The sequence below is a fragment of the Marinobacter halophilus genome (assembly GCF_003007685.1).
Taxonomy (GTDB): Bacteria; Pseudomonadota; Gammaproteobacteria; order Pseudomonadales; family Oleiphilaceae; genus Marinobacter; species Marinobacter halophilus.
Genome location: NZ_PXNN01000009.1, coordinates 112994 through 170664, shown reverse-complemented (window position 1 = coordinate 170664; position 57671 = coordinate 112994). Strand labels below are relative to the sequence as shown.

Sequence of the window (57671 nt, the reverse complement as noted above, 5' to 3'; positions counted from 1 at the left end):
ATCAGGTCAACAATCAGCTTGAGCTCGTGCAAACACTCGAAGTAAGCCATTTCCGGCTCGTAACCGCCATCCACCAGCGTTTCAAACGCCGCTTTGACCAGCTCGACAGTGCCACCACACAGAACTGCCTGCTCACCGAACAAATCGGTTTCAGTTTCGTCTTTGAACGTGGTTTCGATGATACCGGTACGGCCGCCACCGATACCGCTGGCGTAAGACAAGGCCAGGTTCTTGGCGTTACCGGACGCGTCCTGGAAGATCGCGACCAGATCAGGAATACCGCCACCTTTGGTGAACTCGGTACGCACAGTGTGGCCCGGCGCCTTCGGGGCAATCATGATAACGTCGAGGTCTTTGCGTGGAACGACCTGGTTGTAATGAATCGCAAAACCGTGAGCGAATGCCAGAGTGGCGCCCTGCTTCAGGTTCGGTTCGATTTCGTCACGGTACAACTGGGCCTGGAACTCGTCAGGGGTCAGCACCATAATTACATCAGCAGCAGCCACGGCAGAGGCAACGTCGCTGGTTTTAAGGCCATAGGCTTCCGCCTTGGCAATGGAAGAAGAGCCCGGGCGCAGACCAACAACCACATCCACACCGGAATCTTTCAGGTTGCACGCGTGGGCGTGGCCCTGTGAACCAAAACCGAGGATGGCTACTTTCTTGCCCTGGATGATGGAAAGATCACAATCCTTATCGTAATAAACCTGCATTAGAAACCTCTACTATTAAGTAATGGCCTATAAAGGCCATGATGTTCAAATTTGTCAGACAGCCGTCAGAGGCTGAGCACCTTTTCGCCTCGCGCGATACCAGACACCCCGGTACGCACCACTTCCAGAATTCCGGAGGTACCCACTGCCTGAATAAAGCCGTCGAGCTTTTCGCTGTTTCCCGCCAGCTGCACGGTGTAGACGGAACTGGTCACGTCTACGATCTGGCCACGGAAAATATCCACCGTGCGCTTGATCTCCGCACGCTGGGAGCCGGTAGCCTTGAGCTTGACCAGCATCAGTTCCCGTTCGATATGGGCACCTTCGGTCAGGTCCACCAGCTTGACCACCTCGATCAGCTTGTTCAGCTGCTTGGTGATCTGCTCAATGACCTTGTCCGAGCCTGAAGTGGTCACTGTCAGGCGAGACAACGTTTTGTCTTCGGTCGCTGCAACCGTCAGTGTCTCGATATTGTAGTTGCGCTGAGAGAATAGCCCAACCACTCGGGACAATGCACCAGGCTCGTTTTCGAGCAAAACAGAAATGATTCGACGCATGATCACACCCTCTCCGTTTTGCTGAGCCACATATCTTTCATCGAACCACGGGCAACCTGCATCGGGTACACATGCTCAAAGCGGTCAACGTAGATATCCACGAACACGAGCTTGTCTTTCATCGCCAGGACTTCCTTGAGCTTGGGCTCGAGGTCTTCCTTGCGGTCAATACGCACGCCAACATGGCCATAGGCTTCCGCCAGCTTGACGAAGTCCGGCAGAGAATCCATGTAAGACTCCGAATGACGGGACTCGTAGTTCATGTCCTGCCACTGCTTGACCATACCCAGCGCCTGGTTATTCAGGTTGATGATCTTCACGGGCAGGTCGTACTGCTTACAGGTCGACAACTCCTGGATATTCATCTGGATACTGCCTTCACCGGTAAAGCACAGCACTTCATCATCCGGATGAGTCAGCTTGACGCCCATGGCGGCAGGCAAACCAAAGCCCATGGTGCCCAGGCCGCCGGAGTTGATCCAACGATTAGGCTTGTCGAACTTGTAATACTGGGCCGTGAACATCTGGTGCTGACCCACGTCGGTGGTCACGTACGCATCACCGTTAGTGAGCCGCCAGAGCATCTCAACCACCTCCTGTGGTTTGATCACGTCCGGGCTGGTCTCGTAACGCATACCATGGAACGCGCGCCACTCTTCAATCTGCTTCCACCAGGACGCCAGCGCATCGGCATCCGGTTTATCTTTGCTTTCTTTGACCAGCGACATCATTTCTTTCAGGACCGAATCAACCGGACCAACGATGGGCACGTCCGCGTCTATGGTCTTGGAAATCGACGCCGGATCAATATCGATATGAATAATCCGCGCCCCCGGGCAGAACTTCTCAGTGGCGTTGGTTACCCGATCATCAAAACGCGCACCGACACAGAGAATCAGGTCTGAATGGTGCATGACCATGTTGGCTTCATAGGTGCCGTGCATGCCCAACCAACCCAGGTGCTGCTTGTCGGTCGCCGGATAGCAACCAATTCCCATCAGCGTGTTGGTGATCGGAAAGCCTAGCGTGCGAGTCAGTTCCGTCAACTGCTCGGAAGCCTTACCCAGAATGACGCCACCGCCGGCGTAGATGACCGGGCGTTTAGCGGCCATCAGCATGTCGACGGCCTTCTTGATCTGGCCTGCGTGACCGCGAATGGCGGGATTGTAAGATCGCAGTTTGACTTTCTTCGGATAGGAATACTCAAAGCGCTCATTCGGAGCGGTCATATCCTTGGGGATGTCGACCACAACCGGGCCGGGACGGCCAGTCGCTGCAATGTAGTAAGCCTTGCGAATGATTTCCGGAATTTCTGAAGGATGGCGCACACTGAGGTTGTGCTTCACCACCGGACGGGACACACCGATCATGTCGGTTTCCTGGAAGGCATCTTCACCAATCAGGGTGGATGCTACCTGGCCGCACAGAACCACCAAAGGGATGGAATCCATGAAGGCAGTGGCGATGCCGGTAATGGTGTTGGTTGCGCCAGGACCCGAGGTGACCAGAACGGTACCCGGTTGTCCGCTTGCGCGGGCGTAGCCGTCGGCCATATGGACCGCAGCCTGCTCGTGCCGCACCAGAATGTGCTTGACTTTATCTTGCCGGAACAGCGCATCATAGATATGAAGGGCCGCACCACCCGGATAGCCGTATATGTATTCGATCCCTTCATCTTGCAAGGACCGGATCAGCATGTCGGCGCCAGACAATAACTCCACGTTTTCTACCCTCTTCGACGAGTGAATGAGCCGGGTTACGCCCCGGTTGCCTGGATTCACGGTTTCTCTGCTTCTTGTGAAAGCGGAACCGGCGTACTCCTCCACACCCTTTTTAACAGGTTGTCTCCTGGCCAGCCGCCCTCCTGAGGGTTGCGGAGAACGACCAATCAACGGGTTGCACGTAAGCAACAACCAACGTCCACCAACGTGTGGCAGACTCAGTGTGGTGATTAACGGGGGATACTCGCTCGGGATTGCCTGCCGTATTGACCCCAGTCTTCAGGCAATCGGTAATTCTGACAGCGCGAAACTCACTGTCAATAGGCGCTGTGGCTTAATTACGACCAATTTCTTCGGCACTCTGCCATACTGGCCGCATAAAAGGTGCGAGAGATTTGAACCAGACAGGAGAAAATCTACCGTTCAGGTGGCATGATATCTCCAGATTGTAGACAAGAAACGGGTAGAGACATGAATCGAAAAATCCTGATGCTGACCGTTCTGATGGCGGCCACACCGAGCTTTGCAGGCGCTGCCTCTGTATATAAATGGACCGATGAAAGCGGCGTCACTCACTTCGGTGACCGCCAGCCGACAGGTCAGAATTCTGAACAGGTCAATGTGCGGTCCGGCACCAGCCGGAATCCGGGCAACCAACGACAAAGCCCACAGCAACAACTGGACCAACTGGAAGAACAGCAGCAAGCCCAACAGCAGCGCCGCGAGGAAAGCGCTGTTGAAGAAGCCCGCCGGAAACAACGCGAGGCCAACTGCGCCACCGCACGTTCAAACCTGAACGTTATCAGTAGCAATGCCAGAATCCGGGTCGAGAAAGACGGCGAGATGCGCTACCTGAGCCCTGAGGAAATTGACGAACAACGGCGTCAGTTTGAAGAAATCGCTGCAGAGAACTGCGGGCCAGACACTGCGGTTCCGGCACAACGCTGAGCATTAACGTCCAGATCGAGAAAAGGGTTAGATAACTTTCGTCATCTGACCCTTTTGTATTGGCAGCCTGCAAGCGACACTCAGGCCCTGGCAAAAGCCAGTGTGTTTCCCTGCACGGTGGCAACTATGGTGTCACCCGACATAAAATCCCCCTGCAGCAGCTTCTGCGCCAGCGGATTCTCAATCATCCGCTGAATCGCCCGTTTAAGCGGGCGGGCACCATAGACCGGATCGTAGCCCACCTCTGCCAGCAACTGCATCACCTCATCGTCCAGCTCCAGCTTCATGTCCTGATCCTTCAGGCGGCGCGCCAGGTTGTCGATCTGGATACGGGCAATGCCCTGGATCTGATCTTTCGCCAGCGGGTGGAACACCACCACTTCATCCACCCGGTTAATGAACTCGGGCCGGAAGTGTGTGCCGACCTCTTCCATGACGGCCGACTTCATATCTTCGTAATCATCTTCCCCGGCTTTCTCCTGGATGATGTGAGACCCCAGGTTGGACGTCATCACGATCACCGTATTGCGGAAGTCCACGGTACGGCCCTGGCCATCGGTCAGGCGACCATCATCCAGCACCTGCAGCAAAATGTTGAACACGTCCGGATGGGCTTTTTCAATCTCATCCAGCAGCAGCACCGAATAGGGCCGGCGGCGCACGGCCTCGGTCAGGTAACCACCTTCTTCGTAGCCGACGTAGCCGGGGGGCGCACCAATCAGGCGGGCCACCGAGTGCTTCTCCATAAACTCGGACATATCGATGCGGACCATGGCCTCATCGGTGTCAAACAGGAATGAAGCCAGCGCTTTGCACAGCTCGGTTTTACCGACGCCGGTGGGGCCCAGAAACAGGAACGAGCCGTTCGGCCGATTCGGATCAGACAGCCCGGCACGAGAACGGCGTACCGCGTTGGATACCGCCTCCACGGCCTCATGCTGACCGATGACCCGGCCATGCAACGCCTCTTCCATCCGCATCAGTTTGTCGCGCTCGCCCTCGAGCATTTTCGACACCGGAATACCGGTCCACTTGGACACGATTTCGGCAATTTCCTCGTCGGTCACCCGGTTGCGCAGTAACTTCATTTCCATCATTTCGGCCTGGCTGGCCATATCCAACTGGCGCTCCAGCTCCGGAATGGTGCCGTACTGCAACTCGGACATCCGGCCCAGATCGCCAGCGCGGCGAGCATTTTCCAGATCAATCCGGGCTTGCTCGAGCTTGCTCTTGATTTTCTGGGAGCCGTGCAGTGCTGCCTTCTCGGTATTCCAGATCTCTTCCAGATCGGCGTATTCATGCTCGACATTGCCGATCACCGCTGACAGCTCTTCCAACCGTTTTTTGGATGCAGCATCGGTTTCTTTTTTCAACGCCTCCCGTTCGATTTTCAATTGAATTAACCTGCGCTCGAGGCGATCCAGAGCTTCCGGCTTGGAGTCCATTTCCATCCGGATCTGGCTCGCCGCCTCATCCACCAAGTCAATGGCCTTGTCTGGCAACTGGCGGTCGGTGATGTAGCGATGTGACAGTTTTGCAGCGGCGATGATGGCGCCGTCGGTCACTTCAACACCGTGGTGCACTTCGTAACGCTCTTTGAGGCCGCGAAGGATGGCAATGGTGTCTTCCTCGCTGGGCTCGGACACCAACACTTTCTGGAAACGGCGCTCAAGCGCGCCATCTTTCTCAATGTTTTCCCGATACTCATTCAGGGTGGTGGCACCTACGCAGTGCAGTTCGCCGCGGGCCAACGCCGGTTTAAGCATGTTGCCCGCATCCATGGAGCCTTCGGCTTTGCCCGCGCCCACCATGGTGTGGATTTCATCGATAAACAGAATGATCTGACCTTCCTGTTTGGACAGTTCGTTCAACACCGCTTTCAGTCGCTCTTCGAACTCGCCGCGGAATTTGGCACCCGCGATGAGGGAGCCCATATCGAGGGAGAGTACCTTTTTGTTTTTCAGGCTCTCCGGCACTTCGCCGTTCACAATGCGCTGGGCCAGGCCTTCAACAATGGCAGTCTTGCCGACGCCGGCCTCACCGATCAGCACCGGGTTGTTCTTGCGCCGACGCTGGAGTACCTGGATGGTGCGGCGGATTTCGTCGTCACGGCCAATCACCGGGTCGAGCTTGCCGGCAGCAGCTCGCTCGGTAAGGTCAACGGTGTACTTCGACAGAGCCTGGCGGTTTTCTTCCGCGCCGGCGTCGTTGACGGTTTCGCCGCCGCGAACGGCATCGATGGTTTTTTCCAGAACGGCTTTGTCGACGCCCTGCTCTCTGAGCACCCGACCGAGCGTACCGCGATCTTCGACGGCAGCCAGCAGAATGAGTTCGCTGGAGATGAACTGGTCACCGCGTTTCTGGGCGAGCTTGTCAGAGATGTTAAACAGACGGCCCATATCGTTGGACATGGAGACATCACCCGCATTGCCCTGCACTTCGGGCAGGTTTTCGATTTCTTTGGCGATGGCCTGGCGTACACGGCCTGGCTCGACGCCCACCTGTTTGAGCAGGGGTTTGATGGAGCCGCCCTGCTGATCGAGCAAGGCCTGCATCAGGTGGACGGGCTCGATGAAGTTGTGGTCCTTGCCGACTGCGATGGATTGCGCGTCTGCTAGTGCGCTTTGCAGTTTGCTGGTGAGTTTGTCGATTCTCATATTCTGTATTCCCCGAATTTTTGCGAATACCGTGTTTGCCTGAAGCGGCGGGTATTCGGTTTGCCTTGCTACTCAATGTAGGGGCATGTTCGGGGACTTCAAGCGGGCAGGCAGTTTAATCGTCAGAAATTTGACAGTCGTCAGTTAGTCCAGCCAGACCAGCGTTGCCATACGGCCTGTCTGACCGTCTCTTCGATAGGAATAGAATCGGTCTTTGTCATTGACCGTGCAGAGGCCGCCACCGGATACGGATACCACTCCGGCATTATTCAGGCGCTGGGTCGCCAATCGGTAAATATCCGCCATAAAGTGGCCTGAGCGGGCGCCGTTTGGAGTGAACGCTTGGGCGCCGTCCGGGCTCTGGTCGATAAAAGACTGGCGCACTTCCGGGCCGACTTCGAAGTGTTCAGGGCCGATGGCGGGGCCCAGCCAGGCCTTGAGGTCTGACGGGCGGACAGCCATGGCGGTGATGAGATGTTCGAGCACACCACCACACAGGCTGCGCCAGCCGGCGTGGGCGGCGCCGATGACGGTGCCGCTGGCATTCGTAAGGATTACGGGCAGGCAGTCGGCAGTGAGGATGGCGCAGGCGATGCCGGGGTGGCGGGTGAAGCTGGCGTCGGCGGTTGCAACGGCATCGACGTTGTCGGGCGTCAGTTCTACCACGTCGGTGCCGTGAACCTGATTCAGCCAGCCGATGTTGCTGGCCGCCAGGCCAGTGAAGTCCGCCAGTATCTGGCGGTTTCGGGCGACGTGGTCGGGGTCGTCACCCACGTGAACGCCAAGATTCAGGCTGTCCCAGGGTGGCTGGCTGGCCCCGCCTTTGCGGGTGGTGCTCAGCGCCCGGATGCGGTCGGGCGCTGGCCAGCCAGGGCGCAGGGTGTCCTGCTCAGAAATCATTGTCTTCCAGTTCCCTCGCGTGTTTGCGTAGGGCTTCGATGAGCTCAACCATGTCTTCCGGCAGCGGCACTTCCCAGCTGAGGGTTTCACCGGTTTCCGGGTGTTGCAGGGTAAGCTTGCGGGCGTGCAGGGCTTGCCGGTGGAACGCGGCCAGGGCCAGCCGGAGTTCTTCGGTGGTGCCTTTGGGCAGGCGCAGTCGGCCGCCATAGACTGGGTCCCCCACCAAGGGGTGGCGCACGTGGGTCATATGGACCCGGATCTGGTGGGTTCGGCCGCTTTCGAGTTTACAGTGAATATGGGTGTGGGCGGCAAAGCGTTCGATCAGGCGGTAATGGGTGATCGCCGGTTTGCCGGACGACACCACCGCCATGCGCTTGCGATCCTGCGGGTGCCGACCGATGGGGGCCTCTACCGTGGCGCCGCCGGTGAGAGAACCCACCACTACCGCTTCGTATTCCCGGCCCATGGTGCGGGTTTGCAACTGGCCCACCAGGGAGGTGTGGGCAATCAGACTGCGTGCCACCACCATGATGCCGGAGGTGTCCTTGTCCAGGCGGTGGACGATGCCTGCTCGCGGCAGGTTTTCCACTTCCGGGGCGTGGTTCAGCAGGGCATTGACCAGGGTACCATCAGCATGACCGGCGGCCGGGTGCACCACCAGGCCAGCGGGTTTGTTGATGACCAGCAGATGTTCGTCTTCGTAGACAACATCCAGTGTGATCGGCTCAGCTTGCCAGGTAACCTGAACTTCCGGCTCGGCGTCCACTTCCAGCACGTCATCCAGGATCACCTTGTCTCTGGGCTTGCGGGTTGTGCCGTTCACGGTCAGAGCCCCGCTCTTGATCCACGACTGCAGGCGTGAGCGGGAGTGCTCGGGCATCAGCTCAGCGGCGGCCTGATCCAGGCGTTTGTCACTGAGTTCAGGGGGGACCGTAAAGCGGCCGGTAATTCGGTTATCGGAAGACATTCAGCCTCGTTTCGCCAGTTTCAGGAGAGCGACAGATGCCACCCAAGCGGTGGCGATGTTACCTTTCGGTCAGATTGTGTCATGAACATCCGGTAAACACTGCACATAGGCAGGCTTCCCCGTTACAATGGCCAATCGACTCAAAGTTTGACCATTATACGGGATTCCGGCATGAGATCAGTTGTTCGATTACTGCTACTTTCCACAATCATTGCGTTGGCCGCTGGCTGCGCCTCCCAGAAAGACGTGGAAGTGCTGCCGGAAAAAACCTATTACGACAACGCCCGCCAGGCCATGAACTCCGGCAACTTCAACGAAGCCGAGCAGAATCTGGACGCGCTGGAAACCTACTACCCCTTTGGCCGATATGCGGAACAGGCCCAGCTTGATTTGATTTATGCCCGTTACCAGAACCTGGATCTTGAGGGCTCCCGGGCCGCCGCCGACCGGTTCATACGCCTGAACCCGCAAAGCGACCATCTGGACTATGCACTGTATATGCGCGGCCTGGCCTCCTACAACCTGGACATTGGCCTCGCAGCCCGGTACTTCGCGATCGATGTCGCAGCCCGTAACCCGGGTGAACAGCTGCAGGCGTTCCGGGATTTCTCGCAGTTACTGAACCGATTTCCAGACAGTGAGTACGCCCCGGATGCACGGCAGCGGATGATTGCGGTGCGCAACCGGATGGCCGAACTGGAACTGCACGCGGCCCGCTACTACATCACACGGGAAGCCTATATCGCCGCCAACAATCGCGCTCGCTACGTGGTAGAAAACTACCCGTCATCACCGGCGGTTGAAGAAGCCCTGATCTTACTGGCCGATACTTTCCGGTTTATGGACATCAAAAAAGGTGCCAGCGATGCCATCGCCACCCTGCGCCAGAACTTCCCGAACAGCGAAGCCTTTGATGAAAAGGGCGAGTTCCAGTCTGACCGGCTGCGGCGCCAGAACCGCTCTCTCACCAATGTGGTGACCTTTGGTCTGATCGGCGACGAGTAGGCGATTGCTTCAAATGAAAGGGCCGGATGAGGTGATCATCCGGCCCTTTTTTTATTGGCCTGACCCGCCAGCTCAGTGACCAATTTTCCAGCCATTGGTGATCGGATAACGACGATCCTTGCCAAACCCCCTTTCGGTGATCCGTACTCCGATGGGTGCCTGCCGCCGCTTGTACTCGTTAATATCAACCAACCGGGTGACACGCTCCACATCCGCTCGCTCAAACCCTTCGGCCACAATCGCTTCGGCACTGTAGTCCCGCTCCACATACAGGTGCAGGATCTGATCAAGAATGTCGTAACCGGGCAGGTTATCCTCGTCTTTCTGGTCCGGCGCCAGCTCGGCCGAGGGCGGGCGGGTAATCACCCGCTCCGGAATCACTGGCGACAGCGTGTTGCGGTAACGCGCCAAGCGAAACACCAGCGTTTTTGGCACGTCTTTGAGCACATCAAAGCCGCCAGCCATATCGCCATACAAGGTGGAGTAGCCCACCGCCATTTCACTTTTATTGCCCGTCGTGAGGACCATCGAGCCGAACTTGTTGGACAAGGCCATCAGCAATACCCCGCGCAGGCGCGCCTGCAGGTTTTCTTCGGTGGTATCCGGCTTGGTGCCTTCAAACGGTTGAGCGAGGGTGGCCATAAAGCTGTCGTACATGGGCTCGATGGAGAACACATCATAGTGGACCTCGAGTGCCGACGCCTGAGCCTCGGCATCTTCGAGGCTGGCACTGGAGGTGTAGCGGAACGGCATCATCACCGCCCGCACCCGCTCTTTACCCAGGGCATCCACCGCCACCGCCAGAGTCACCGCAGAATCGATCCCCCCTGACAGACCCAGCACCACCGACTTGAAGCCGTTCTTGTTCACATAATCCCGCACGCCGGTCACCAGCGCGTTGTAGACATTCGTCTCGAGCGACGGCTCCTCTGGCAATGGCGCTGAGACCGGCTGGCAGTGGTGCTCACAGAGGAAATCCACCGGGAACAGGCCATCGGTGAACTGGGGAATTTCCACCGCCAGCGTACCGGCGTGGTCATACACCATAGAGCCGCCATCAAAGACCAGCTCATCCTGACCACCCACCAGGTTCACGTAGACAATGCTGACCCGGTTCTCCGATGCCTTGCGCTGCAGCAATGCCTTGCGGCGAGCCTGTTTGTCGATATCGTACGGCGAGGCATTCAGGTTCAGAATCAGCTGTGCCCCTGCTCCTGCGGCATCCTCTAACGGGCCGTCTTTCCAGAGATCCTCGCACACGGTGATGCCCACCGGCACCCCTTTGATATCGACAACCAGGCTGTCGCGCCCTTCCGCAAAATACCGCTTCTCATCAAACACCTGATAGTTAGGTGGGCAGCGCTTGAAGTAAACGCCCCGGGTGTGACCGCCTTCGATCACCACGGCGGTGTTGTACAGCAGCCCGTCGGCGCGCAGCGGCGTACCAATGACGATGGCCGGCACCAACTCGGCTTGCTTCAGCCGCTGCAAGGCTTCCTCTACTCTCAGGTCAAGACTCGGCCGTAGCAGCAAATCTTCAGGAGGGTAGCCGGTCAGGCACAATTCCGGAAACACGACCAGGTCCGCCTGGTGCTGCTCATGGGCCTCCCGGCTTGCCTGGATAATCAGCTCGGTATTACCGGGAATATCCCCCACCAAAAAGTCCAGTTGGGCCATCACCACCCGCAGCTTGCGAGCAGGGGCTGATTCCGCGGAGGTTTTACCGGGTACCGTCATGCGCTAGGCTCCTGTAACTTGTTGCCGTTAAAAGGCTATTATAACCCTGCAAGCACCGGGATTTCTCCTGACAGACGGCAGATAACCATACTCATGGCAGCAGATTCACCTACAGCACCGCTCTCACCGTCGACGCTCGGCCCTGTGGCACAGCGCCAGCAGGCCCGATTATTCCGCATCTACAACCAGTACCGGTTGGTGATCAGCCTGATGCTGGTGGGCTTGTTGTTTGTCGACCCTTTCACGGCAGACACCAAATTTCGCTGGCTGGAATACTATCAGGCGGGCGTGATCTCCTACCTGGCGATTAATGCCTTTATTGCTCTAACCATGCTCGCCGGCTTTCAGCCCCGGCAACGTCACATCACTCTGTCCATATTGCTCGACATTCTGATGATGCATGGCCTGTTACTGGCCAGTACCGGCATCACCAATGGCCTTGCCAATCTGGTGATCGTGTCGGTCGCCGCAGGCAACATCCTGACGCCTAGCAGGATGGGCACCTTCTATGCGGCCCTGGCGGCTATCTGCTCACTGAGCATTTCCGGCTGGGCGGCACTGGCCATCAACGAATCGGCCGACGACATCGTGCGTGCAGGCTCTTTGGGCATTCTCTATTTTGCCGCAGCGTTCATCCTGCAAGGTATCTCCCGCCGGATGATCCGCAGCGAGGCTCTGGCCTCCAGTCGCGCCAAAAGCATTGTCGAACTCGAACAGATCAACCAGCAGATCATTCAGCGCATGCGCACCGGCATTCTGGTACTGGATCGTTTTGGTCAGATCCGCCTGGCCAACGCAGCCGCTGAAGAACTGTTGTTCGGCGCGGCGGTCGACGAAGCTGCCCCGAAACACAGCCCACGCCTGCTGCCCTGGCCACTTAAACAAGGCCTCACCTCCTGGCTGAAAAACCCGATCATGCGCATTGAACCGTTTCAGGCTTCATCCACCTCGCCGTTGCTGCAAGCCAACTTTACCCAACTGGACCAGGAACGGGGCGATCAGATCCTGGTGTTCATTGAAGACATGAGCAAGGTGACCCAGCAAGCCCAGCAGATGAAGCTTGCCTCGCTGGGGCGACTGACGGCCGGCATTGCCCACGAGATCCGTAACCCTTTGGGCGCAATCAGCCATGCCGCCCAGCTGATGGAAGAATCGCCCAACCTGGACCAGGGCGACCGGCAGATGCTGGAAATCATCCGTCGGCATTCGAAACGGGTGAACGGCATTATTGAAAACGTGCTCGATTTGTCCAGGCGCAGGGCCGCCAACTCGGAACTGGTGGATGTCAGGCACTGGCTTGCGGAATTTCAGAGCGAGTTTCAGCAAACCCAGGACAACGGCACCAAGGCCAACATCGAACTGTCGACCGGGGCCGACATTCCCCCTGCCCGATTCGACAAAAGCCAGATTGAGCAGGTTATGGTCAATCTTTGTGACAACGGTTTGCGCTACAGCAAACAGCAGACCGGGCAAAACAGGATAGAATTGATTGCGGGTGCCACTGCAGACGGAAAGCGTGCTTACGTGGACGTCCGGGATTTTGGCCCCGGCATTACCGCGGATAACCGTAACTCGGTGTTCGAGCCTTTTTACACTACCGACAAAAGCGGCACCGGGCTTGGCCTTTATCTGGCAAGAGAACTGTGTGAAGCCAATCAGGCTCACCTGTCGCTGATAGAAAATGATGAACCGGGCTGTCGCTTCCGCATTACCTTCGCTCACCCGGGACGAATGATATAAAGCAAACACTGGCCATCGGGCGTTTTCAATTCAACAGGGAACCGAAGACTGATAATGACGAATCAAACAGCGCTGATTGTTGATGACGAACCGGATATCCGGGACTTACTGGAAATCACCCTCACCCGGATGGGAATCACCACTTATACAGCACCAGACCTGACCACCGCGCGGTCGTTACTGGAACGGCACAAGCCACAACTGTGCCTGACCGACATGAACCTGCCAGACGGTAACGGCATTGAGCTGGTGCACTGGATTCAACAAAACACGCCCTGCACACCGGTCGCCGTGATCACCGCCTATGGCAACATGGACACCGCGATCGAGTCCCTCAAGGCCGGCGCCTTTGATTTCGTCTCCAAACCGGTAGAACTGCCCCGGCTGCGGGAACTGGTGAACAGCGCCCTGAAATTATCAGAACCCAACATTCAAACAGCTGCCGAAGCCGACGAGCCGGGGCTGTTGCTGGGCGAATCACCGGAACTCCGCAAACTCCGCAACCAAACCCGAAAGCTGGCCCGCAGCCAGGCACCGGTGTTTATCAGCGGTGAGTCTGGCAGCGGTAAAGAGCTGGTCGCACGGATGATTCACCTGCAGGGTCCCCGGTCTGATGGTCCGTTCGTCGCGGTCAACTGTGGTGCCATTCCTTCTGAACTGATGGAAAGCGAATTCTTCGGCCACAAAAAGGGCAGCTTTACCGGCGCCGTCGAGAACAAGGACGGCCTGTTCCGCAGCGCCGACGGGGGCACGCTGTTCCTGGACGAAGTCGCCGACCTGCCGCTGGCGATGCAGGTGAAGCTGCTGCGCGCCATTCAGGAAAAAGCCGTGCGCCCGGTAGGCGACACTAAAGAAATCTCCGTCGACATCCGCGTACTGAGTGCAACTCACAAAAATCTGCCGGAACTGGTGCAGGACGGCAGCTTCCGCCAGGATCTGTTCTACCGGATTAACGTGATCGAACTGGCGGTACCGCCGCTGCGGGAGCGCGCCAGCGACATCCCGCTATTGGCCGATCACATCCTGCAAAGAATCGCCAAGGAGTACGAATGCGACCCTGCTCGACTGACCGCCGCTGCGATTGAGCGCCTGCAGGGTTATGACTTTCCCGGTAACGTGCGGGAGCTGGAGAACATACTGGAGCGGGCCTTCACGCTTTGTGATGAAGATTTGATTGATGCCGGCGACCTGCATCTGGGTGGCGGGGCCGTGCCTGGTGGTTCTTTAGCGACAGCGCTGGGCAGCTCTGATGTGCAACAAACTGCCGCCGTGCCAGAGGGTGAGATTGATCTGGAAGGCTATCTTGAGAGTATCGAGCGACAGGCTATTGAAAAAGCGCTCGAGGCTACGCGGTGGAATAAAACAGCGGCGGCGAAGAGGCTGGGGATCAGTTTTCGGGCGTTGCGGTATCGATTGAAGAAATTGGGGATGGAGTGAGAAATCTCTTACAAGAATCCCCGAAATATCTTCTAAACCTGAACCATCACTTCACTTAATCTTTTCCTCGACAAAAATGACAAGGTTTTCAGGATGAAAACCAACAGGAGCATCAGGGATGATCAAGTCAAAGGATCAACTTGGCGTTAGCCTCGTTGAGTTGGTTATATGTGTTGTTATCATTGCCATTATCGCCTCCAGCGCACTCCCCTCGCTACGTGGGCTTCTTGATGACGGCCAGCGGCGCGCAGTTATCAACGACACGCTCGGCTTCATGGCACTTGGACGGCAAGAATCGGTTATCAACGGGTCACTTGTCACCTTGTGTCCGCTCGACGACGACAAACTTTGTAGCCGAGACTGGTCTCGCGACCTGACCCTCTTTAAAGATCCTGGCAATCACCGTCGAATAACCGATGACGAACAGATCATCAGAGTGCTGCCACCGCCCAAACTCGGATTTCTGAAAGTCGCTTCGCTCAGCAGAAGTTACTTTCAATACCGACCAGACGGCATGATCTACAGTGATCTAGGAAATGTAACCTGGTGTCCAGACGACAGAGACGCATCGAAAGCCGCTCATATCGTGGTACGCAAGGGGGGCAGCATCCGGCTAGCCAAGGACTCCAACGGCGATGGTATTCCGGAGAAGTCCAATGGCGACCCCGTCAGTTGCGACTAAGACAAATGCCATTGCTTACCAACAGTCTGGAACGTCAGCCCCGCCTTTTTTCGCCTCTTTCTTGCCGGTGTGATCAAGAGTTAGCGTTCCGCATTTGTCATCTGCCTGAGCCCCGGCCGGCGCCGCCTGTAAAGTGAAAGCGTTTTTCTGCACACCGGTCAGCGAAAGATCGTACATCTTCGTGCCCGACTCTGGAGATCTGGCCAAAGGGAGCGTTGGCGCATTGCCATCATCCCTATAGTCGTAGTTTTGCTGAAGATATTTTCTCTCCATCCATTGCGCAAGCCTCATCAAATCTGCCTGGGCATTGGTGCGATGTGTAGCCATTACATTATTGCGATACGAGGGATATGCAATCGCGGCAATGATACCAATGATGGCGACCACGATCATTAACTCGATCAACGTAAAACCGGAATTTCGCGTTCGATGATTCACAGTATCAATCCTCATTCGGTTATCTCACGCCAGCCTTTACGGCCCAGCCCGATAATCAGCTCTGGTAACCCAACAAATTGGGCGCCGCCAGCACCACTATTAAATGCCAGAAGGTTACCCCATACCGACAACTGGGACGGGGGAGTGTTAACTTTAAAGCCAGTGGCGTTCTCAGTACTGTTTTCAAACGCCGGGAAGCCCGGAGTTGTATTCTCGGCGCGGAGAATCTCAAAGCCCATGACCCAACCGTCGCCACCACCAAGACAGGGATTTCCACCCGGAATCAGGGTGTTAACGTAAACATACTCGCCTCGAATAATGGGATAGTTCACCACTCTTTCCCCAGTGCTCGGTAGTTTTGAGTACCAGCCACGCTTGACGTCATAATCCACACGATTCTCTGAGGCCACCCGAATGGTCCGGTCGACGCCGTCGATGGTCCCAGCCTGTTGTGTTACAGGAAGGTCTACCAATCTGTCTATGGTGATTGGTAGTGCACCCGCATCAGAAGTTTCGTGGACTGCGTAGAAATACTGGTCATCATTGTTCGAGTGGTCACCAGTCTCAAGATACTTCCCGGTACCGAACAGAATCATCAGATCCGGATCTTTACCGGTATCCATCGACAAAGCTACTGCTGGCGCTGAAGTGATCGGCTGGGCAGCTTTGAAATAAGGACTATTCTGTCCCAACTCTGTGTAGGCCGACTTCATGGTGCCTTCGTCGTTTTCAGCCACCCAAAGATTACCATCCAGGTCACCTGCATAAACGCGATCAACCAGATAATTTGCATTCACATTATCAATCAGCGTAAGCGGCGACAGTCCCGTTCCCCCAGATTTGAACTCGAAATACATATAATCATTGTTGTCCCAAGTTCCATCCAGGCCGCCTTCCAGGTCCAGCATGAAGAAACCTGTTGAGCCAGAGTTGTAACCTGAGGACACAAAAACCGTCCACCGAATGTTACCATCCGGCCATTCCATCTGGGCAATTTCAGGTGGCTCAACAAGATAACCGAGTTTTTCATGGGTAAACTCCCAGAGAACCTGCTGCCCGGCGTTAGCCTCGCTAAAATCGTCTGGGTTAGTCACGTCCAGAGCAAAGATTCCCTTGGCACCTGCGCGACTGCCGCCAATAAGAACTGTTCTCCAGTCCCGAGTATTATCCACATTCCCGTTAGCCCGACGCCCCCGGGTATGAACGTCAACCACTTCCAGGTTCAGGTCTACGTAGAACCGGTGCGAGAAGCCCGGCTTGGTGAGATAGTGAAGGCCTTCTTCGTCGGCGGTCGAAGCTATGAAAGAAGGCACATAAGCCAGCACTTCATCTCCGCCACCGTCTGCTAGCGATGTGGCTTTAAAACCGTGCAACATGCCATCGTTAGCGCCAACATAAACAACCGGGGTACGTTCAAGATTGGAATTCCGGAAGATAGAGTACTTACCATCGCCGAAGGTGTCGTTATTCGGCCAGAAGGAGTCTGGCACTCCTACATAGCGGGGCGTGGAGTTAACAATCGTGCCCAGCAGGTGTTGCCTCTGCCGAAAATATTTGCCATCCCCTTCATTTTCAGACTCCAAGGTCTCACGCTTCTTCCCGCGAAGGTATTCAAGCCGCTTTTCGCCCAGAGAAGGCGTGCCGGTGTTCAGATCATTTTTCTGAGCGTTTGACAAAGACCCCCAGCGGAAAGGTTGCCCCTGGCTGCCATCGTAGGTGAGAATTTTCCTGTTATCGGGCACGGCCGCATTTAGCCGGGCCCGGGCTGACCAACCTTCGTTATCTTCATCCTCGGCAATCTCTGGACGACCATCCGAGCCCGACTCCAGCGTGATCGCTTCCAGATCCCCGGTCCAGCCATTGGGCTCAAAGTAACTCGAGAACACCAGGGCATTTTCTGCCTCAATTGATGCTACGTTGAAGTCAACGCCCGTGGCTGAGCCCGCGTTACCCAGAAACTGATCCAGCAGACCTTCCAACTGGCTTCTGAAAGTTCCCGGGTCTCCAGCGCTAAAAAAATCGCCACGCCCGTTCATGGAAGCATGAAGGAGGTCGTTAATTTTATTTTCATTAGTACTGCCACCCCACCAATCCACACCGGTGCCGTTTAAGGCAGCTGACACTGCATCATCCCGAGACACAGTGCCTTCTACACCAAAGCCGATGCCATAGGTCATCATATGCTGCCAGAAGGCGGGATTTCCTACCGTCTTCCGAACATCCGAATCATTACCACCAGTAACCGCACTGATGGTTGGTACATAGTTATCGATGTCTGTGCGTAGATCCCGTTTCCAATAGTGGGCAGCAATATCCGCGAGAGTAACACGACTGGTAACAGTGTCGCTGAAAGGCGATTCAGCCTTGTACTGCCCAGTGTCACCGGTATCGTTTGTAATTACCGGCCCATCAACGTTATCCGCGTTAATGCTCAGGTCCGGATCGTAACTAGTACCGGTATTGTAGTAACCGTCAGTCATCAGCATGGTCGCAGAGATGCGACATTCTCTTGCTGGATTTGCTGAACTTTTCGAAGAACCAGGATCATCCAGCCAAGCCCTTTCGCTCTTCTCAAAATACTGGCCAGCACCCTCCAGGGCACGCTGTGAGGGCGTCGCACCGGTTGAACTTACGCCATATAGCCAATTGATGAAGTTGGCACGGACTGAATCAAAAGAACGAACGCCATTAGTCACCGCCCGAACATTGGCGGCATCGTCAACTGTATTCCGCCCCTGGTTAATTTGCCCCCATCCAAGGCGAAAGTCTGTGCTGAGATCCTGATTAGCAAAAACAGTGCCAATACCCGCTTTCGCAGCCATCTCCCGGGTGCGATAATACGAAAACCAATTCGCAAAGTTTTGGTGTTCAGATGCAGCTACAACCACCTTGGTATAACACGAGTCCTGATAGGGATCACTCTCACAACCCCCTGCATTATTGAACCTATAATAAAAAGCTGGCTCGCTATTTGCGTTGTGGCTTACCGCAAAGCCCCGATTAAAATTTTGCTTGTAAAAGAAGTCATCCATTACCGCACGGTAATTATTCGACAAGTTCACCCTGTTCGCATCCGAGTTGTAGCCATTGACGGATGCGTTAGTGAAACTGGCATTCGGAAAACTCGCTCCATTAGCGGCCAATGGGGGCGCGTAGGTTACGCTTGGATTAAAGTAGAGTTTATTCAAATGGCTCGAGGCTAGAAACTGTCTGCCATTATTGGTGTAGTAGTAACAAAGCGGCATGCCACCATACGTGCCATTGTTTCCACAATTACTACCGTATCCTCCGATATCGAAATGCTCATCCAGGTCATCGGGCATAAACCCCCATCTCATAGAGCCGGAATCATCCAAGATGAACAGAAGGTTGGGATCGACCCCTCCACCCGCTGCCAACGGTTTTTGTGCGAAATTAACGTCACCCCAGCCAGCTGCAGGGAGCACCAAAGCCATGCCAACGGCCAGAATATTTAGCTTGAGTTGTCTGAACATAGCTGACGCCCTCATTCTTCAGTGCCAACGTTTTTGGCACTGATAAAATAGTAACTTTCAATAATCTTGCGGCTTTGATCCGACGGTCCCTTGGCCATCACCACAATCCGCATAGATTCTGCGCTCCCCATGATGTCTGACTGTCCCGACCCGGCAGCACCACCGCCGCCTGCCTGATCGCCCGAGCCTTCAAAGTTCAGATTCCGGAGCGAATCGCCAGTACCACCTTTGCTCTGCTCCTGTTTCAACTTGACGGGGCCTCGATATTCAATGAAGTATTCTGGCGTTAACCCCTCCACCGTCGGCGCCTCCGCAACTTTCGCTGAGCCCCAGGTGTTTGCTGACAAAGCAGGTGGCGCCTCGCCAGTGTCATACCAGCCGTTGTTGTTTGCATTAAAGCCCGCCAAAGAAGTCAGGTCACTCAAATCCTTCTCCAGCCCCCTCAACGCTGCCTCTGCAGCTTCCAGGGCGATCACACCTTCCCGTGCGGAGTTAGACATTCGTTCCTGCATAATTGAATTCTGCATCGATGATGTCGCCAACAGGGACAAAACCAACAGAATCACCAACGACATCAGCAGGGCAGAGCCCCTTTCTTTAAAGTTCATGGTGTGTCCCCACATCAGCTCGACTTGTTACGCACATTGGCCGTAAAGGAATAGACTCTGTACATACGTTTGTCCTGAGCGTCATAGGTGTTGCCTAAGGAACAGTCCGCCCAAGAAGGAAAGCAAACACTAGCGTTATCGTCGTAGAGGTTATCCGCGCCTCCCCGGACCAATAAACTGACCCGGATAGCACGTACACTACCCCAATCAGAGTCACTCACGCTTTCAGCATCCTCCCAGCGGTTGACCGGTGCATCCCGATTCCCCGAAAGACCGTAGCGAATCTGTAGATCTTCAACGCCTTCAACCATCTCATGCGTTCTGACCAAACCATTTACGCGCTCTTGCATTATCAGAGCCCTGCCCCCGGTGGTGGCGCTTTCTCCGATGAAATAAGTACGCTCGAACGGTTTCAGAATCTGCGCGCCTTCACCGTAATTATTCGACAAACAGTTGTTTCCGGCACCGTCATTACCAGTGTTGGAACAGATATTGTTATCAAAGTTATTTCCAGGGGCCTGGCTACCGCCACTGTTGGTCACCAACGTCACTTCCATGTCCCCATCATCGCCGTTGATGTTGGTAATTTGAACAACGTCCGTTCCTTGGCAATCGGTTATGGCAATAACATCGCCTGTGCTGAGAAAGCTACTGGGGCCGAGCCCGTCACGACTACCCACTTGCGCAGACGCCGCGGTAGGTGGCGCCGTGGCAACAATTTCCATCCCCCCGCCATCCAGGCCGTTAAAGTAGATGAAGTCCGTACCGTTCACGGCGCTAGCTGGCCGCCGACTGGCCTCAGAACTAACCGAAGTCGACATATCCCAGCTGAACGCGTCCCAATCCTCATCCTCTTCTGTAATGTCCAAATTGCTGGTGAAATTTTGAGAGTTGCAACCAAAATACCCCGCGTTGCGCGCTTCACGAGCAAGCATATCCGAGGCAATCCGTCCGTACTCCTGGGTACGCGACACCGCTTCAGACATGCGGAAAGCCTGACTGTTTGATGTGAAAATCTGAACCAATCCAATGGTCAAAAGCGATCCCAACAGCAAGGCGATCATCAGCTCTATGATCGACAGACCGCTCTGTGTTCTGGGCCGAAAATTAGGAAGGGTCATAGTGCGTACCTCACCAGCAGCGAAAAGGAGTTTTTATACATCGAATTTTCACTTTGCTCACCATTCGCCTCTTCCACACCGTCCCATACCGTCTGCCTTGACTCCCAGGTCACCGTAATCCTTACATCCTGATCAGCTATAACAGACTCTACTTTTGCCGTCGCCTCATCTCCGAGGCTTTTCTCTACCGCAGTTTCCCACGCTAACCTTTCGGCCGCTGACGGCAAGCCTCTATTTGAACGCACCTCATCCGCCATGGTCTGGACATGTAAAACCGCAATTGAGCGCTGATCAGCACCCTGCGTCTGCTGCATTGAGATCGTCTGCATGCCGGCCACGCCCAACAAACCGACCGCCAGAACTAACAAGGCAACCAACACTTCGATCATGGTTATGCCGCTTTGCTTCGATGTCATACTGATCACCTTCATGTAGTTCGAACGGCCGCCGTCACTACCGACATCAGGAACACGCCGGTTCCGTCTGAGACCGATTCGCCTGTCCGCCCCGATTGATTACGATATCTACCCCAGGTTTCCCGTTACCAGGACAGACCCTGAACTCAGTAGGGTCAAAATCCCTCTTCTCGCCGTTACCCCTGAATACAGGAATCTCTCCGTTGATCATTGTCAGAGTTACTGAACCGGGCATTGGATCCGCTGCACGTAAAATCTGCGGATCAACTTCACCCAATTGCCGCTCCAGAAGCACCTCAAGCCCATTTTGTAAATCCCCGTTCATCGCCCGCAAAGCAACTGGCTCACCCCGTCGAACGGCTTCGGAGCGGGCATAGTTAAGCAAGCCCAGCACATTATTTGTGGTGGAGGTAAAACGGTTGGATTCAATCAATGACCTGAACCCAGGAACTGCAATCGTGGCAATAATTGCGATCAGCGCAACCACAACCATCAATTCGATCAGCGTGAATCCGGAATGCTTTGGCTTCATGCCCTGAGCCTCTCTGGTTTATTTCAATATTTAGATTACTTGAAGGTCGGACGCCAAAGAACATCGATTCGACGAACGGTTTTCGGATGGGTACCAGCGGTACTTAATGATGCAGAACGTGAGGCAGCTCTCGTTCCGCCGTCACCTGATAGACGACCCGCCACACTCAGTGGAGCTTAAACAGGCCTTAGAGTCCAAACCGTAGATAGCTAGACATTCACCACATCAATCCGCAACTCCCTAGGCATAGAGAACACAATATTCTCTTCCCTGCCTGATACTTCCTGCGGCTCTTGTCCACCCAGATCTTTCAGGCGGCTGATCACATCCGCCACCAACACCTCAGGAGCAGACGCACCAGCGGTCACGCCCACGGCCTGTTTGCCATCGAGCCATTTTGGGTCAATCTGGGCGGCTTCGTCGATCAGGTAGGCGGGGGTGCCCATGCGCTCGGCCAGCTCGCGCAGGCGGTTGGAGTTGGAGCTGTTGGGGGAGCCGACCACGAGCATCAGGTCGCAGTCGCCGGCCAGTTGCTTGACAGCGTCCTGGCGGTTCTGGGTGGCGTAGCATATGTCGTCTTTGCGGGGGCCTTCGATTTGCGGGAATTTGGCACGCAAGGCGTCGATGACCCGGGCGGTGTCGTCCATGGACAGCGTGGTCTGGGTAACGTAGGCCAGCTGGCTAGGGTCTTTCACTTCGAGGGTTTGCACGTCGGCTTCGTCTTCGACCAGGTAAATGTCGCCGCCATTGCTGTGGTCGTACTGACCCATGGTGCCTTCAACTTCCGGGTGGCCGTGGTGGCCGATGAGGATGCACTCACGGCCATCGCGGCTGTAACGCATCACTTCCATGTGCACTTTGGTGACCAGTGGGCAGGTGGCGTCAAACACTTTCAGGCCGCGGCGAGCGGCTTCGCTCTGGACCGCCTGGGAAACGCCGTGGGCGCTGAAGATTACCAGGGTGTCGTCTGGCACTTCGTCCAACTCGTCGACAAAAATCGCGCCTCGGTTGCGCAGGTTGTCTACCACGAACTTGTTGTGAACCACTTCGTGACGCACGTAGATGGGCGCGCCGAATACGTCCAGCGCCCGGTTGACGATTTCGATGGCGCGATCAACGCCGGCGCAGAAGCCACGAGGATTAGCGAGTCGGATTTGCATAGTCAGTGAGTCGGCCCAACTGGTTCAACGTCAATTATTTTTACTTCGAAAGTCAGTGTACGCCCTGCCAGCGGGTGGTTGAAGTCCACCTCGACTTCGTCACCTTCCACGCGATGGATCACGCCGGGCAGTTCCTGCTGTCGGGCATCCGCGAAGGAAATAACCACCCCCTTCTCCAACACCATGTCCGCGCTGAATTCATGGCGCTTGAAGGTCTGCAGGTTGTTGGGGTTGCGCTGGCCAAAGGCTTTTTCCGGCGGCACTTCAAAGGTTTGATGATCGCCGGCTTTCAGGCCCATAAGGTAGGCCTCAAAGCTCTCCGGCAGGTTTTCGTCACCGATTTCCAGGGTGGCCGGCTCTTTGTCGAAGGTACTGTCGACGGTTTCGCCGTCTTCAAACTTCAAAGAGAAGTGGAGGGTTACCCGGGTGCCCTTGTCGATTGGCAGTTCTTTCATAGCAATCAGTTACTCCGGTTGGCATCACCGCTGTCGTCAGCGGGTTTGCGAAATGCGTCAAGGATCATCATGGCGGCACCGATGGTAATGGCGGTGTCGGCCAGGTTGAACGCGGGAAAATGCCAGTTCTGCCAGTAAAAATGCAGAAAGTCCACCACATAGCCGTGCACGACCCGGTCATAAACGTTGCCCAGCGCGCCTCCGAGAATCAGTACGATGGCGATGGCGGTCCAGGTTTCGTGGCTCTGGAGTTTTTTAAGCCAGCCGATCAGTACCACGCTGACTACCAAGGCCAGAGTTACGAAGAACCAGCGCTGCCAGCCGGCCGCATCCGCCAGAAAACTGAAGGCGGCGCCGGTGTTATGCAGCAGTGTCAAATTGAAGCTGGGCAGCACCGGTACCGGGTTGCCGTAAGTGAGCATGGCGGTGGCGGCAGCTTTGGTGCCCAGGTCGAGCACGACCACCAGCACCGCCAGCCACAGCCATTTCAGCTTGCTGCCTGCCCCGCTCTCAGCCATCACCGCGTCCATCAGGCGTAGGCACGGGTTTCACCCGGGCCTTCCACGTTGGTGACGCAGCGGCCGCACAGGTCGCTGTGGCCGTTGTGCTGGCCAACGTCCTCGCGGTGGTGCCAGCAGCGTTCGCACTTGGCGTAAGTAGCCGGGGTGACCTTCACCAACAGGCCTTCCAGGTTAGTTTGCTCGGCGCCATCGGCCTCGCTCACCGGCTTCACTGTGGCTTCCGAGGTGATCAGCACAAAGCGCAACTCCTCACCCAAATAGGTCAGGCGTTCAGCCATGCTGCCTTCGCAGTACAAGGTCACTTCGGCACTCAGGGAGCCTTTGATGTCACCGCGGGCGCGAACATCTTCCAGGCACTTGTTGACGGCTTCTTTGACGCTGTAAATCTCGCGCCAGTAGTCGCGGCCCAGCTCAGAATCGTCCGGCAGCGCGCTAAGGCCTTCGTACCAGGTTTCATAGAACACGGTGTCGCCGCGCTTGCCCGGCAGCTCCTGCCAGATTTCGTCGGCGGTGAAGCTGAGGATCGGGGCAATCCAGCGCACCAGAGCTTCCGCCACATGGTAAAGCGCGGTCTGGCAGGAACGACGCGCCAGGCTGTCGGCCTGAGTGGTGTACTGGCGGTCCTTGATGATATCCAGATAGAAGCCGCCCAAGGTCGCTTCGCAGAAGCTGTACACCTTCTGGTAAATGCGCAGGAAGGCATAATTGTTGTAGTCTTCGTGCAGCTCGTTCTGCAGCTGCAGGGCCTTGTCGACCATCCAGCGGTCCAAGGCGATCATGTCTTCCGGCGCCACCGTGTGCTGCTCCGGATCAAAACCGGTCAGGTTGCTGAGCAGGAAGCGGGCGGTGTTGCGGATCCGGCGATAGCCGTCTGCGGTCTGGCGCAAGATGTCCTTAGACACCGTCATCTCGCCGCTGTAATCGGTGGCGGAGACCCACAGGCGCAGGATGTCGGCACCCAGCTCGTTCATGACTTCCTGGGGCGCAATGACGTTGCCCATGGACTTGGACATCTTGTGGCCCCTGCCGTCCACGGTGAAGCCGTGGGTCAGCACCTGCTTGTACGGGGCCACGCCGTTCATGGCGATGGAGGTTTTCAGGGACGACTGGAACCAGCCACGGTGCTGATCGGAACCTTCCAGGTACAGGTCGGCCGGGAACTGGCCCAGTTCCGGGCGCTGGCGCAGTACGGTTTCATGAGTGACACCGGAATCCAGCCACACATCCAGGGTATCGAGCACTTTTTCGTACTGATCGGCATCAGCGCCCAGCAGTTCGTTCTGGTCGAGTTCGTACCAGGCGTCGATGCCGCCAATCTCGATGGCCTGGGCCACTTTCTCGATCAGCTCCTGGGTGTTCGGGTGCAGATCCTGGGTTTCCTTATGGATAAACAGGGTGATCGGCACGCCCCAGGTGCGTTGACGGGAGATACACCAGTCCGGGCTCTGCTGGAACATGGCTTCGATGCGGTTCTGGCCCCAGCTGGGCACCCAGCGAACGCCCTTGATGGCTTCCAGGGCGTCAGCGCGCAGGTTAAGCTTGTCCATGCTGATGAACCACTGCGGCGTGGCACGGTATATCAGCGGGGTTTTGGTACGCCAGCAGTGCGGGTAGCTGTGCCGGAACTTTTCGGCTTTCACCAGCTTGCCTTCACGTTCCAGCGCAGAACATACGGGCTCGTCGGCTTTGTACACGTGCACACCGGCAAATTCACCGGCCGCCTCGGTGTAAGTACCATCAGCCTTTACCAGGTTGATCGTGCCAATACCGTAGGCCTTGCCCACGTCAAAATCTTCCATGCCATGGTCGGGCGCGGTGTGAACGGCGCCGGTGCCGGCTTCGGTCGATACGTGATCGCCCAAAAGGACCGGCACCTGTTTGTCATAAATCGGGTGGTGCAGCAGCTGATCTTCCAGCGCAGAACCGGCCACGTTGGCCAGCACCCGGAAGTCTGCCACGCCCCAGCGAGCCATGATGCCGTCAACCATATCGGTCGCCAGAATCATGCGTTCCGGGCCGTTACCGGCATCCAGCTGCACCAACGCGTATTCAAGATCGGCGCCCAGAGACACCGCCTGGTTGGCCGGAATGGTCCAGGGCGTGGTGGTCCAGATCACCAGGGAAACGTCGCCTTCGCCATCCTCGGTACCAAACAATTCAAGTACGTCGGCCTGATTGACCGCGGTAAAGCGCACGTCAATCTGAGTCGAAGTTTTATCCTGATACTCAACCTCAGCTTCTGCCAGTGCGGACTGACCAACCACACTCCAGTAAATCGGCTTGTAGCCACGCACCAGGTGGCCTTTGGCGACGATCTTGCCCAGTGCCCGCACGATACCTGCTTCAACCTTTGGATCCATGGTCAGGTAAGGCTTGTCCCACTGACCCATGACACCCAAGCGAATAAAATCGGCTTTCTGGCCTTCGATCTGTTTGCCAGCATAATCACGGCAGGCCTGACGGAAGGTTTTATAATCCACTTTCACGCCAGCTTTACCGATCTCCTGCTCTACCTTGTGCTCAATCGGCAGACCATGACAGTCCCAGCCCGGCACATAAGGCGCGTCGTAGCCCATGAATCCACGGGATTTGACGATCATGTCCTTCAGAATCTTGTTAACCGCATGCCCGATGTGAATGCTGCCGTTGGCGTAGGGAGGGCCATCGTGCAGGATGAACTTCTCCCGGCCTTCGCGCTGCTTGCGCAGGTTGCCGTATACGTCGAGATCCTGCCAGCGCTTGAGCATATCCGGCTCGCGCTTGGCCAGGTTGCCGCGCATGGGAAAGGCGGTTTCCGGCAGATTCAGGGTATGCTTGTAGTCGCTCATGGGTGTGTGCGTACTCTTTGGTTGGTCAGTTAAATCAGTTGGTTGGCGTAGCGGAGCTGTCCGCCAGCCAGGCCCGGGCATGCTCAAAGTCCCGGGTGATCTGTTGCCGCAATGCGTCAACAGAATCAAATTTCACTTCGTCCCGCAGGCCATGACGGAACACGACGTCCAGATGCTGGCCATAAAGTGTGCCAGCAAAGTCAAACAGGTGCACCTCCAATGACGGCCGTTTACCGTCTACGGTCGGCCGCAGGCCAATGTTGGCAACACCATCCAGCCATCTGCCGGTTTCGATGCGCGCCCGCACCACATAGACGCCACGCAGGGCCGGTATCTGGTCCAACAGAATATTGGCCGTTGGAGCGCCTAGCTGTCGTCCCAACTGGCGACCATACACCACCCGTCCGTGAATACGGTAAGGATGCCCCAGCAGCCGCTCTGCTTCCTCAAGGCCGTTCACATTCAGCGCATTGCGAACCCGGGTGCTGCTGACTCGCTCATTATCCACCGTCACCGTGCGAGTGTTTTCAACGGTGAAGTCGTGCGCCCGCCCTACCTCTTCCAACAGCCTGAAATCACCCGCCCGGTCACAACCGAAACGAAAATCGTCGCCCACCACCAGGTGGTGCACAGCAAGACCATTAATAAGCACATCTTCCACAAAGCCCATGGCGGAATAACTGCGAAAGGTGTCATCGAAACGGATACACAGCACCATGTCGATGCCTTCGGCCAGTAACGCTTTGAATTTCTGGCGGAACGGCATCAGTCGTGGTGGCGCCTCTTTACCCTGAAAAAACTCGCGGGGCTGCGGCTCGAAAATCATCACCACCGAAGGCACACCCAGAGCCGACGCTTTTTCTTTAACCTGATCAAGAATTGTTTTGTGACCCAGGTGAACCCCATCAAAGTTACCGATGGTGGCCACACAGCCGTCTGCGAGCGGCGAGGCCGCTTGCCCGGACAGGCGTTTAAGATTGGTCAGGCCTCTAATCAGACGCATCTACTGCGAACCTTAACTTGCCAGCTGGCTTTGCGCGTAGATGCCTGGGGCATTACGCTGGTGAGGAAGCGCGCGATTATACCCCAGGAGCGGGTGCGGTAGAAATCATGAGCCCGCTTACTTTTGACGGAAGTGTCGCAGGCGCACTCCAGTCAGCACCAACGCAACGAAGTAGGCGGTCACTCCGGCCGCCACCAGAATGGCCATATCGGTGGCCCGCTGCGGCCCACCCGCCGCCAGCCAATCGGCCACCGGCACATTCAGCCAAAGGATGACCACCGCCAGCGCTGCATTGGCGAACGCCAACTGCACCAGGAACTTCGGCCAACCGGACTGACTTTGCCAAACACCGTCTTTACGCAATCCGCGCCAGAGCAGGTAGCCATTCAGCCAGGCCGAGATGGACGTTGCCAGGGCCAGGCCAGCGTGAGCCAGAGGTACAATTAAAGCCAGATTAAAGGCCATGTTGGCAACCATGGCGATAATCCCGATTTTGACCGGGGTTTTAGTGTCTTCCCGGGCAAAGAACCCGGGCGCCAGAACCTTGATCAGCATGAACGCCATCAGGCCGGCCGAATACGCGCGCAAACTCTGAGCCGACATCGCGACGTCACGGTCGGTCACGGCTCCGTAATGGAACAGAGTGGCAATCAATGGCTCTGCCAGCAACGCCAGCGCCACAGCCGCCGGCAACCCGATCAGCAAAACCGCCCTGACCGCCCAGTCGAGCGTGGCTGCGAACTGGTCGGGTGAGGCCGCCGCATGCTTTCTGGACAGGCTGGGCAGGATCACCGTGGCGATGGCGATGCCGAAAACCCCCAGGGGTAGCTCCGCCAGGCGGTCCGAGTAATACAGCCAGGACACACTACCGGTTTGCAGGAACGACGCCAGTACCGTATCCAGCAGCAGGTTGATCTGACTGACTGACACCCCGAACAAGGCTGGCACCATCAGCTTGAGAATCCGGCTGACGCCTTCGTGGCGATAATCCACCCGGGGCCGCGGCAACAGGCCAAGGCGCATCAGGAACGGCAACTGGAAGAACAACTGCAGGGCGCCGGCTATAAGCACACCCCAGGCCAGCGCCATAACCGGCTCCTCCATCAATGGCGCCAGGAAAATCGCCGCCGCAATCATCGAAAGATTTAACAGCACGGGCGTAAAAGCAGGCACAGCAAAGCGATCGTAACTGTTGAGGATGCCGCCGGCGAAGGCGGTGAGGGAGATCAGCAGCAAATAGGGAAACGTGATCCTCAGCATGTCGCTGGCCAGAGCAAACTTTACCTCATCAGCCAAAAAACCGGGGGCAAAAAGAGTGGTCAGGACCGGCGCACCCAGCATTGCCACCAGCGTAACCGCCAGCAACACCAGCCCCAGCGAGCCGGCCACCGCATCCACCAGGCGCTTCACCTCGGAAATGTCGCCGTTTTGTCGATAAGAGGACAGCACCGGCACAAAGGCCTGGGAGAAGGCGCCTTCCGCAAACAGCCGGCGCAGGAAATTGGGGATCTTGAAGGCAACGAAAAAGGCGTCTGCGGCGGTGCCGGCGCCAAAATAGCGGGCAATTACCATATCCCGAACCAGCCCCAACACGCGGGACAGCATGGTCATGATGCCAACCAAGCCGGATGAGCGCAGAAGGCCCGGCGCCCTGGGGAGCTGCTTGGGGGCGGATGGCTGTCCCGTAGGTTGCGGTTCCGAAGACATGTTTTAAAAATCCAGAATTCAGAGTTCGAGCCGAAGCGGCGTTTCGGTAATCCACAGGGCGGGCTCTTGGCGCCACGACAGGCCCCGTGCAGCGATGCGCGAGTGTACCACAGGCCTTTACAGCGAGGGGATTACTGCCGAGACAACCTTGACATTCACGGCATTTGGCGGCATAGTTCCGCGTCATTAATTTCGACGCGCTGGTTCTGGCGCGCCCGCGATCCAAACATATTCTGTCTTTATAGCAACGAATTTCAGGAGTTTTACGGTGGCAAATTCCCCGCAAGCCAAGAAGCGCGCTCGTCAAAACGAGACAAATCGCAAGCACAACACAAGCCTGCGTTCCATGGCACGTACCTATATGAAAAAGGTTCAGGCCAAGATCATCGCTGGTAACTATGAAGAAGCTCAGGCTGCCATGAAGGAAGCCCAGCCTATTCTTGACAGCATGGTCAACAAAGGCATTTTCGCCAAGAGCAAGGTTGCTCGTCATAAGAGCCGACTGAATGCCAAAATCAAGGCCTTGAAAGCTGCCTGATTTTTGCGCTCATAAAAAACCGGCTCGCGAGCCGGTTTTTTTGTGCCTGAGTTTACGCATTCGTCAGATCAAACTACCACCAGATTATCCCGATGAATCATTTCTTCATCGGAGATATAGCCCAGAACATCGGCAATTCGATCGCTGGATCGACCAGCAATGGCGCGCGCCTCATCGGCATCGTAATTGACCAGACCCCGGGCGATTTCCTTACCACTCAGGTCCGCACAAGACACCATTTCGCCGCGCCGGAACTGGCCAGCAATGGTTTTCACGCCAACGGGTAACAGACTTCTGCCGCCCTGGCGCAACACGTTCACTGCACCGTCATCCAGGGTCAGCGTGCCCCGGGTTTGCAGATGGCTGGCGATCCATTGTTTGCGAGCCGCCATTCGACCCTGCTCCGGCAGTAACAAGGTGCCAATCACATCACCCTGGCGCAGTCGGGCGATCGCCTGCTCGATGCGCCCACCCACAATCACAGTGAAGGCACCGGAACGGGCAGCAAGCCGCGCGGCTCGGAGTTTGGTCAGCATACCGCCACGACCCAACATTCCAGCACTGCCGCCCGCCATAGCGTCCAGCTCGCGATCTTCCGCTTTGCGCTCGGCAACCAGCTCCGCATCGTCGTGCTTGCGAGGGTCTTTATTGAACAGCCCCAGTTGATCGGTGAGGATGATCAGGCCGTCGGCCTCAATGAGGTTGGCGACCAACGCACCCAACGTGTCGTTATCGCCAAAACGGATTTCGTCAGTGACCACGGTGTCGTTTTCATTCACGATCGGCACCACGCCATAATCCAGCAGCGTGCGCAGCGTGCTGCGGCCGTTCAGGTAACGCTTGCGATCAGAAAGGTCATCGTGAGTCAGCAGAATCTGAGCAGTGTGGATGTCGTGGCGCTTGAACTGGGCCTCCCAGGTTTGCACCAGGCCCATCTGACCAACCGCCGCGGCCGCCTGCAACTCGTGTAGATGCTGCGGGCGGGCATTCCAGCCCAGCCGGCTCATACCCTCTGCCACCGAACCGGAAGACACCACCACCACCTCAACACCGTCAGCAATCAGCTCGGCAATCTGGTCCACCCACAAACCGAGGGCCGCCACATCCAGCCCCTTGCCGTCGTTGGTGAGCAAGGCACTGCCAATCTTGATAACAAGACGACGGGCCTTACGGAGCTGGAGGCGTTCACTCATGATAACGGTACAGTCTCTTCAGGTTGCGGATTACTCGGGAGCGTAGACCACTTCGACGTCGTAATCGTCGTCATCAAAGTCGTCGTCATCGTCATCTTCGTCACGGGCGGCTCTGCGGGCCTGGCGGTCAGACTCGATTTTCGCCCTGGCCTCTTCGTCCATGCGACGCCGGCGAGCGGCTTCCTGCTCGGCAACATCGGGGTTTTCGGCCTCTTCTTCCGCCTGCTCTTCAATCCAGCGCATCACCGCCTGAGCCAGCGGTTTGGTACCTTCACCGGTAAGCGCAGAAATACGGAACACTGGCCCTTCCCAACCAAGCTCATCCACAATGGCCTGGCAATGGCTGTCTCGATCTTCCTCGGCGACCATGTCGACTTTGTTCAGAACCAGCCAACGTGGGCGACTTGCAAGCGTTTCACTGAACTTTTCCAGCTCATAGGCAATCGCGTTAACCGCCGCAACCGGCGACGAGCCGTCGTAGGGCGCCACATCCACCAAGTGCAGCAACAGCCGGGTTCGAACCAGGTGTTTGAGGAAACGAATACCCAGACCAGCGCCTTCAGCGGCACCCTCGATCAAACCGGGAATGTCCGCAATCACAAAGCTCTGATGCATTTGTACACTTACCACCCCGAGGTTTGGCACCAGGGTGGTGAAGGGATAGTCCGCCACTTTCGGTCGCGCTGCGGATACCGACCGGATAAAGGTGGATTTACCCGCATTGGGCAAACCCAACAACCCCACATCGGCCAGAACTTTCAGTTCCAGCCGAAGGTTCCGGGCTTCACCTTCGGAGCCTTTGCTGGTCTGGCGGGGCGCACGGTTGATCGAAGACTTGAACCGGGCGTTACCCAGACCATGAAAGCCACCTTGCGCCACCTTCAGGCGTTGACCCTCTTTGGTGAGATCACCCAGCACTTCGTGGGTGTCCATATCCACCACAGTTGTTCCCACCGGCACCGGCAACACCAGGTCATCACCCTTGATGCCAGTGCAGTTGCGCCCCGAACCAGGCTCACCATTCGGCGCTTTGTGCTTGCGCTGAAAACGGTAATCAACCAGCGTGTTCAGGCCACTGTCTGCCTCCAGGTAGACGGAACCGCCATCCCCGCCGTCACCGCCGTCGGGACCACCCTTAGGTATGTATTTTTCCCGCCGGAAACTCAGACAGCCATGACCGCCCTTTCCCGCTTCAACAATGATGGTGGCTTCGTCTACAAATTTCATACGTCTGGTGCCTTTGCATAAACTAAAAAGCCCCGCAGCCTCAAGGAAGCTTTGCGGGGCTCCGGATACACCTGAGTGCCGATCAGATCAGCATATCAGGCAAATCCAAGGTTCGACAGAACCGGATCGCCGCTGCTTACGCAGCCGGAACGATGCTAACAAACTTGCGGTTCAGCGGGCCTTTGACTTCGAACTTCACCTGACCTTCAGCTTTCGCAAAAAGGGTGTGGTCCTTGCCCAGACCAACGTTGCTGCCAGGGTGAAAACGGGTTCCACGCTGACGAACGATGATGCTGCCTGCAGATACAGTCTCGCCGCCGTAGCGCTTGACACCAAGTCGTTTCGACTCGGAATCGCGACCGTTACGGGTACTACCTGCTGCTTTTTTGTGAGCCATGACCGGCCTCCTTGATTAGGGGGTAATTTCAGAGCTTAGCCCTGGATACCCGTGATCTTGACTTCAGTAAACCACTGACGGTGGCCCTGACGCTTCATGGAATGCTTACGACGACGGAACTTGATGATATTAATCTTGTCGTGACGACCGTGGCTGACCACTTCAGCGGTAACCTTGGCACCGTCGACAGCCGGAGCGCCAACTTTTACGTCGTCGCCATTCACTACCAGCAGAACGCGATCAAACTCAATAGAGCCGCCAGTTTCCACTTCGAGCTTTTCCAGCTTCAGCGTTTCGCCTTCTTTCACACGGTGCTGTTTACCACCGCTAACAATAACTGCGTACATTCTTAGTCTCCGCGATTGACCCATCCCTGCTCTTATCCACCTGGTTCTAAGGGAAGCGCTTCGGCAACCCTATAGCAGGGAGCGCAGGTTGGGATGAGTTGGGCGCGTGATTGTACGAAAAGCCGCCGACCAATACAAGGAAGATTACCACTCGAGTTGACACTGTAGGCAGCAATACCTAGCATTGCCGCGACCTCCCCAAAACTCAACGAAAACACCAGCAAGGGACTTATCAGCCCGATGACAGCCCAGCGTATACACGACACCGTGGCAGAAGACTTCAGCCGCGTTAATGATCTGATTATCCAGCGGCTTGCTTCCGATGTCCCGATGGTTGAGAAAATCGCCCAGTACATCATCGAAAGCGGCGGCAAACGCCTGAGGCCATTACTGGTGTTACTGGCCAGTCAGGCGGTGGGTTATAACCAAAACGAACATTTGAAACTGGCGGCAGTGATTGAATTCCTGCACACCGCCACCCTGCTGCACGACGATGTGGTGGACACCTCTGACATGCGCCGCGGCCGCAGCACCGCCAACGCCAAATGGGGCAACGCGCCGAGCGTACTGGTAGGCGATTTTCTCTACGCCCGCGCATTCGAGATGATGGTGGAACTGGAAAGCCTGCCGATCATGAAGGTGTTGTCCCGCGCCACCGCGGTCATCGCCGAGGGCGAGGTGATGCAATTAATGAACGTGAAAAATCCGGACCTGACCGAAGCGCAGTACATGGTAGTGATTCACAACAAGACCGCCATGCTGTTCGAGGCCTCGTCCCATTCTGGCGCCCTGCTGGCTGGGGCCAACCCGGAGCAGGAAGCAGCCCTGAAGGACTACGGCAAGCACCTGGGCCTGGCCTTTCAGTTGGTGGATGACGTACTGGATTACCAGGGCGACGCGGAAACCATGGGCAAGAACGTCGGCGACGATCTGGCCGAAGGCAAAACGACCCTGCCCCTGATCTATGCCATGACTAACGGCAGCGAAGAAGAGCGTCAATTGATCCGCCAGGCGATCCGTAAAGGCGGGCTGAACGACTTACCAAAGGTGCTGGAAATAGTAAAATCGTCCGGAGCCATTGAATACACCATGGCCAATGCGCGCGAACAGGCGCAGATAGCCCGTGAATTGCTGACCTGCCTGCCAGCGTCCGCACACCGGGAAGCGCTTGAACTGCTGACCGAAGTGGCTGTCGCCCGGGTCAGCTGACCCCTTACCGCCCGTGAGGCGCCTCAAAATCCAGCTCCGGCCCCACCGGCACGATCTGGGTCGGATTGATGGTGCGCTGGCTGACATAATAGTGCTGCTTGATCTGCCGGATATCCACGGTCTCCGCCGCCCCCGGCATCTGATACAACTCCCGCAGATAACCGGACAGATTCGGGTAATCCCGGATCTGCTGCCGGTTGCACTTGAAGTGACTGTAATACACCGCATCAAACCGGATCAGCGTGGTGAACAGCCGCCAGTCGGCTTCGGTCAGTTGCCCGCCTGCCAGATAACGCTGGCGGGACAATTTTTCTTCCAGCCAGTCCAGTGACTCAAACAGCTCGGTGTAGGCGCTTTCATACACGTCCTGCGCCGTCGCGAAGCCCGCCTTGTAAACGCCATTGTTCACCGTGTCATAAACTCGTTCGTTGACCGCATCGATTTCGCTGCGCAGGCTGTCCGGATAGAAATCCAGCTCCGCATCGACCCCGTCCAGATCATTGAACGCTGAATTGAACATCCGGATGATGTCCGCCGACTCGTTACTGACAATGGTTTCCCGCTGCTTGTCCCAGAGCACCGGCACCGTCACCCGCCCGGAATAATCCGAGGCCGCGCGGGTGTAGATCTGATGCATGAATGCAGAGCCATACAGGTGATCCCGATGCTGTTCATCATCCGGCCGGAACTCCCAACCGTTCTCCACCATATCCGGATGCACCACAGACACCGAAACATGCGATTCCAGCCCCTTCAAGGTCCGAAAAATCAAGGTCCGGTGCGCCCAGGGACACGCCATGGACACATAAAGGTGGTATCGGCCGCTCTCCGCCTTAAAGCCACTCTCACCCACCGGCCCCGGCGAACCGTCCATCGTCACCCAGTTGCGAAACCGGGCCGCTTCACGCTCAAACTTGCCCCCGGTCTTGTCCGTGTCATACCACTGATCGTGCCACTTGCCATCCACCAACAACCCCATAACAACCTCCCTCCGGGGTCAGACCCCAAGACATTTGATGCGGTGAAATGTTCTGGGGTCTGACCCCAACATGAATTGATGAGGACAGGCTACCCGCTTGCCTGCTAGGCTGATAGCAAGCATTTTTGGCAAACACTTTCAGATTATTCGAACATGCATACAGCCATCACCATCGACGCACTCAAAGCACTCGACGCCATTGACCGCAAGGGCAGTTTTGCCGGTGCGGCGACGGAGCTGTTCCGGGTTCCTTCAGCGATCAGTTACACCATCCAGAAGCTGGAAGAAGACCTGAACGTCAGTATCTTTGACCGTACCGGCCACAAGGCAGTATTAACGCCGGCTGGCCGGTATTTGCTGGAGGAAGGGAGATCACTGCTGGAGGCGGCAGAAAACCTGGCCCACACCACCCGACAAGTGGCCCAGGGCTGGGAAACCCGCTTACGCATTGGCTTCAACTCGTTGCTGCCCGCCCACTGCCTGTTCACAGCCATTGAAGAGTTCTATCAGCTCGGAGTGCCGGTGGATGTGCAGATTGTTGAGGAAGTCTTTGCAGGCGCCTGGGACGCCCTGCAGAGTCGGCGAGTGGATATGATTGTTGGTGCCGATCAGCTCAGCAAGCCGGCCGGCTCCTTTGCCACCAAAGCTCTGGGCGAAGTGTCGTTTGTGTTTGCGGTCGCTGCCCATCATCCGCTGGCCCGTGTATCCGAACCACTGACTGAAGCCAGCATAGCGCGGTTCCCCGCCGCAGTTGCCGCAGACACATCCCGTGCGCTGCCGCCCGGGCATGCCGGTATTTTTCGTCAGCAGCGAACTCTGACCGTCAGCAACATAGACCAGAAGATAGCCGTGCAAGAGGCAGGGCTCGGCGTTGGCTGGCTACCGCTACACCGAATCCGTGAACAACTGGGCCGGGGCTCCCTGATCGCAAAGACAACACACGAGCCCAGAGCAGCCATCAGTATCCACCTGGCGCGCCATAATGAAGGCAAAGGCAAGGCCCTGATGTGGTTCTGGAATCGTCTGAGTGAAGACCAGAGTATCCGTAACTGGCTGCAGCCAGAACATACTTGAGGCACACTGGCCAACCGACACCGGAAAGTATTGGGATATACTGATTCTTCTGTAGTAATTAACGTGACATACAAGGGAGTGAGCTCAATGCGTCAGCTGTCGGAACTGGACGCCTCGTTTCTATACCTCGAGTCGGAAACCACGCCTATGCACATTGGCGGCGTGTACCTGTTCGACGCCAGCGGCCTGAACAAGCCTCTGGCCTTCAGCACGTTTGTCGCTTACCTGCGCAGCCGGTTGCATGTGGTGCCGCTGTTTCGGCAAAAGCTCAAGGAAATCCCCCTGCGCCTGGGGCGCCCCTACTGGATTGACGACCCCAGCTTCAGCATTGAACGGCACCTGGCCTATGTGAATCTTGGCGAGCACGGAAAACAGGCAAGCCTGATGTCGTTAGCTCCGAAAATCCTGGAAGAGCCACTCAAGCGGGACCGTCCCCTGTGGCACATCACGTTTGTGGATGGCTTCAAGATTGATAGCCCAGAGGGCGAAAAAGAAGGGTTTGCCCTGATTGTCAAGCTTCACCATGCGGCAATCGATGCCTTCAGCGGCGAAGAAATCATGGGCAAACTCCTGGAATACACCCCAGAGCCCAGGCCCATTGCGCCCCCGCGACCGTGGCTGGCCCGGCCGGAACCCTCTGAAGAGCGCGTGTTCCTGCAAGCAGGCGCCAACATGCTGAAGACGCCTCTGCAGGTTGCGTCCCTTGCTTATAATGCTGCGGAAGCGACGGCCAGAGGGTTAGTGAAAAAGCAGCTCCAGAAACTGCCGTTGCCCCTGCCGCTCTTTACCGCGCCGCACAGTCCATTTAATCGACAGATCACCGCCAACCGGCGCATCGTCTCAGCCAGCATCGAGCTTTCACGACTGAAATCCATCAAGGCAAGCCTCGGCGATGTGACGCTGAATGATGTGGTACTGGGGTTGTGTGCTGAAACCCTGCGCCGCTATCTTCATCAGCAAGGCAGCGATACCGATAAATCCCTGGTCGCCATGACACCGATCTCCGTGCGCTCAAGCAGCCTGCGACGGGCCACCGGTAACCAGATGTCGGCCATGCTGCTGGATCTTGCGACCCGCGAACCCAACCCGGCCGCGCGCATTCGGCATATTCACCGAAACGCCGTCGAGTCAGAGCCTTACCGTGAGGCCATTGCTGCGGACCGGCTAACCGAGCTGCTGCCTTCAACCCTGCTGGCACTGTCGGCTCGACTGTATTCGGAATTGCAGGTCGCCCAGCGCTACCATCCGCTGTTCAACCTGCCGATCACCAACGTGCCCGGGCCGCAGGTGCCGCTGTTTCTCCAAGGCGCCCGGTTGGTCCGGCAATACAACTCCGCACCCCTGTTTGACAGTTTAGGCCTGGTGATCGTGGCGGTCAGCTATCAGGGTCAGTTGACGCTGAACTTCACGTTATGTCCAGACGTGGTGCCGGAAGGGGAATCTTTGCAGGGACTGGTTGAAGAGAGCCTGACAAACATCGAGGAATGCACAGCAAGCCTGGGACCAGATCAGGGCATGGAGCCTCGCGAACCTGGCTCACACAACCTGACAGATGAAGTAATAACGTTTTTGGAAAACCTGTTGAAGGGCAGCATCGGGAAGTTCCGGCGCTGAAAACTGGCCGGGCAATACCCGGCCAGACCGTATCGTTACTCGAACGCCCAGCGCAGGAACGTGCGCTTCTCTTCTTCTGAAGCTTCCGACCACACGGATTTCAAGCGATCCAGCGGCGTGTCGGCAACGCCTGTCTCATCATCAACCTTCGACGAGGATACTGGCGTGCGGGGCGCGTCGGCCATCGCCTTGCCATCCCACAACTCGGAGCGCCCGGCGACCTCACCGGTGTCGCTGACAATAGCGGCAGAAAACGTCTTCATCATAGCTTCGGCCTGCTGTCGGGACGAAGGCCTGTCAAACTGAAACCGGTACACCGCACCCGGCTGTGCGTCAAAACTGACCCGCTGGCGCTCGCTCTCTATCGTATGCACCTTGGATTCACCATCACGAACCACTCCGGTGCGAGCCCAGATTGTTTTGTAGGTGAACACCACGTCGTTTTGTCCTGGCAGCAAGCCATAATCCAGAGCCAGATCGCTGATCAGGAAGTTGGTCATCTTCCGACCATTTACCGTGATCATCTGGATTTCGCCAGGCGCCTTGAGTACCGCCGGATTGTCAGCCTCTACAGGATCTCCCTGCCAGGTATCAATGCGTGTGACCGATGACGCGCAGCCGGCCAATGTAAAACTCACCACCACAGCAAGCCATTTGAAAACACTCGAAACGTGACACGTTGTCATTGCAACTCCTTTTCCTTGAAGGCGCCAGGGCGCACCTAGGGTACTTTAAAAAGCTGTCAGCATTCTGACCAGCCGAACCAATAGGGGCAAGTGATGTGTAAAGATTGTAAAAAAATGTTGAATTCGGCTGTAATTGGATTAATTTTAATCAGATCGGCAAACAATATGCGTCGCCCGATAAGAAAAAATAAGCGGGCCCAGGAGCTCAACCATGGATATTCACCGCAGGATTGGAGAACAAGGCCCGCCACCTTTTCGCAGCAGCCGTTTTTTCTGCGTAGGCAGCAAGTGGTATTTTACCACCCGGGAAGGCTTTGACAGTGGGCCCTTTGCTTCCCGCGAACGGGCAGAAATCGGCCTTAAACGTTTTCTGCATGTTGTTCAGTTGTTACCGGAAGAACAACAGCTTCACTAGCAGCAGACTCATGGCAAGGCCACCGCATTACGCCGGTGTGGGCGGTGGCGGTCAGAGAATGACCGGCACCACCCACACATCGATGGCCCAAAGACAGGCTAGCGCCATGATGCCTGCGACCACGTCGTCCACCATAATACCCAGCCCTCCTGGCATACGGGCATCGAGCCAGCTGATCGGCCAGGGTTTGACCACATCAAACAGCCGGAACAGCAAGAACGCCATCAGCACACCGACGACCTGATCGGGGAACAAGCCCAGGGCGATCCACATACCAACGAACTCGTCCCAGACAATCCCACCGTGATCATGGACCTTCAGGTCGTCGGCGGTTTTTCCGCACAACCAGATACCCACCAGGAAAGCCACCAGCACGACCAGCCAGTAAGCCACCGGGGGCAGCCACGCAAAGGTATACCACACCGGAATGGCCGCCAGGCTACCCCAGGTACCTGGCGCTTTTGGCATGGCACCACTGCCAAAACCGAACGCCAGAAAATGCACCGGATCGCGTAGAAATTCCGGCGGCAGCAAGGCCTTCGGGGTTTCTGGATCGGGTGCCACGTTGTTATCGGTCAAACCAACCTCCCAAAATGATCGAATCCGGGGCGCACCTGAGCCAAATCCGCCCCAACCAGGCTCAGGCCAGGCGTCATCCGAATCTGACCAACCACGGTCAGCCGTGCCCGAAGGTCAGACGTTAGCCCCGCCAGCACGTCCGGCGCAATCGCAATGCACAGCTCGTAGTCATCGCCGGCAGTCAGAGCCAGGCTCAGGGACTGGTCGCCCTGCAGTTGCTCCAACTCCGGCATCATCGGAATCTTGCGGGCATCCAGTTCGGCGCCCACGGCGGACGCGTCCAGAATATGTTGGAGATCCGCCAGCAAGCCATCAGAGATATCAATCGCGGCCGAAGCCTTGCCAACCAGTTGTTGGCCTAACGCCAGCCGCGGTTCCGGAAAATGGTAACGCGCCAACACCGCCTGGCGTATCGGGTCAGGGTCCGCGTCCTCCAGAAAAGCCAGCGCTGCTCCGGCGCTACCCAGCGGACCCGTCACGCAGATCAGATCTCCGGGCCTGGCGCCGGAACGGCGAATCGCTTTGCCCTGATCAACAGTGCCGTGCACCTGAATGCTGATCGTCAGTGGCCCTCGGGTGGTGTCCCCCCCGGCCAGAGTAATTCCGAAGGCCTCGCTGGCTCTGGCCAGCCCGGCGGCAAAACCCGACAGCCAGTCCGGGTCCGCTTCCGGCAGGGTCAGTGCCAGGCTAAAACAGACAGGTTCAGCCCCCATGGCGGCCAGATCACTGATCGCAACCGCCAGTGCTCGCCAACCCAGGTAACCGGAAGAATAATTGAGGGGAAAGTGAACGCCCTCAACCAGGGTGTCCACTGAAAACACCAGATCCCGGCCCGGCGGGATACACTGAATAGCGCAATCATCACCGGGGCCGAGCACGAGCTGATCGGTCATGGCCTTGGCGGCCAGGGGCTGAAAGTACTGCCGGATCAGCTCGAATTCGCCCATGAATCAGCGCGGACGGGTCTCAGCCAGTCGCAGGCGACGACTGAGCTTGTCCAGAACACTGTTTACGAACTTATGGCCTTCGGTACCACCGAAGCGCTTGGCCATTTCGATACCTTCGTTGATTACCACTTTGTAGGGCACATCAACGCGGTGCTTCAGCTCGAAGGCACCCAGCCGGACAATGGCCAATTCAACCGGGTCCACTTCTTTCAGGGGCCGGTCAAGGTAGGGTTCAATCAATTTATCCAGCTCGGCCTGTTCCCGATGAACGCCCCGCAAAATATCGCGAAAATACATCACGTCAACCTTGCTCATGTCGTTATCGATCATGAACTCGGCTTCAATATCTGAAATCGGCGACTTGCTGAAGTGCCGCTGGTACAGTCCCTGCATAGCTAGCCCGCGGGCCCGGCGACGGTCACCGGCCTTGGGCTTGCTGGTATTCCCCGGTTGGGGGAAGGTATCACCCGCTTCGCTCATTACTCACCCAACTTTTTGAACAGGCTGACCATTTCCAGGGCAGTGATGGCCGCTTCCGCGCCTTTGTTACCGGCTTTGGTGCCGGAGCGCTCGATGGCCTGCTCGATAGAGTCCACTGTCAGCACGCCAAACGCCACGGGTACGTCAGAATCCAGGCTCACCGCACCCAGTCCACTGGCGGCTTCACCAGCGACGTATTCGAAGTGCGGTGTACCGCCACGAATCACCGCGCCCAAGGCGATAATGGCATCGTACTCGGTGGTTTCGGCAACACGCTTTACCGCCAGCGGCATTTCGTAAGCGCCCGGCACCCGAACAATAGTAATGTCATCTTTCGAAATACCGTGGCGAAGCAGGGTATCAACCGCGCCATCCACCAAGCTTTCCACCACAAAGCCGTTAAAGCGGCCAACGACCAGTGCGTAACGTCCACTGCACTGGGTAAAATCACCTTCAATTACTCTGATATCTGCCATCTAGGGCTCCTTCACGGGCTGCAGCAGCTTTGGCTGCAACCAGGTTTATCATTCGTGGGTATAGGGCACGTATTCCACCACTTCCAGATCAAATCCGGAGATGGCGGAAAATTTCACCGGCGGGCTCAGCAGGCGCATCTTGCCGACCCCAAGATCACGCAGGATCTGGGAGCCGGTACCTACAGTAAAGTAAACGCCGGAACTGCCTATGCCAGCCGACTTCGGCCCCTGGTCGTAGAACTCCTGAATACGTTCTTCCAGGTTATAGCTGTCTTCGGCACTGTTCAGCAACACCACCACACCACGGCCTTCGCTGGCGACTTTCTCCAGAGCGTGGTGCAGAGGCCAGCTGCGCGAATCCTTGCGACGGGCGCCCAGCAGGTCCCGCAGGGTATCGGTAATGTGCACCCGCACAAACACCGGCTCGTCTGGCTGAATATCACCCATCACCATGGCCAAATGCGTGGCGCCCTGGATGTTGTCCCGATAGGTGTGCAGCTTGAACAAACCGTATTCGGTGTCCAGTTCATGCTGCTCCACGCACTCGACGGTACGCTCGTTCATGGTGCGGTAATGAATCAGATCGGCAATGGTACCGATTTTCAGATCGTGTTCTTCGGCAAATTTTTCCAGATCCTCACGGCGAGCCATAGAGCCGTCATCGTTCATGACTTCACAGATCACGCCGGCAGACTCACAGCCTGCGAGGGCCGCCAGATCGCAGGAAGCTTCCGTGTGGCCGGCACGGCTCAACACGCCGCCGGGATCCGCCATCAGCGGAAAGATATGCCCCGGCTGAACCAGATCCGCCGCAGTGGCATTACGAGCCACAGCAGCCTGTACCGTGCGGGCACGATCCGCCGCAGAAATACCGGTGGTGACGCCTTCACGCGCTTCAATGGACAACGTGAATTTAGTGCCAAAACCAGATGCATTCTGGTGAACCATCAGCGGCAATCCGAGTTGTTCACAGCGATCACGAGTCATCGGCATGCAGATCAGACCACGACCAAATCGGGCCATGAAATTGATGGCCTCTGGCGTACAGTGCTCTGCCGCCATCACCAGATCCCCTTCATTTTCGCGGTCTTCATCATCCATCAGAATGACCATCTTGCCCTGACGAATGTCTTCGATCATCTCTTCAATGCTGTTCAGTGCCATACGGTTCTGCATCCTGTCACCCTCGCCAACCTTTCCAGTGGCCAAGGGGAATGAATTGAATGATTAGCGGCGGACGAGAATCAGGCGCTGATCCTCACCTACCTGACGCCGATCGAGCACGTTCCATTGCACTTTATCAGCCATGGTTTCGAGCGGCAGATGGGCGGTCGGCCGGCCGGTACTGCCAAGAAATACCGGCGCCTGGTATAACCAGAGCTCATCCACCAGGTTCTCGCGAATGAAGGTTCCTGCCAGGGTTGGCCCTGCCTCCACCAGCAACTCGTTAATGCCCAGCTCACCGAGTGCATCCAGCAATTCGGAGACATCGACACCGTTATCTTTCCAGGCAACCCCGGTCAGGCTCACGCCCAAGGCGGCAAGATCCTGCGCCGGTGCAGACGCCAACGCCGAGCTGGCACAAAACACCTGCACATTGCCACCCTGAAGAATGCGGGCGATGGTCGGTGTACGGGCGTCCCGGTCAGCGATCACTCGCAACGGCTGACGTGAAGGATCGGTAGCATCGCCAATGTCGCCCATCTCGTCCCGACGCACCGTCAGCGACGGATCGTCCGCCAGCACCGTGCCCACTCCGGTCAGAATAGCATCACTGATAGCCCGCAGCCGTTGCACGTCTCGACGGGCTTCCGGGCCGGTGATCCATTGGCTTTCACCGGAAGCCATAGCTGTGCGTCCATCCAGGCTGGCAGCCATTTTCAGCCGCACCCAAGGCCGCCCCGTGTTCATACGTTTCATGAAACCCGGGTTCAGGTTGGCAGACTCTTTCGCCAGCAAGCCTTCGGTTACCTTGATGCCCGCGTCCCGAAGCATATCGAGACCCCGGCCCGACACTGACGGGTTAGGATCCTTGGTGGCCGCATAGACCTGTGCCACTCCGGCATCAATCAACGCCTTGGCACAGGGCGGCGTGCGGCCGTAATGACTGCAAGGCTCCAGAGTGACATAGGCGGTGGCGCCACGGGCGTCCTGGCCCGCCTCACTTAATGCCCGCACTTCGGCGTGAGCCTCACCCGCGCGCTCATGCCAACCTTCGCCCACGATGCGGTTGCCTTTCGCAATCACACAGCCGACCCGAGGATTGGGATGGGTAGAGTAACGACCTCGCCAGGCCAGTTGAACGGCCCGCGCCATCATTGCCCGGTCGCGGTCTGAAATCATGCCTTGCCTTTTTCTGACTGGGTGTCGGCCAGAGCACGAGCCACATCTACTGCGGTGTCGCCATTACCCTGAGACAACTTTTCGATCTCTTCCTTGAACTCGTTAATGTCCTGAAAACTGCGGTAGACCGAGGCAAAGCGTACATAGGCCACTTTGTCTAGCTGGCGCAACTCGGTCATCACCTCCTCGCCCAGTTGCATAGACTTCACTTCCCGCTCGCCAGTCGCACGCAACCGGTATCGGATCCGGTTGAGTGCCGCATCAATTTCCTCAATGCTCACCGGTCGCTTTTCCAGCGCTTTCATAAGGCCTGCCCGCAGTTTTTCTTCATCAAACGGCTGACGGGTACCATCCTGCTTCACGACCCTGGGCATCACCAGCTCAGCCGTTTCGAAGGTAGTAAAACGCTCACGGCAAGACAAGCACTCCCTGCGGCGACGAACCTGGTCACCCTCGGCCACCAGGCGTGAATCAATCACCTTGGTATCGGCTTCACCACAGAAAGGACAATGCATAAATCAAATGCTCCGGAAAGGAAGAACCCGGGCGCTCTTTTCAGATCGCCCGGGCAAGTTCGGTCGTGCTCCGCTCAGCCGTATACCGGAAAGCGGCCACAAACCGCTTCAACCTGCTCACGTACGCGGCTGATCACGGCATCGTCGTCAAGGTTGTCCAGAATGTCGCACATCCAGCCCGCCAGATCGCGGCACTCGGCCTCACCAAAACCACGGGTGGTCACAGCCGGCGTACCGATACGCAGGCCAGAGGTGACAAATGGTGAGCGCGGATCGTTGGGCACCGCGTTCTTGTTCACAGTGATGTGGGCTTTGCCCAGCGCGGCATCCGCATCTTTGCCAGTGATGTCTTGCTTGATCAGGCTGACCAGGAATAGATGATTCTTGGTACCACCGGAAACCACGTCAAAACCACGCTCGATGAACACTTCAGCCATTGCCGCAGCGTTCTTAACCACCTGCTTCTGATAAACTTTGAACTCATCGCTCATAGCTTCTTTAAAGCAGATGGCTTTGGCGGCGATCACGTGCATCAAAGGGCCGCCCTGACCGCCGGGGAATACCGCCGAATTCAGTTTCTTGTGCAGGCCTTCGTCATCACATGCCAGAATCAGGCCGCCACGGGGACCGCGCAGGGTCTTGTGGGTTGTCGTGGCTACCACGTGTGCGTGGGGAATCGGGTCCGGGTAAACGCCTGCGGCCACCAGGCCAGCCACGTGCGCCATGTCGACAAACAGGTAAGCATCGACTTTATCGGCAATGGCCCGGAAACGGGCGAAATCCAGTTCCTGAGAGTAGGCAGAGAAGCCGGCAATGATCATCTTGGGCTTGTGCTCAAGCGCCAGGGCTTCGATTTCATCGTAATCAATCAGACCGGTTTCCGGATTCAGGCCATACTGGACCGCGCTGTAGATTTTGCCGGAAAAATTTACGCTGGCACCGTGGGTCAGGTGGCCACCATGAGCCAGGCTCATGCCCAACACGGTATCGCCAGGCTTCAACAGCGCCATGAACACGGCAGAGTTGGCCTGGGAACCGGAGTGCGGTTGCACGTTAGCGTAAGCAGCGCCAAACAGCTCTTTGGCGCGATCAATGGCCAGCTGCTCGGCAATGTCGACAAACTCGCAGCCACCGTAGTAGCGCTTGCCGGGATAGCCTTCCGCGTATTTGTTGGTCAGCACACTGCCCTGGGCTTCCATCACCCGAGGGCTGGTGTAATTCTCGGATGCAATCAGTTCGATGTGCGCTTCCTGGCGTTTTTCTTCCGCCTGCATGGCACTCCACAGTTCATCATCGAAACCGGCGATTTTCATATCACGATTAAACATCAGTGTGCTGCCCCTGTCTGAATGGCTGGCCCGACCCGCCTTTGGGCGCGTCGGAACCCCTGAAAAATTGGGCCGCTATTCTATCGCGAAAGCGGGTCAAAAATCATCCTTTATGCGTCCGCACATACCGACACGGCAGCTGTGCGGGATTTCGCTCAATTGCTATCGCTGACCGGTTTAGATACCTTAGCCGATCAACGTTCAAAGGTGTCGCCTTGGCAGTGGCGGCCTTCGGGGTGGGCGTTCCGGGATACACTGTGAATACGTCCCTGTACGCTCCGCAAAAACATCCCTGTTTTTGAGGATCCCGGATCGCCCACCCCGAAGCCCTTGGCCCGGCACCTGTCGTGTTTTCTGTGTTTTCGACGCGAATTTCGGATAAGGATTCTGCCAATATGGCCCAGTACGTATACACCATGAACCGCGTAGGCAAGGTGGTTCCACCCAAGCGGGAGATCCTGAAAGACATTTCCCTGAGCTTCTTCCCGGGCGCCAAGATCGGCGTGCTGGGCCTTAACGGCTCGGGTAAGTCCACCCTCCTCCGCATTATGGCGGGTGTAGACCAGGATTACATCGGCGAAGCCCGTCCACAACCCGGCATCAACGTGGGCTACCTGCCCCAGGAACCAGAGCTGGACGAGGAAAAAACCGTCAAGGAAATCGTGGACGAGTCCGTTGCCCACGTCCACAACGCCCTTGCTGAACTTGACCAAGTGTACGCCGCTTACGCCGAACCGGATGCCGACTTCGACGCCCTCGCCAAGAAGCAAGGGGAGCTGGAAGCGGTAGTGCAGGCCACCGATGGTCATGACATCGAACGTAAGATGGAGGTGGCTGCCGACGCTCTGCGCCTCCCGGCCTGGGACCAGAAAGTCAAAATCCTTTCGGGCGGTGAACGCCGCCGGGTTGCGCTGTGCCGCCTGCTGTTGTCCGGCCCTGACATGCTGCTGCTGGACGAGCCTACCAACCACCTGGATGCAGAATCCGTGGCCTGGCTTGAGCGCTTTCTGCACGATTACGACGGCACCGTGGTCGCCATCACCCACGACCGTTATTTCCTGGATAACGTTGCCGGCTGGATTCTCGAGCTGGACCGTGGCCACGGCATTCCGTTCGAAGGCAACTACAGCCAGTGGCTGGAGAACAAAGAAAAGCGCCTGGAAATGGAGTCCAAGCAGGAGGCCACACACCAGAAGGCCATCAAGCAGGAGCTCGAGTGGGTACGCTCCAACGCCAAGGGCCGCCAGTCCAAGAGCAAGGCCCGCCTGGCCCGCTTCGAGGAGATGAGCTCCCAGGAGTTCCAGAAGCGCAACGAAACCAACGAGCTGTACATCCCACCCGGGCCTCGCCTGGGCGGCAAGGTGATCGAAGTCGAAGGCATCAGTAAGGCTTTCGACGACCGCCTGCTGTACGAAAACGTCTCGTTCAGCGTTCCGCCCGGCGCCATTGTCGGCATCATTGGTGGTAACGGTGCCGGTAAATCCACGCTATTCAAGATGATCGCGGGCATGGATCAGCCAAATTCCGGCACCATCACCGTGGGTGAAACCGTGGAACTGGCCTACGTCGATCAGATGCGCGACCTGGACGGCAGCAAAACCGTGTGGGAAGAATTGTCCGACGGCAACGACATCATCAAGGTGGGCAACTACGAGACGCCGTCCCGTGCTTATGTCGGCCGCTTCAACTTCAAGGGCACCGACCAGCAGAAGCGGGTGGGCGACCTGTCCGGTGGTGAGCGTAACCGCCTGCACCTGGCCAAGCTGCTGAAACAGGGCGGCAACGTACTGCTGCTGGACGAACCCACCAACGATCTGGACGTGGAAACCCTGCGCGCGCTGGAAGAAGCGCTGTTGAATTTCCCAGGCTCGGCCCTGGTGATCTCGCACGATCGCTGGTTTCTGGACCGTGTCGCCAGCCACATTCTGGCGTTCGAGGATGACGGCGAGGTAGTGTATTTTGAAGGTAACTTCACCGACTACGATGCTGACTTCAAGAAGCGCAAAGGGGAGTCTGCCATGCAGCCCAGGCGCATGAAGTACAAGAAGCTGGCGTAATGGCAAAACCCAAAACCGCCTTCGTCTGTACCGAATGCGGCGCAGACTATTCCAAATGGCAGGGCCAGTGCACGGCCTGCCAGGCCTGGAACACCGTCAGCGAAGTGCGCGGCGTCTCCGGCGGCAACAGCAGCAAAGGCGTCCGCGGCATCCGTTTCGAGGGTTACGCCGGCAGCCTGTCGGAAGTGAAAAGCCTGGACCAAGTCAGCCTAGCCGAACAGTCCCGCATCAGCACCGGCATGCAGGAGTTCGACCGGGTGCTGGGTGGCGGCCTGATCGAAGGCTCGGCGGTGTTGATGGGCGGCCATCCGGGCGCCGGTAAGAGTACCTTGCTGCTCCAGGCCGTGTGCCAGCTGGCCGCCCAGCACCCTGCCCTGTACGTCACCGGTGAGGAATCCCTGCAACAGGTGGCCATGCGCGCCAAGCGCCTGGGCTTGCCCACCAAAGACCTGAAAATGCTCTCGGAAACCAGCGTGGAACGCGTAATGCAGGTGGCCGAAGCCGAAAAACCCCGGATTCTGGTGGTGGACAGCATTCAGGTAATGCACGTGGCTGAGATCGAATCCGCGCCAGGTTCGGTCTCACAAGTGCGTGAGAGCGCTGCTTATCTGACCCGCTTTGCCAAACAGACCGGCACCATTCTGTTTCTGGTCGGCCACGTCACCAAAGACGGCAGCCTGGCCGGCCCGAAAGTACTTGAGCACATGATTGACTGCTCAATCCTGCTCGAAGGCTCCAGCGACAGCCGCTACCGCACCCTTCGCGGCATCAAGAACCGCTTCGGTGCCGTCAACGAGCTGGGCGTGTTTGCGATGCTGGAGCAGGGCCTGAAGGAAGTGAAAAACCCCAGCGCCATCTTCCTGAACCGCGGCGAAGAAGCTGCGCCAGGCAGTGTGGTGATGGTGGTGTGGGAAGGCACAAGGCCGATGCTGGTGGAGATCCAGGCCTTGGTCGATATGGCCCAGGGCAGTTACCCAAGGCGGGTCGCCGTTGGCCTGGACCAGAACCGCCTGGCGATGCTGCTGGCCGTGCTGCACCGCCACGGCGGCCTGCACGTGGCCGATCAGGATGTGTTCGTGAACGTGGTCGGTGGCGTCAAAGTCAACGAAACCAGCGCTGACTTGGCCCTGCTGGCCGCCGTCGTGTCCTCCTTCCGCAACCGCGCCCTGCCCCAGGATCTGGTGATTTTCGGCGAAGTCGGCCTGTCCGGCGAAATCCGCCCGGTACCCAGCGGCCAGGAACGCATTTACGAAGCCTCAAAACACGGCTTCACACGAGCTCTCGTACCCAAAGCCAACGCGCCCCGCAAACCGGTGGAGGGCATGAAGGTGATACCGGTGACCAAACTTTCGGATGCGCTTTCGGCTTTGGAGGAGCTTTAGGGTTCCTCTCTAGCTTGCTCGCTGCGGTGCATATGGCTATTGCTGGGACTTCCTTCCAAAAAACGCTACGAGCACATCCATGGCCTCCGAGATTTTTGGAAGGAAGTCCCAGCAATAGCCACCCAGCCTTTGGAATTGTCCGCCACAAACTCAATCAATCAAATGAGCAAGTTCTCGCTCCAACAAAGCCTGATCGCCTAAGTTCAACTCCACCAAACGCTTCAGATGCGTGGCGCTTTCAAGATCAATGTACTGACACCGAAACCCCAGACGCTGATCCTCGACGTGCTTTAGCTCCACCGCCATAACAATCGCAGCTTCACGCTCGTTCAGGTGCACCACCAGCTCGCAAGGCTTGTTTAACGGAACAGCCCAGCCGTCCGGTCGCTGAACCAGAACGCCTTTCAGAGAAATATCCAACACCTCCGTCGACCACACTTGATCCTGACAGTGCAGCTCACAAGGTGCGTCAAAATTGATCCGGTGGAAACGGCGTTTTTCAGATGTTTTGGTGGCCAAGGGACAGCTCCAGATCGAAGGTCACAACTCTCTATGACTATAGACCGGACACAAACATGAAGCCAGTCATTAGGTCGCCGCACATAAGCGGATACGGCATAGAGGGGAAGGATATTTCCAGAGGATTCATAAGCGGGCTAGTGGGACGGCCTCCGAAAAATCTCGGAGGCCAGGGATGGCCGGAGCGAAGCGCTCAGGGATGAGCTCGTAGCGTTTTTTCGGAGGCCGTCCCACCAGCCCGCGAACACCGAACTCGCAGGCCACCAAAGAACGGCCATCTCCCAAACTCAGATCACTGGTGATACTGCCCGCTAAGCTCAACAACCGCCTCGATGAAGGCGCCCGCATGCTCCGGGTCCACATCCGGCGTAATGCCATGGCCAAGGTTGAAAATGTGCCCGGGGCCAGAACCGTAGCGCTTCAGAATATCCGCCACTTCCTCGCGAATCCGCGCCTTCGGTGCGTACAGCATCGCCGGGTCCATGTTGCCCTGCAACGCCACCTTGTCACCGACACGGGCGCGCGCATTGCCGATATCCGTGGTCCAGTCCAGACCCACCGCATCGCAACCGGAATCGGCAATGGACTCCAACCACTGACCACCGTTCTTGGTGAACAGAACCACCGGCACCCGCCGACCCTCGGCTTCGCGAATCAGTCCCGCCACGATCTTTTTCATATAGCGCAGGGAGAACTCCTCGTAAGCCCACCCGGTCAACACACCACCCCAGGTATCAAAAATCTGCACCGCCTGGGCACCGGCCTTGATCTGACCGTTCAGGTAATCAATGACCGCATCCGCCAGATGATCCAGCAACCGGTGCATCACCTCCGGCTGGCCGTACATCAGCTTCTTGGCTTCCGAGAAGGTCTTTGACGAGCCACCTTCGATCATGTAGGTGGCCAGGGTCCAGGGGCTGCCGGAAAACCCGATGAGCGGCACCCGCCCGTTCAGCTCCCGACGGATGGTGGAAACCGCGTTCATCACGTAATCCAGATCCGACTCGGCGTTCATTTTCGGCAAAGCGTCTACGTCCGCCTCGGATCGGATCACCTTGCGGAATTTCGGGCCTTCGCCGGTTTCGAAATACAGGCCCAGACCCAAAGCATCCGGAATGGTCAGGATGTCGGAGAATAGAATGGCTGCGTCCAGAGGGTAGCGTTCCAGAGGCTGCAGCGTAACCTCGCAGGCTAACGGGGTGTTCTTGCAAAGACTGAGAAAGTCACCGGCCTGGGCCCGGGTGGCCCGGTACTCCGGCAGATAACGGCCGGCCTGGCGCATCATCCACACCGGGGTGCGGTCCACAGGCTGGCGCATCAGGGCGCGCAGGAAGCGGTCATTCTTCAACTCAGTCATAAGGTTTCCCGTTCTCGTCGGTAAATGGTCAGAGACAATGGGGAGCAATGATACCCCGTTTGCGCTAATAAAAAAGGGCGGCTTTCCAATAGAAAGCCGCCCTTCTGACACCGGTCAAGCCGCTAATCAGACATCCAGATAATCCATAATACCTTCGGCGGCCTGGCGGCCTTCCCAGATGGCGGTAACCACCAGGTCAGAGCCGCGCACCATATCACCACCAGCAAAGATCTTCGGATTGCTGGTCTGGAACGGGAACTCGGTCTGCTCCGGCGCGGTAACACGGCCAGAGTCGTCGGTTTTTACCTCAAACTCATCAAACCAGTCTGCCGGGCTCGGGCGGAAGCCAAAGGCCACCAGTACCGCATCCGCAGGAATCACTTCCTCACTGCCGGCAACCACTTCCGGGCGACGGCGACCGTTCTCGTCCGGCTCGCCCAGTTGGGTGGAGACAACCTTAACGCCTTCCACCCGGTCCTCACCAATGATCGCGATCGGCTGACGGTTGAACATGAACTTCACGCCCTCTTCCTTGGCATTGGACACCTCGCGGCGGGAACCGGGCATGTTCGCCTCATCCCGGCGATAGGCGCAGGTCACGCTTTCCGCCTGCTGGCGAATCGAGGTGCGGTTGCAGTCCATGGCGGTATCACCACCACCCAGAACCACCACCCGCTTACCTTTCATATCGATGAAGTCAGCCGCTTTCTTCTCGAAGCCAAGTCGACGATTGACATTAGAAACCAGGAACGGCAAGGCGTCGTGAACACCGGGCAGTTCCTCACCGGGGAAGCCGCCTTTCATGTAGGTGTAGGTGCCCATGCCCATAAATACGGCATCAAACTCTTCCAGAATGCTCTTCAATTGAACATCCTTACCCACTTCCGTGCTCAGCCGGAATTCAACGCCCATTTCCTCGAACACCTTGCGGCGCCGGGACATGACCGACTTTTCCAGCTTGAACTCGGGAATACCGAAGGTCAACAGACCGCCGATTTCCGGGTAGATATCGAACACCACCGGCTTAACGCCGTTGCGCACCAGTACGTCAGCACAGCCCAGACCGGCCGGGCCGGCGCCGATGACGGCCACCTTCTTGTCGGTCCATTTTACCTTCGACATATCGGGCTTCCAGCCCAGGGCGAAGGCGGTGTCGGTGATGTACTTCTCGACCGACCCGATGGTGACCGCGCCATAGCCGTCATTCAGGGTACAGGCACCTTCACACAGACGGTCCTGTGGGCACACGCGGCCACACACTTCAGGCAGGGAGTTGGTCTGGTGGCACAGTTCAACAGCCCTCATGATGTTGCCTTCCGACACCAGCTTCAACCAGTTCGGAATGTAGTTGTGTACCGGGCATTTCCACTCACAGTAGGGGTTACCACATTCCAGGCAGCGATGAGATTGAGACGCTGCGTGGGTTTCTGTGAACGGGTGGTAGATTTCCCCGAACTCTTTCTTGCGCTTCTTGGCAGGCACTTTCTTGGGGTCAACCCGCCCGACTTCCACAAACTGAAAGTCATTATTGAGACGTTCTTTCATGTTGCTACTCTCATCAGCTCGATTTCGACGGGGGCAGCACCCTATCGGGTGCTGCCCATCAATCACTCTATACCCTGACCTTATTCCGGACGGGCACGGGTGCTTGCCAGCAGGCTGCGCAAATTCGCGGCCTTGGGCTTAACCAGCCAGAACCGGCCGATGTAATCGTCGAAATCTTCAAGAAGGTGCTCTGCCCAGGCACTTCCGGTTTCTGATATGTGCTCCCGAATCACACCGCGGAGGTGGTTCCGGTAGGCTTCCATGTCTTCCCGTGAAATGCGCTGGATCTCAACCAACTCATGGTTGTACTTGTCCACAAAGGTGTTGTCCAGGTCGAGCACGTAGGCAAATCCACCGGTCATGCCAGCGCCGAAGTTTGGACCGGTCGCACCCAGAACGGTTATCAGGCCGCCCGTCATGTATTCGCAGCAATGATCGCCAGCGCCTTCGACAACCGCGTGAGCACCTGAGTTACGTACCGCAAAACGCTCACCGGCCGTGCCAGCCGCGAACAATTTGCCGCCGGTGGCTCCGTACAGGCAGGTGTTACCGACGATGGAGGTTTCCTGGGTCTTGAACTCGCTGCACCGGGGCGGCTTGACGACCAGCTTGCCGCCAGTCATGCCTTTGCCCACGTAGTCGTTGGCATCACCTTCCAGAATCAGGTTCAAGCCACCCACGTTCCATACGCCGAAGCTCTGACCGGCAGTGCCGGTGAGATCGAGCGTAATCGGAGCATCCGCCATACCTTGATTGCCGTGCAACGCGGCAATCTCACCAGACAAACGCGCACCGATGGAACGATCACAGTTGGTCACCTTGTAGCTCCAGGCACCCCCGGTCTTCTCAGTAATGGCGGCCAGGATGTCTTTGACCATCTGCTCTGCCAGCCTGCCCTGATCGAACGGCTGGTTACGCTCAACCTGGCAGGTCTGCGGTTTATCAGCCGGGATATGATCGTTATGCAGCAAACGCGACAGATCGAGCTTTTTCTGGCGTTCGGTGTCACCTGGCAGCCGCTCAAGCAGATCAACACGGCCCACCAGTTCTTCCAGCGTGCGCACCCCCAGCTTTGCCATCCACTCCCGGGTTTCGGCCGCCACAAAGCGGAAGAAGTTCATGGCCATCTCGACCGTGCCTTTAAAGTGCTCTTCGCGCAGGTATTCGTTCTGCGTCGCGACACCGGTGGCGCAGTTGTTCAGGTGACAAATACGCAGGTATTTACAGCCCAGCGCCACCATCGGTGTGGTGCCAAATCCGAAGCTTTCCGCGCCCAGAATCGCACCTTTCACCACGTCCAGACCGGTCTTGATGCCACCATCAGTCTGCAGGCGGATCTTGCCGCGCAGGTCGTTGGCGCGCAACGCCTGCTGGGTTTCGGTCAGGCCCAGCTCCCAAGGGGAGCCGGCATAACGGATAGACGTCAGTGGGCTGGCCGCAGTACCACCGTCATAGCCAGACACCGTGATCAGATCGGCGTAGGCCTTGGCGACACCGGCGGCAATGGTGCCAACACCCGGCTCGGACACCAGTTTCACCGACACCAAAGCTTGCGGATTTACCTGCTTCAGGTCGAAGATCAGCTGCGCAAGATCCTCGATGGAATAGATATCGTGGTGCGGCGGCGGCGAAATCAGGGTGACACCTGGCACCGAGTAGCGCAGGCGGGCGATAAGGTCATTGACCTTACCACCGGGCAGCTGGCCACCTTCACCGGGTTTGGCGCCCTGGGCCACCTTGATCTGCATGACATCGGCGCTGCGCAGATACTCGGCGGTAACGCCAAAGCGACCAGAAGCTACCTGCTTGATCTTCGAGCGCCGGTTGGTACCGTGCCGTGCCGGGTCCTCACCACCCTCGCCCGAGTTGGAACGACCACCCAGGGTATTCATCGCCACCGCCAGCGCCTCATGGGCTTCAGGAGACAGCGCGCCCAGAGACATGGCGGCAGAGTCAAAGCGAGGGAAAATGTTTTCCACCGGCTCAACCTCCGACAGATCAATCGGCTTGATATCTTTCTTGAATACCAGCAGATCGCGCAAGGTGGCAACCGGGCGTTCATTCACCAGAGCCGCGTATTCCTGGTAGTGGCCATAATCACCACTGGTCACGGCATCCTGGAGCCTGGCCACCACGTCCGGGTTGAAGGCATGGTATTCCTGGCCGTGCACGTATTTAAGCAGACCGCCCTGAGACAACGGCTTGCGCGGTTTCCAGGCGACAGCGGCCAGCTGCTCCTGGTCCTGCTGGAAGTCGTAGAAGTCTGCGCCTTGAATGCGACTTGCGACACCCCTGAAGCACAGATCAACCACGCTGTCTGCCATACCGATCGCTTCAAACAGCTGCGCGCCACGATAAGAGGTAATGGTGGAAATACCCATCTTGGACAGAATCTTCAACAGGCCCTTATTGATGCCTTTGCGATAGTTATTCTTGGCCTCAATCGGATCCATCAACAGTTCGCCGGTCCGGATCAGGTCGTTCAGTACCTGATAGGCAAGATACGGGTAGACCGCGGTCGCACCAAAGCCGAACAACACTGCAAACTGGTGAGGATCTCGTGCCCAGCCTGTCTCTACGATGATATTGGAATCGCAACGCAAGCCTTTCGCGACCAGATGGTGATGCAGGGCACCGGTTACCATCATTGCGTTTACCGGTAGCTCGCCTTCGGTCAGGTCCTTATCGCTCAGGATCAGCAGCACTTTGCCGTCAGCAACCGCTTGCTCAGCCTCGTCACACATCCGGCGAACGGCTTGCTCAAGGCCTTCCTCCGGACGGTAACTCATGGAGATCCTGGCCACTTCAAAACCCGGCCGGTCGTTGTTACTGAGCCGGAGGAATTTGGTTGGTGACAACACCGGAGTGGTCAGGATAATGCGGTTGGCATGGCCCGGGGTTTCCTCGAACACGTTCTGCTCAACACCAAGGCAGGTCTCCAGCGACATCACAATGGTTTCACGCAATGGGTCTATCGCCGGGTTGGTAACCTGGGCAAACTTCTGGCGGAAATAATCCGACACGTGCCGAACCTTACTCGAGAGCACTGCCATCGGAGTATCGTCACCCATGGAGCCAACGGCTTCCTGGGCACTTTCAGCCAGCGGCCGCAACACCTGATCTCGCTCTTCAAACGAGATACTGAACATCTTTTGATGAACCAGGAGTTCATCCGGCTCCATCAGTTTGAATTCCGGCGTTGCCTGGTTGAGTGTTGTTTCAACCCGCAGCGAATTCTCTTTCAGCCAGCGCTTGTAGGGCTGGGCTGTTTTCAGGCGCTGATCGATGTCCCGGGTATGCAGAACTTCACCGGTGTCGGTATCAATCGCCAACATCTGACCCGGCCCTACCCGCCCCTTGGCAACCACATCTTCCGGCTGGTAACCGTGGGTGCCCACTTCAGAGGCCAGCGTGATGAAATCGTCTTTGGTCACCACCCAGCGCGCCGGTCGCAGGCCGTTGCGATCGAGCATACACAACGCATACCGACCGTCCGACATAACAAGGCCAGCAGGGCCGTCCCAGGGCTCCATGTGCATGGAGTTGTATTCGTAGAATGCCCGCAACTGGGAGTCCATGGTGTCTACATTCTGCCAGGCGGGCGGGATCATCATCCGCACCGCCCGGAACAGATCCACACCACCCGCCAGCAACACTTCCAGCATATTATCCATACTGGATGAATCAGAGCCGGTCAGATTAACCAGCGGCTGCAGGGTTTGCAGATCCGGCAGGTCGGGCGAGCTGAACTTGGCCGCCCGGGCAATGGCCCAGTTGCGGTTGCCATCCACCGTGTTGATTTCACCGTTGTGAGCCAGGAACCGGAACGGCTGCGCCAGTGGCCACTTAGGCATGGTGTTGGTCGAAAACCGCTGGTGAAACACGCAAATCGCGGTTTGCAGATCAGGATCGCCCAGGTCTTTGTAGAAGTTGGCCAGATCGGCCGGCATCATCAGGCCTTTGTAGGCCAGCGTACGATGTGAAAGACTGCAGATATAGAATTCAGTGTCTTCCGCCTCAGCCATATCCCGCTCGGCATGACGACGACCAACAAACAGACCGATGGCGAATTCTTTTTCAGATTTGCCGCCGGGCTCAACGAAGACTTGCTCAATGCGCGGCAGGCAATCCAGCGCCATCGGCCCCAGACAGCTGTCATCAACCGGCACTTCGCGCCAGCCCATGATTTCCAGCCCCTGCTCAACCAGGCGTTTCTCAATGGCAGCACGTCCGGCGGCCGCTTTACTGGCTTCCTGAGCTAAAAAAACCTGGCCAACTGCAAACATGTCGCCAGGTTTTTTGCCGAACGCCGCCTCAGCAGCTTTACCAAGGAAGGCCTTGGGGCTCTGCAGAAGCAAGCCACAACCATCACCGGTTTTGCCATCAGCGGCGATGCCGCCCCGGTGAGTCATACAGGTCAGTGACTCAATGGCGGTTTGTAACAACTTATGGCTCGCCTCGCCCTTCATGTGGGCAATCAGGCCAAAACCACAGTTGTCCCTGAACTCATCGGGATGATACAAGCCTGTTGTCATAAGCGTTCTCTCGCGTGTAAATGCTTTCCCGCCAGTCATTTTCGCACCAATTCAGTGCGAAAAACGTACTGACACCGAAAAAAGGGGGAAGCGATTTTACACACGTGAAACTACGTATTCAATTTTTTTCGCCGATTGGGGCTCACATAAGCCAGCTTGCGCACCAAAAAGGTGCAATCAGTAGCTCTCAAACGACCTCACCCAAGGCTCTCGGACACCAAGCGCAGCCGGGATCTCTGATACAGACGCCCGGGCCGCTTCACGACTCTGGTATTGGCCATATACCAGCATGAACCAGGGCTCACCCTGACGCTCTCCGAGCGTGTAACTGATCCGGGTGTTTCCCGGTGCGCGCTCAAGCACATTCAGCACCGTGCGCTCTTGATTGCCGGCAACTAACTGCAGGGTCCAGCCCTCACGAATCCTGAGATCATCGAGGGGCACAAAATATTCCGGCTTTTCCGGCGTGAAGGCTGGCTCTGGCTCTGGCTCTGGCTCTGACTCTGGCTCTGGCTCTGGCTCTGGCTCTGGCTCTGGCTCTGGCTCTGGCTCTGGCTCTGGCTCTGGCTCTGGGCGAGCATC

The 57671-nt window shown here is 57.1% G+C and carries 50 protein-coding genes (2 of these 50 running past the window's edge); 12 read left to right on the top strand and 38 right to left on the bottom strand.

All coding sequences use genetic code 11. The features are described from left to right. The 3 genes from ilvC to C7H08_RS06240 form a co-directional block, all read right to left on the bottom strand. Positions 1-713: the 5' portion of a ketol-acid reductoisomerase gene (gene ilvC, locus C7H08_RS06250; RefSeq protein ID WP_106670885.1), read on the bottom strand. It extends 304 nt beyond the left edge of the window; only the first 713 of its 1017 coding nucleotides appear in the window; the start codon lies at positions 711-713; its stop codon lies off the left edge, out of view. Positions 714-778: 65 nt separating this feature from the next. Further along, complete coding sequence (gene ilvN, locus C7H08_RS06245) at positions 779-1270, bottom strand: acetolactate synthase small subunit (RefSeq protein WP_106670884.1); 492 nt, start codon at positions 1268-1270, stop codon at positions 779-781. Positions 1271-1272: 2 nt separating this feature from the next. Then, positions 1273-2991: an acetolactate synthase 3 large subunit gene (locus tag C7H08_RS06240; RefSeq protein ID WP_106670898.1), complete on the bottom strand. Its 1719-nt coding sequence runs from the start codon at positions 2989-2991 to the stop codon at positions 1273-1275. Between the two features lie 471 nt (positions 2992-3462). On the opposite strand from C7H08_RS06240, the gene C7H08_RS06235 reads away from it, so the two are divergent. After that, positions 3463-3939 (top strand): DUF4124 domain-containing protein, encoded by a 477-nt coding sequence (locus C7H08_RS06235; RefSeq protein ID WP_106670883.1) that lies wholly within the window; start codon positions 3463-3465, stop codon positions 3937-3939. An 80-nt stretch (positions 3940-4019) separates the two neighbouring features. Here the strand turns inward: C7H08_RS06235 and clpB are convergent, their stop codons facing one another. From clpB to rluD, 3 genes are all read right to left on the bottom strand, one after another. Beyond that, on the bottom strand, positions 4020-6596 hold the full coding sequence (gene clpB / locus C7H08_RS06230) for an ATP-dependent chaperone ClpB (RefSeq protein WP_106670882.1): 2577 nt from the start codon (positions 6594-6596) through the stop codon (positions 4020-4022). A gap of 144 nt (positions 6597-6740) precedes the next feature. Beyond that, a complete protein-coding gene (gene pgeF, locus C7H08_RS06225) occupies positions 6741-7496 on the bottom strand; it encodes a peptidoglycan editing factor PgeF (protein ID WP_106670881.1) in 756 nt (251 codons plus the stop codon). Next, on the bottom strand, positions 7486-8463 hold the full coding sequence (gene rluD / locus C7H08_RS06220) for a 23S rRNA pseudouridine(1911/1915/1917) synthase RluD (protein ID WP_106670880.1): 978 nt from the start codon (positions 8461-8463) through the stop codon (positions 7486-7488). The genes pgeF and rluD overlap by 11 nt, the downstream gene beginning before the upstream one ends. A gap of 171 nt (positions 8464-8634) precedes the next feature. Between rluD and C7H08_RS06215 the strand changes: the two genes are divergently transcribed. Beyond that, positions 8635-9468, top strand: a complete 834-nt coding sequence (locus C7H08_RS06215; RefSeq protein ID WP_106670879.1) for an outer membrane protein assembly factor BamD — start codon at positions 8635-8637, stop codon at positions 9466-9468. 72 nt (positions 9469-9540) lie between these two features. On the opposite strand, the gene C7H08_RS06210 is transcribed toward C7H08_RS06215, so the two are convergent. Next, positions 9541-11205 carry an NAD+ synthase gene (locus C7H08_RS06210; protein WP_106670878.1) on the bottom strand — a complete coding sequence of 555 codons (1665 nt, stop codon included), beginning with the start codon at positions 11203-11205 and terminating at the stop codon, positions 9541-9543. A gap of 93 nt (positions 11206-11298) precedes the next feature. Here C7H08_RS06210 and C7H08_RS06205 point away from each other — a divergent pair, with 93 nt between their 5' ends. From C7H08_RS06205 to C7H08_RS06195, 3 genes are all read left to right on the top strand, one after another. Further along, positions 11299-12945 (top strand): sensor histidine kinase, encoded by a 1647-nt coding sequence (locus tag C7H08_RS06205; RefSeq protein ID WP_106670877.1) that lies wholly within the window; start codon positions 11299-11301, stop codon positions 12943-12945. Positions 12946-12999: 54 nt separating this feature from the next. Next, positions 13000-14382 (top strand): sigma-54-dependent transcriptional regulator, encoded by a 1383-nt coding sequence (locus C7H08_RS06200; protein ID WP_106670876.1) that lies wholly within the window; start codon positions 13000-13002, stop codon positions 14380-14382. A 118-nt stretch (positions 14383-14500) separates the two neighbouring features. After that, the gene (locus tag C7H08_RS06195) at positions 14501-15064 is read left to right on the top strand and encodes a GspH/FimT family protein (protein WP_106670875.1); all 564 of its coding nucleotides are present in this window, start codon (positions 14501-14503) and stop codon (positions 15062-15064) included. 15 nt (positions 15065-15079) lie between these two features. On the opposite strand, the gene C7H08_RS06190 is transcribed toward C7H08_RS06195, so the two are convergent. The 12 genes from C7H08_RS06190 to murJ all read right to left on the bottom strand — a co-directional run bounded on the left by C7H08_RS06190 (position 15080) and on the right by murJ (position 29347). After that, positions 15080-15502, bottom strand: coding sequence for a type IV pilin protein (locus C7H08_RS06190; protein ID WP_279303196.1), 423 nt, complete (start codon positions 15500-15502; stop codon positions 15080-15082). An 11-nt stretch (positions 15503-15513) separates the two neighbouring features. After that, positions 15514-18996 (bottom strand): pilus assembly protein, encoded by a 3483-nt coding sequence (locus C7H08_RS06185; RefSeq protein ID WP_165793940.1) that lies wholly within the window; start codon positions 18994-18996, stop codon positions 15514-15516. A gap of 11 nt (positions 18997-19007) precedes the next feature. Further along, positions 19008-19604 (bottom strand): PilX N-terminal domain-containing pilus assembly protein, encoded by a 597-nt coding sequence (locus C7H08_RS06180; RefSeq protein ID WP_165793939.1) that lies wholly within the window; start codon positions 19602-19604, stop codon positions 19008-19010. Between the two features lie 14 nt (positions 19605-19618). Then, on the bottom strand, positions 19619-20725 hold the full coding sequence (locus tag C7H08_RS06175) for a PilW family protein (RefSeq protein ID WP_106670871.1): 1107 nt from the start codon (positions 20723-20725) through the stop codon (positions 19619-19621). Beyond that, the gene (gene pilV, locus C7H08_RS06170; protein WP_106670897.1) at positions 20722-21141 is read right to left on the bottom strand and encodes a type IV pilus modification protein PilV; all 420 of its coding nucleotides are present in this window, start codon (positions 21139-21141) and stop codon (positions 20722-20724) included. Before pilV ends, C7H08_RS06175 begins: the two co-directional genes overlap by 4 nt. A gap of 46 nt (positions 21142-21187) precedes the next feature. After that, positions 21188-21673: a GspH/FimT family pseudopilin gene (locus C7H08_RS06165; RefSeq protein WP_106670870.1), complete on the bottom strand. Its 486-nt coding sequence runs from the start codon at positions 21671-21673 to the stop codon at positions 21188-21190. Between the two features lie 209 nt (positions 21674-21882). Then, positions 21883-22833: a 4-hydroxy-3-methylbut-2-enyl diphosphate reductase gene (gene ispH / locus C7H08_RS06160; RefSeq protein WP_106670869.1), complete on the bottom strand. Its 951-nt coding sequence runs from the start codon at positions 22831-22833 to the stop codon at positions 21883-21885. Between the two features lie 2 nt (positions 22834-22835). Beyond that, entirely contained in the window at positions 22836-23288 is a 453-nt protein-coding gene (fkpB, locus tag C7H08_RS06155; RefSeq protein ID WP_106670868.1) for an FKBP-type peptidyl-prolyl cis-trans isomerase, read from the bottom strand. Positions 23289-23293: 5 nt separating this feature from the next. Further along, on the bottom strand, positions 23294-23818 hold the full coding sequence (lspA, locus tag C7H08_RS06150; RefSeq protein ID WP_106670867.1) for a signal peptidase II: 525 nt from the start codon (positions 23816-23818) through the stop codon (positions 23294-23296). Next, positions 23818-26637, bottom strand: coding sequence for an isoleucine--tRNA ligase (gene ileS / locus C7H08_RS06145; RefSeq protein ID WP_106670866.1), 2820 nt, complete (start codon positions 26635-26637; stop codon positions 23818-23820). The genes lspA and ileS overlap by 1 nt, the downstream gene beginning before the upstream one ends. Before the next feature lie 34 nt (positions 26638-26671). Next, positions 26672-27640 (bottom strand): bifunctional riboflavin kinase/FAD synthetase, encoded by a 969-nt coding sequence (gene ribF, locus C7H08_RS06140; RefSeq protein ID WP_106670865.1) that lies wholly within the window; start codon positions 27638-27640, stop codon positions 26672-26674. A 117-nt stretch (positions 27641-27757) separates the two neighbouring features. Further along, entirely contained in the window at positions 27758-29347 is a 1590-nt protein-coding gene (gene murJ, locus C7H08_RS06135; RefSeq protein ID WP_106670864.1) for a murein biosynthesis integral membrane protein MurJ, read from the bottom strand. A gap of 268 nt (positions 29348-29615) precedes the next feature. On the opposite strand from murJ, the gene rpsT reads away from it, so the two are divergent. After that, positions 29616-29885, top strand: a complete 270-nt coding sequence (gene rpsT, locus C7H08_RS06130; RefSeq protein WP_106670863.1) for a 30S ribosomal protein S20 — start codon at positions 29616-29618, stop codon at positions 29883-29885. 68 nt (positions 29886-29953) lie between these two features. Here rpsT and proB read toward each other — a convergent pair whose 3' ends face one another. The 4 genes from proB to rplU form a co-directional block, all read right to left on the bottom strand. Next, the gene (gene proB / locus C7H08_RS06125; protein WP_106670862.1) at positions 29954-31078 is read right to left on the bottom strand and encodes a glutamate 5-kinase; all 1125 of its coding nucleotides are present in this window, start codon (positions 31076-31078) and stop codon (positions 29954-29956) included. A 30-nt stretch (positions 31079-31108) separates the two neighbouring features. After that, entirely contained in the window at positions 31109-32305 is a 1197-nt protein-coding gene (gene cgtA / locus C7H08_RS06120) for an Obg family GTPase CgtA (protein ID WP_106670861.1), read from the bottom strand. Positions 32306-32441: 136 nt separating this feature from the next. Then, the gene (gene rpmA / locus C7H08_RS06115; RefSeq protein WP_106670860.1) at positions 32442-32702 is read right to left on the bottom strand and encodes a 50S ribosomal protein L27; all 261 of its coding nucleotides are present in this window, start codon (positions 32700-32702) and stop codon (positions 32442-32444) included. Between the two features lie 35 nt (positions 32703-32737). Further along, on the bottom strand, positions 32738-33049 hold the full coding sequence (gene rplU / locus C7H08_RS06110) for a 50S ribosomal protein L21 (protein ID WP_106670859.1): 312 nt from the start codon (positions 33047-33049) through the stop codon (positions 32738-32740). Positions 33050-33289: 240 nt separating this feature from the next. On the opposite strand from rplU, the gene ispB reads away from it, so the two are divergent. After that, complete coding sequence (gene ispB, locus C7H08_RS06105; RefSeq protein ID WP_106670858.1) at positions 33290-34258, top strand: octaprenyl diphosphate synthase; 969 nt, start codon at positions 33290-33292, stop codon at positions 34256-34258. Positions 34259-34262: 4 nt separating this feature from the next. Here ispB and C7H08_RS06100 read toward each other — a convergent pair whose 3' ends face one another. Further along, the gene (locus C7H08_RS06100; RefSeq protein WP_106670857.1) at positions 34263-35237 is read right to left on the bottom strand and encodes a glutathione S-transferase family protein; all 975 of its coding nucleotides are present in this window, start codon (positions 35235-35237) and stop codon (positions 34263-34265) included. Between the two features lie 153 nt (positions 35238-35390). On the opposite strand from C7H08_RS06100, the gene C7H08_RS06095 reads away from it, so the two are divergent. Together C7H08_RS06095 and C7H08_RS06090 are read left to right on the top strand one after the other, a co-directional pair. Beyond that, positions 35391-36311 carry a LysR substrate-binding domain-containing protein gene (locus C7H08_RS06095; RefSeq protein WP_106670856.1) on the top strand — a complete coding sequence of 307 codons (921 nt, stop codon included), beginning with the start codon at positions 35391-35393 and terminating at the stop codon, positions 36309-36311. Positions 36312-36398: 87 nt separating this feature from the next. Continuing rightward, positions 36399-37925 (top strand): WS/DGAT/MGAT family O-acyltransferase, encoded by a 1527-nt coding sequence (locus tag C7H08_RS06090; RefSeq protein ID WP_106670855.1) that lies wholly within the window; start codon positions 36399-36401, stop codon positions 37923-37925. 35 nt (positions 37926-37960) lie between these two features. Here C7H08_RS06090 and C7H08_RS06085 read toward each other — a convergent pair whose 3' ends face one another. After that, positions 37961-38611 carry a DUF2057 family protein gene (locus tag C7H08_RS06085; protein WP_106670854.1) on the bottom strand — a complete coding sequence of 217 codons (651 nt, stop codon included), beginning with the start codon at positions 38609-38611 and terminating at the stop codon, positions 37961-37963. A gap of 211 nt (positions 38612-38822) precedes the next feature. Here C7H08_RS06085 and C7H08_RS06080 point away from each other — a divergent pair, with 211 nt between their 5' ends. Further along, positions 38823-39026: a DUF6316 family protein gene (locus tag C7H08_RS06080; protein WP_106670853.1), complete on the top strand. Its 204-nt coding sequence runs from the start codon at positions 38823-38825 to the stop codon at positions 39024-39026. A gap of 51 nt (positions 39027-39077) precedes the next feature. On the opposite strand, the gene C7H08_RS06075 is transcribed toward C7H08_RS06080, so the two are convergent. The 8 genes from C7H08_RS06075 to glyA all read right to left on the bottom strand — a co-directional run bounded on the left by C7H08_RS06075 (position 39078) and on the right by glyA (position 45694). Further along, positions 39078-39605, bottom strand: a complete 528-nt coding sequence (locus C7H08_RS06075; RefSeq protein ID WP_106670852.1) for a phosphatidylglycerophosphatase A family protein — start codon at positions 39603-39605, stop codon at positions 39078-39080. After that, a complete protein-coding gene (thiL, locus tag C7H08_RS06070; RefSeq protein WP_106670851.1) occupies positions 39602-40552 on the bottom strand; it encodes a thiamine-phosphate kinase in 951 nt (316 codons plus the stop codon). Before thiL ends, C7H08_RS06075 begins: the two co-directional genes overlap by 4 nt. Before the next feature lie 3 nt (positions 40553-40555). Continuing rightward, a complete protein-coding gene (gene nusB, locus C7H08_RS06065) occupies positions 40556-41032 on the bottom strand; it encodes a transcription antitermination factor NusB (RefSeq protein WP_106670850.1) in 477 nt (158 codons plus the stop codon). Then, positions 41032-41508, bottom strand: coding sequence for a 6,7-dimethyl-8-ribityllumazine synthase (ribH, locus tag C7H08_RS06060; protein WP_106670849.1), 477 nt, complete (start codon positions 41506-41508; stop codon positions 41032-41034). Before ribH ends, nusB begins: the two co-directional genes overlap by 1 nt. Before the next feature lie 48 nt (positions 41509-41556). Then, a complete protein-coding gene (gene ribBA / locus C7H08_RS06055; RefSeq protein WP_106670848.1) occupies positions 41557-42672 on the bottom strand; it encodes a bifunctional 3,4-dihydroxy-2-butanone-4-phosphate synthase/GTP cyclohydrolase II in 1116 nt (371 codons plus the stop codon). Between the two features lie 63 nt (positions 42673-42735). Next, a complete protein-coding gene (ribD, locus tag C7H08_RS06050) occupies positions 42736-43851 on the bottom strand; it encodes a bifunctional diaminohydroxyphosphoribosylaminopyrimidine deaminase/5-amino-6-(5-phosphoribosylamino)uracil reductase RibD (RefSeq protein WP_106670847.1) in 1116 nt (371 codons plus the stop codon). Continuing rightward, the gene (gene nrdR, locus C7H08_RS06045) at positions 43848-44366 is read right to left on the bottom strand and encodes a transcriptional regulator NrdR (protein ID WP_106670846.1); all 519 of its coding nucleotides are present in this window, start codon (positions 44364-44366) and stop codon (positions 43848-43850) included. Before nrdR ends, ribD begins: the two co-directional genes overlap by 4 nt. Positions 44367-44440: 74 nt before the next feature. Beyond that, entirely contained in the window at positions 44441-45694 is a 1254-nt protein-coding gene (gene glyA / locus C7H08_RS06040; protein ID WP_106670845.1) for a serine hydroxymethyltransferase, read from the bottom strand. A 395-nt stretch (positions 45695-46089) separates the two neighbouring features. Here glyA and ettA point away from each other — a divergent pair, with 395 nt between their 5' ends. After that, the gene (gene ettA / locus C7H08_RS06035) at positions 46090-47751 is read left to right on the top strand and encodes an energy-dependent translational throttle protein EttA (RefSeq protein ID WP_106670844.1); all 1662 of its coding nucleotides are present in this window, start codon (positions 46090-46092) and stop codon (positions 47749-47751) included. Beyond that, positions 47751-49133 carry a DNA repair protein RadA gene (gene radA / locus C7H08_RS06030; RefSeq protein ID WP_106670843.1) on the top strand — a complete coding sequence of 461 codons (1383 nt, stop codon included), beginning with the start codon at positions 47751-47753 and terminating at the stop codon, positions 49131-49133. Before ettA ends, radA begins: the two co-directional genes overlap by 1 nt. Positions 49134-49283: 150 nt before the next feature. On the opposite strand, the gene C7H08_RS06025 is transcribed toward radA, so the two are convergent. The 5 genes from C7H08_RS06025 to C7H08_RS06005 all read right to left on the bottom strand — a co-directional run. Next, positions 49284-49652: a PilZ domain-containing protein gene (locus C7H08_RS06025; protein WP_106670842.1), complete on the bottom strand. Its 369-nt coding sequence runs from the start codon at positions 49650-49652 to the stop codon at positions 49284-49286. A 292-nt stretch (positions 49653-49944) separates the two neighbouring features. Next, positions 49945-51009 (bottom strand): uroporphyrinogen decarboxylase, encoded by a 1065-nt coding sequence (gene hemE / locus C7H08_RS06020; protein WP_106670841.1) that lies wholly within the window; start codon positions 51007-51009, stop codon positions 49945-49947. A 126-nt stretch (positions 51010-51135) separates the two neighbouring features. Continuing rightward, positions 51136-52554 carry an FAD-dependent oxidoreductase gene (locus C7H08_RS06015; RefSeq protein WP_106670840.1) on the bottom strand — a complete coding sequence of 473 codons (1419 nt, stop codon included), beginning with the start codon at positions 52552-52554 and terminating at the stop codon, positions 51136-51138. Positions 52555-52634: 80 nt separating this feature from the next. Beyond that, positions 52635-57089, bottom strand: coding sequence for a glutamate synthase large subunit (gene gltB / locus C7H08_RS06010; protein ID WP_106670839.1), 4455 nt, complete (start codon positions 57087-57089; stop codon positions 52635-52637). A gap of 177 nt (positions 57090-57266) precedes the next feature. After that, positions 57267-57671, bottom strand: the end of a protein-coding gene (locus C7H08_RS06005; RefSeq protein ID WP_106670838.1) for an AAA family ATPase. 1023 nt of this gene lie beyond the right edge of the window; only the last 405 of its 1428 coding nucleotides appear in the window; its start codon lies beyond the right edge, outside the window — the gene reads right to left on this strand; it ends in the stop codon at positions 57267-57269.

Excerpts from the sequence above, each read along its gene's own strand:
- ilvN (WP_106670884.1), bottom strand. The coding sequence starts at position 1,270 with ATGCGTCGAATCATTTCTGTTTTGCTCGAAAACGAGCCTGGTGCATTG.
- C7H08_RS06235 (WP_106670883.1), top strand. The coding sequence starts at position 3,463 with ATGAATCGAAAAATCCTGATGCTGACCGTTCTGATGGCGGCCACACCG.
- clpB (WP_106670882.1), bottom strand. The coding sequence starts at position 6,596 with ATGAGAATCGACAAACTCACCAGCAAACTGCAAAGCGCACTAGCAGAC.
- pgeF (WP_106670881.1), bottom strand. The coding sequence starts at position 7,496 with ATGATTTCTGAGCAGGACACCCTGCGCCCTGGCTGGCCAGCGCCCGAC.
- rluD (WP_106670880.1), bottom strand. The coding sequence starts at position 8,463 with ATGTCTTCCGATAACCGAATTACCGGCCGCTTTACGGTCCCCCCTGAA.
- C7H08_RS06215 (WP_106670879.1), top strand. The coding sequence starts at position 8,635 with ATGAGATCAGTTGTTCGATTACTGCTACTTTCCACAATCATTGCGTTG.
- C7H08_RS06210 (WP_106670878.1), bottom strand. The coding sequence starts at position 11,205 with ATGACGGTACCCGGTAAAACCTCCGCGGAATCAGCCCCTGCTCGCAAG.
- C7H08_RS06205 (WP_106670877.1), top strand. The coding sequence starts at position 11,299 with ATGGCAGCAGATTCACCTACAGCACCGCTCTCACCGTCGACGCTCGGC.
- C7H08_RS06200 (WP_106670876.1), top strand. The coding sequence starts at position 13,000 with ATGACGAATCAAACAGCGCTGATTGTTGATGACGAACCGGATATCCGG.
- C7H08_RS06195 (WP_106670875.1), top strand. The coding sequence starts at position 14,501 with ATGATCAAGTCAAAGGATCAACTTGGCGTTAGCCTCGTTGAGTTGGTT.
- C7H08_RS06185 (WP_165793940.1), bottom strand. The coding sequence starts at position 18,996 with ATGTTCAGACAACTCAAGCTAAATATTCTGGCCGTTGGCATGGCTTTG.
- C7H08_RS06180 (WP_165793939.1), bottom strand. The coding sequence starts at position 19,604 with ATGAACTTTAAAGAAAGGGGCTCTGCCCTGCTGATGTCGTTGGTGATT.
- C7H08_RS06175 (WP_106670871.1), bottom strand. The coding sequence starts at position 20,725 with ATGACCCTTCCTAATTTTCGGCCCAGAACACAGAGCGGTCTGTCGATC.
- pilV (WP_106670897.1), bottom strand. The coding sequence starts at position 21,141 with ATGACATCGAAGCAAAGCGGCATAACCATGATCGAAGTGTTGGTTGCC.
- C7H08_RS06165 (WP_106670870.1), bottom strand. The coding sequence starts at position 21,673 with ATGAAGCCAAAGCATTCCGGATTCACGCTGATCGAATTGATGGTTGTG.
- ispH (WP_106670869.1), bottom strand. The coding sequence starts at position 22,833 with ATGCAAATCCGACTCGCTAATCCTCGTGGCTTCTGCGCCGGCGTTGAT.
- fkpB (WP_106670868.1), bottom strand. The coding sequence starts at position 23,288 with ATGAAAGAACTGCCAATCGACAAGGGCACCCGGGTAACCCTCCACTTC.
- lspA (WP_106670867.1), bottom strand. The coding sequence starts at position 23,818 with ATGGACGCGGTGATGGCTGAGAGCGGGGCAGGCAGCAAGCTGAAATGG.
- ileS (WP_106670866.1), bottom strand. The coding sequence starts at position 26,637 with ATGAGCGACTACAAGCATACCCTGAATCTGCCGGAAACCGCCTTTCCC.
- ribF (WP_106670865.1), bottom strand. The coding sequence starts at position 27,640 with ATGCGTCTGATTAGAGGCCTGACCAATCTTAAACGCCTGTCCGGGCAA.
- murJ (WP_106670864.1), bottom strand. The coding sequence starts at position 29,347 with ATGTCTTCGGAACCGCAACCTACGGGACAGCCATCCGCCCCCAAGCAG.
- proB (WP_106670862.1), bottom strand. The coding sequence starts at position 31,078 with ATGAGTGAACGCCTCCAGCTCCGTAAGGCCCGTCGTCTTGTTATCAAG.
- cgtA (WP_106670861.1), bottom strand. The coding sequence starts at position 32,305 with ATGAAATTTGTAGACGAAGCCACCATCATTGTTGAAGCGGGAAAGGGC.
- rpmA (WP_106670860.1), bottom strand. The coding sequence starts at position 32,702 with ATGGCTCACAAAAAAGCAGCAGGTAGTACCCGTAACGGTCGCGATTCC.
- rplU (WP_106670859.1), bottom strand. The coding sequence starts at position 33,049 with ATGTACGCAGTTATTGTTAGCGGTGGTAAACAGCACCGTGTGAAAGAA.
- ispB (WP_106670858.1), top strand. The coding sequence starts at position 33,290 with ATGACAGCCCAGCGTATACACGACACCGTGGCAGAAGACTTCAGCCGC.
- C7H08_RS06100 (WP_106670857.1), bottom strand. The coding sequence starts at position 35,237 with ATGGGGTTGTTGGTGGATGGCAAGTGGCACGATCAGTGGTATGACACG.
- C7H08_RS06095 (WP_106670856.1), top strand. The coding sequence starts at position 35,391 with ATGCATACAGCCATCACCATCGACGCACTCAAAGCACTCGACGCCATT.
- C7H08_RS06090 (WP_106670855.1), top strand. The coding sequence starts at position 36,399 with ATGCGTCAGCTGTCGGAACTGGACGCCTCGTTTCTATACCTCGAGTCG.
- C7H08_RS06085 (WP_106670854.1), bottom strand. The coding sequence starts at position 38,611 with ATGACAACGTGTCACGTTTCGAGTGTTTTCAAATGGCTTGCTGTGGTG.
- C7H08_RS06080 (WP_106670853.1), top strand. The coding sequence starts at position 38,823 with ATGGATATTCACCGCAGGATTGGAGAACAAGGCCCGCCACCTTTTCGC.
- thiL (WP_106670851.1), bottom strand. The coding sequence starts at position 40,552 with ATGGGCGAATTCGAGCTGATCCGGCAGTACTTTCAGCCCCTGGCCGCC.
- nusB (WP_106670850.1), bottom strand. The coding sequence starts at position 41,032 with ATGAGCGAAGCGGGTGATACCTTCCCCCAACCGGGGAATACCAGCAAG.
- ribH (WP_106670849.1), bottom strand. The coding sequence starts at position 41,508 with ATGGCAGATATCAGAGTAATTGAAGGTGATTTTACCCAGTGCAGTGGA.
- ribBA (WP_106670848.1), bottom strand. The coding sequence starts at position 42,672 with ATGGCACTGAACAGCATTGAAGAGATGATCGAAGACATTCGTCAGGGC.
- ribD (WP_106670847.1), bottom strand. The coding sequence starts at position 43,851 with ATGATTTCAGACCGCGACCGGGCAATGATGGCGCGGGCCGTTCAACTG.
- nrdR (WP_106670846.1), bottom strand. The coding sequence starts at position 44,366 with ATGCATTGTCCTTTCTGTGGTGAAGCCGATACCAAGGTGATTGATTCA.
- glyA (WP_106670845.1), bottom strand. The coding sequence starts at position 45,694 with ATGTTTAATCGTGATATGAAAATCGCCGGTTTCGATGATGAACTGTGG.
- ettA (WP_106670844.1), top strand. The coding sequence starts at position 46,090 with ATGGCCCAGTACGTATACACCATGAACCGCGTAGGCAAGGTGGTTCCA.
- radA (WP_106670843.1), top strand. The coding sequence starts at position 47,751 with ATGGCAAAACCCAAAACCGCCTTCGTCTGTACCGAATGCGGCGCAGAC.
- hemE (WP_106670841.1), bottom strand. The coding sequence starts at position 51,009 with ATGACTGAGTTGAAGAATGACCGCTTCCTGCGCGCCCTGATGCGCCAG.
- C7H08_RS06015 (WP_106670840.1), bottom strand. The coding sequence starts at position 52,554 with ATGAAAGAACGTCTCAATAATGACTTTCAGTTTGTGGAAGTCGGGCGG.
- gltB (WP_106670839.1), bottom strand. The coding sequence starts at position 57,089 with ATGACAACAGGCTTGTATCATCCCGATGAGTTCAGGGACAACTGTGGT.